The sequence below is a fragment of the Massilia sp. UYP34 genome (genome assembly GCF_056279385.1).
Genome location: NZ_JBWBRF010000011.1, coordinates 57,517 through 114,671, shown reverse-complemented (window position 1 = coordinate 114,671; position 57,155 = coordinate 57,517). Strand labels below are relative to the sequence as shown.

The following is a 57,155-nucleotide window of genomic DNA, read 5'->3' as shown; positions in this document are numbered from 1 at the left end:
CTGGGCCTGAAAGTGATCGAGCACGTGCACCTGTCGCGCATGCCGGGTATCCAGGGCGAGCACTACATCGACGCCCTGGCCTACGATCCGGCGTACTTTCGCGGCACCGGACGCGCGCTCAAGGAACGCATCGACCGTGCGCCGCACGGCCGCGTGGTCGGCGGCGGCGAGACGCTCACCTTCGCCTCGCCCTTCGAGCCGGCCAAGCTCAATATCGGCGACTACAGCGACATGAAGAACGTCGGCGGCCAGTTCCCGATCGGCGAAGTGTTCACCGAAGCGCTCGACCTCGAAGCGGTGCACGGCCGGGTGCAGATCCACGTGTTCGGCGACACCAGCTACCGCTCCAACCGCCCGGAGACGCCGGTGACCCTGGTGATCGAGGCCGGCCGTGTGGTGGCCACCGAGAACGCGACGCCGGCCTTCCAGCAGGTGCTGGACAATATCCGGCTCGAGGAAGGCGAAGTCTGGGTGCGCGAGCTGGGCTTCGGCCTGAACCGCGCCTTCACGCGCGAGCTGCGGGTGGACGACATCGGCACCTACGAGCGCATGTGCGGCATCCACCTGTCGCTCGGCGCCAAGCATGGCGTGTATCCGAAGCCCGGCTTCAAGCGCAAGGATGCGCGCTACCACATCGACGTGTTCGCGGTGACCGACGCGGTCTGGCTGGGCGAGGAAAGGGTGTACCAGGACGGGCGCTGGCTGGCCTGAGGCGCCGCTCCGCCAGAAAGTGACAGCGGGCACGGCAACGTGCTAGGATGGTATTTTTACAACATCCGACCCATGGCGGACAGCGTCCCTCTCCACGTCAGCGAAATCCAGGCGATCGAGTCCGTGCCACGGGTCCTGGAGACCATCGCGGCGCTCACCGGCATGCGTTTCGTCTGCATCGCCCACGTCACGCCCGAGTGCTGGACGGCGTGCGCGGTGCACGACCGCCTCGGCCTGGGCCTGCAGCCGGGCGCCACGATCGACCTCGACCTTACCCTGTGCCAGGAAGTGCTCCAGTCGCGCCAACCGGTCGTCATCGACTGCGTGCGCGACAGCGCCCGCTACCGCGACCATCCGTCGCCATGCGCCTTCGGCTACCAGAGCTATTTTTCGATTCCGATCTTCCGCCCGGATGGCGCCTATTTCGGCACCCTGTGCGGCCTGGATGACGAGCCGGCGCGCCTGAGCGAAGGCCCGCTGGTGCCGGCCATTACCCTGTTCGCCGAACTGGTCTCGCGCCAGCTCGAGACCGAACGCTCGCTGCGCGACGCCCAGCGCGCGCTGTTCTCCGAACGCGAGACGGCCGAACTGCGCGAGCAGTTCATCGCCGTGCTCGGACACGACCTGCGCACGCCCTTGAGCGCGATCCTGATCCGGGTCGACCTGCTGGCGCGCCGCAACGAAGATCCGGCCACGGCCCAGGCCCTGGAACGGATCCGGCGCAGCGCGCTGCGCATCGACACCCTGGTCGACGACGTGGTCGATTTCACGCGCGGGCGCATGGGTTCGGGCATGGCGCTCGACCTGCGGCTGCACGACGGCGTCGAGACCGGCCTGGAGCAGGCCGTCGACGAGTTGCGCGGCGCCTATCCCCAGGCGCACCTGGACAGCGACATCATGCCCGGCCTGCGCCTGCGCTGCGACCCGCGGCGCCTCGCGCAGATGCTGTCGAACCTGGTCAGGAACGCGCTGACGCACGGCGATCCGGCGCGGCCCATCGAGGTGCGGGCCGGCGTCGAAGACGGCCTGTTCGTGCTCGCGGTGAGCAACCACGGCCCGCACCTGGATGCGACCACGGTCAAGCAGCTGTTCAAGCCCTACTGGCGCGCGGTATCGCGCGCCGGCGACGACGGCTTGGGACTGGGGCTGTACATCGTCGACCAGATCGCGCGCGCGCACGGCGGCGCGATCGGCGTGCAGTCTGGCGAGGAACGCACCACCTTCACCTTCAGCATGCCGGCCGCATGAAATACATCGAACGCTTGTTCGCCTTGTCCGGCATCTCCATACTATTGGCCATTTGCCCACATCGTATGGAGAGCTCATGTCCGTCAACTCGCTTGCAGCACCGCGCCTGCGTTTCTTCCTGATCGCCGCCCTGGCGACGCCGTTCGCCCATGCCGACGACGCCGCCATCGCCCGCGTCGAAGCGGGCCTGCGCCCGGCCATCGCGCTGGCCAGCGCGCCGGTCAAGACCGAAAGCCTGCAGGAAGCGATGACGCGCCTGAAGGTGCCGGGCGTGAGCGTGGCCGTGATCAAGGACGGCGAGCTGGCCTGGGCCCGCGGCTACGGCGTGGCCTGGATCGGCGGGCCGGCGGTCACGCCGCACACGCTGTTCCAGACCGCCTCGGTGAGCAAGCCGGTGAGCGCAATGGCCGCGCTGCGCATGGTCGAACAGGGCAAGCTGGACCTCGACGCCGGCATCGACACGGCCCTGACGTCGTGGCGCCTGCCGGACAGTCAAGATAAAGGCAGGCCGAACCTGCGCCAGTTGCTCTCGCATACGGGTGGCGTGAGCGTGCCGGGCTTTCCCGGCTACGCCGCGGGCAAGCGGGTGCCGACGCTGGTGCAGGTGCTGGACGGCGCATGGGCCGCCAATACCAAGGCGATCCGGGTCGACACGGCGCCGGGCACGGCATGGCGCTACTCGGGCGGGGGCTATACCGTGCTGCAGCAGGCCATGATCGACCGTGCCGGCAAGCCCTTCGAGGTCCTGATGCAGGAGTCGGTGCTGGCGCCGCTGGGCATGCTCGAGAGCACCTTCGCCCAGCCGCTGCCGACGGCCTTGCAGGCCAGTGCGGCCCGGCCCCACGGCCACGATGGCGAGCCTTTCGCCGGCGGCGCCTACACCCACCCCGAACAGGCTGCTGCGGGCCTGTGGAGCACACCGTCCGACCTGGCGAAATTCGCGATCGCGATCCAGCAGGGGGCGGCTGGCGGCGACAACGGCGTGCTGTCGCCGGCCATGACCCGCACCATGCTGCAGCCGGTGATGAACGACTATGCGCTGGGCCTGCAGATCAGCGAGGGCGGCAAGGGCTTCGGCCACGGCGGCGTCAACGTGGGCTTCCAGTCGTGGCTGTACGGCTCGACCGAAGGCGGCGATGGCGTGGTGGTGCTGACCAATGGCGACAACGGCGGTGAACTGGCGGCCGCCCTGACGCGCGCCATCGCCCATGAATACAAGTGGGCCGGCCAGCAGACCCGCCTGCGCACCACGGTCGAACTCGCGCCAAGCGCCAGGCAAGCGCTGGTCGGCAAATACCGCGTCGACGGCATCGGCGACTTCGAAGTCGCCGAACGCGAGGGCCGGCTGATGGTCGCGATCCGCCGCGGCCCTTGGGAACCGCTGTACGCCGAATCCGACAAGGTCCTGTTCATCCTGTCGCGCAACCTGGAAATGCGGCCAAGCGATGCCGACAGCGGCCACACCGTGGTCGGATCGTCGTCGCGCGCCTACCGGCGCCTGTAAATATGGTGTTGTAAAAGCCAGCCATTGGTGCGGCTGTCACACCGCATATTTCAGGATTTTTACAAATCCCCTGAGCAGTTGATTAATATCAGGATTAGAATTCTTTTCTTATATCAACAACAAATCCAGGGGAATCATGTTCCGTTTGCCTCTCGGCGTGGCAGCGCTATGCCTCGCCACGTCAGCGTTCGCGGCCGCGCCCTTCGACGACAAGTTCCGCCAGCTCGACGAACTGCTGCCGACGCCGGGGGCGATCCGCACCGCGTCCGGCGCCCCGGGCCACGCCTACTGGCAGCAGCGCGCCGACTATACGATCCGCGCCACGCTCGACGAGAACAAGCGCGCGCTCACCGGCGCCGGCACCGTGACCTACCATAACCATTCCCCGGACACCCTCAAGTATTTGTGGCTGCAGCTGGACCAGAACATCTACAAGCCGGGCTCGGACGCGCGCCAGAGCGCCGCCCTCCCCTCACGCAACGCCTGGACCGGCGCCACGGCGCAGACCGGCCTGAAGTTCGACGGCCTGCGTTCGCTGCTCGAACAGCGCACCTTCCCCGGCGGCTTCGACATCCTGGCGGTGAAGGATGCGAACGGCCGCGCGCTGGCGCACACGATCAACCAGACCATGATGCGGATCGACCTGCCGCAGCCGCTCAAGCCGGGCGCGCGCGTGAGCTTCAGCATCGACTGGCGCTACAACATCAACGAACAGAAGGTGCTGGGCGGGCGCGCCGGCTACGAGAAGTTCGACGACAACAACGACCTGTTCGAGATCGCCCAGTGGTTCCCGCGCATGGCCGCCTACTATGACGTCTATGGCTGGCAGCACAAGCAGTTCCTGGGCGCGGGCGAGTTCACGCTCGAATTCGGCGACTACGACGTGCGCATCACGGTACCAGGCGACCATATCGTCGCGTCGACCGGCGAATTGCAGAACCCGGGCGAGGTGCTCAGCGCCGCCCAGCGCGAGCGCCTCAGGCAGGCGCGCACGGCGAAAAAACCGGTCGTCATCGTGACCCAGCTTGAAGCCGAAGCGGCCGAAAAGGCGCGCAGCGGAGTAGACAACGGCGCGACGAAGACCTGGCACTTCAAGGCCAAGAACGTGCGCGACTTCGCGTTCGCCTCGAGCCGCAAGTTCATCTGGGACGCGCAGGGCGTCAAGAGCGGCGACATCGACGTGCTGGCGATGTCGTACTACCCGAAGGAGGGTAATCCGCTGTGGGAGAAATACTCGACCCAGGCGATCATCCACACCATCGAGCAGTACAATAAGTATTCCTTCGACTACCCGTACCCGACCGCGATCTCGGTCAACGGCCCGGTGGGCGGCATGGAATACCCGATGATCTCGTTCAACGGCCCGCGGCCAAGCAGGGACAAGAAAACCGGCGAGATCACCTATTCGCAGCGCACCAAGTATGGCCTGATCGGCGTGATCATCCACGAGGTGGGCCACAATTACTTCCCGATGATCGTCAACTCGGACGAGCGCCAGTGGACCTGGATGGACGAGGGCCTGAACACCTTCGTGCAATACCTGGCGCAGCAGGCCTGGGAAGAAAACTGGCCGGACAGCCGCGGCGAGCCGCGCCGCATCACCGACTACATGAAGAGCCGCAACCAGGTGCCGATCATGACCAACTCGGAGTCGCTGCTGCAGTTCGGGAACAACGCCTATGCCAAGCCGGCCGCCGCGCTGAACGTGCTGCGCGAGACGGTGCTGGGGCGCGAGCTGTTCGACTTCGCCTTCAAGGAATACGCCGAGCGCTGGAAGTTCAAGCGCCCCACCCCGGCCGACTTCTTCCGCACCATGGAAGACGCCTCCGGCACCGACCTCGACTGGTTCTGGCGCGGCTGGTTCTATACCACCGACGCGGTCGACGTGAGCGTGGACGGCATCACCGAGTACACGGTGTCGAGCCAGGATCCCGAAGTCGAAAAAGCATTGCAGCGCGCGCGCCGCGTGCAAGAACCGGTGTCGGTCACGAAGCAGCGCAACCAGGGGATGGCGCGCCGCGTCGATGCGCATCCCGAGCTGAAGGACTTCTACAACGAGCACGACGACTTCACCGTCACCAACAAGGACCGCAACCGCTACCAGGAAAAGCTGGCCGGGCTGGAGGACTGGGAAAAGGCGCTGCTCAAGGAAGGCAAGCACCTGTACCTGGTGGACTTCACCAACGTGGGCGGGCTGGTGACGCCGCTGGTGGTCGAGATCGAACTCAAGAGCGGCAAGAAGACCATCGAGCGGATTCCGGCCGAGGTATGGCGCTATTCGCCGGCCAGGATCACCAAGCTGTTCGTGACGGATGAGCCGATGGTCGGGCTGACCCAGGACCCGTACTGGGAGACGGCCGACGTCGACGTCGGCAACAACAGCTGGCCGAGGAAGGCCACGCCGTCGCGGCTGGAGCTGTTCAAGACCGAGCGCGATCCGAACAACCTGATGCGCGACTTTAATACGAAGCTCAAGACGGATGGGGCTTCCGGTCAGTGACCGGGCACTGATCATATTGTTGAACGCGTGGAGTCATTCGGTCCGGTTGACCGAATGACGCGCCGTCCACCCTGCGCCGGCCCCTGCCGGTGTTTTACTTGCTGTTGTCACCACATGAATCTCAAGCACCTGCAGGCAAGCATTGCCGCCCTCGTTCTTTCCGCCTCGGCAAGCGCCGCCGGCCCGGTCTTCGACGACAAGTTCCGCCAGCTCGACGAACTGCTGCCGACGCCGGGCGAAACCCGCAACGCGGCCGGCGCGCCGGGCCACAAGTACTGGCAGCAGCGCGCCGACTACCGGCTGCGCGTGACGCTCGACGAGAACAAGCGTTCATTGAGCGGCGCGGGCACCGTGACTTACCATAACAATTCGCCGGATACCCTGTCCTACCTGTGGGTGCAGCTGGACCAGAACATGTTCCGCAACGATTCGGACAACCGCAACATCTCGACCTTGCCGTCGCGCGACGCCTGGCAGGCCCGTGGCGGGGATGGCGTCAAGTTCGACGCGCTGCGCTTCACGCTCGAGGCGCGCAAGTTCGACGGCGGCATCCACATCGCGAGCGTCACCGGCAGCGACGGCCGGCCACTACGCCACACGATCAACAAGACCATGATGCGGATCGACCTGCCGCAGCCGCTCAAGCCGGGCGCGCGCACCGCGTTCGACGTGGCCTGGCGCTTCAACATCCCCGAGATGAACGTGCTGGGCCGCCGCATGGGCTTCGAGCGCTTCGACGACGGCAACGACATCTTCGAGATCGCCCAGTGGTTCCCGCGCATGGCGGCCTACTACGACGCCGCCGGCTGGCAGAACGCGCAATACCTGGGCGACGGCGAATTCACGCTCGAATTCGGCGACTACGACGTGCAGATCACGGCCCCGGCCGACCACGTGGTGGCCTCCACCGGCGAACTGCAGAACCCGGGCGAAGTATTGACCGCGGTCCAGCGCGAGCGCCTGAAACAGGCGCGTACGGCGAACAAGCCGGTCATGATCATCACCCAGGCGGAGGCGCAGGCCAACGAGAAAGACCGCGCCACCGGCACCAGGACCTGGCGCTTCAAGGCGCAGAACGTGCGCGACTTCGCCTTCGCCACCAGCCGTAAGTTCATCTGGGACGCCCAGGGCATCAAGAGCGGCAAGCAGGACGTGATGGCGATGTCCTACTACCCGGCCGAGGCCAATCCGCTGTGGGAAAAATACTCAACCCCGGCCGTGATCCACACCATCGAGCAGTACAACAAATATTCGTTCGACTACCCGTATCCGGTCGCGATTTCGGTCAACGGCCCGGTGGGCGGCATGGAATACCCGATGCTGTCGTTTAATGGGCGCCGTCCGGTCAAGGACGCCAGGACCGGCGAGGTGACGTACTCGAAGGCCGCCAAGTATGGCCTGATCAGCGTGATCATCCACGAGGTGGGCCACAACTACTTCCCGATGATCGTCAACTCGGACGAGCGCCAGTGGACCTGGATGGACGAGGGCATGAACAGCTTCCTGCAGTTCCTGGCCGAGCAGGCCTGGGAAGAAAACTACCCGTCGCGCCGCGGCGAGGCGCGCGACATCGTCTCGTACATGCGCAGCACCAACCAGGCGCCGATCATGACCAATGCCGAATCGACGCTCCAGCGCGGCAACAACGCCTACGCCAAGCCGGCCACGGCGTTCAACATCCTGCGCGAGACCATCCTCGGCCGCGAGCTGTTCGACTTCGCCTTCAAGGAATACGCCGAGCGCTGGAAGTTCAAGCGCCCCACCCCGGCCGACTTCTTCCGCACCATGGAAGACGCCTCCGGCACCGACCTCGACTGGTTCTGGCGCGGCTGGTTCTATACCACCGACGCGGTCGACATCAGCGTCGAGGGCATCACCGAGTACACCGTCAGCAGCCAGGACCCGGAGGTCGAAAAGGCGTTTCTCCGCGAACGCGCCAACGGCGAACCGGTGTCGGTCATGGACCAGCGCAATCGGGGGATGGCGCGCCGCATCGACGCCCATCCCGAGCTGCGCGACTTCTACAACGAGCACGACGAGTTCACGGTCACCAACAAGGACCGCAACAAGTACCAGGAAACCATGGCCGGCCTGGAGGATTGGGAAAAAGCCCTGCTCAAGGAGGGCAAGCACCTGTATCTGGTCGACTTCGCCAACAAGGGCGGACTGGTGATGCCGCTGATCGTCGAGATCGAACTCAAGAGCGGCAAGAAGACCATCGAGCGCATTCCGGCCGAAGTCTGGCGCTATTCGCCGACCAGGATCACCAAGCTGTTCGTGCTCGATGAGCCGATCGTGGGCCTGACCCAGGATCCGTTCTGGGAAACCGCCGACATCGACACCAGCAACAACAGCTGGCCGCGCAAAGCCGCGCCGTCGCGCCTGGAGCTGTTCAAGACCGAGCGTGATCCCAATAACCTGATGCGCGACATGCAGACGCCGCTGAAGGGCGCCGCAGCGCCGAAGGCCGCGCAATGAGGCTGTACGGCGTCAAGGCGCTGTGCATCGCCCTGCTGCTGTGCGTGAGCACGGTCATGAGCAACAGCGCGAGCGCGCACCGCTTCCACTTCGGCATGACCGACATCTCGTACAACGAACGCACCAGGAGCACCGAGATCGTCCACACCTATACGGCGCACGACATCGACGCCCTGCTGCTGAACCTGTACCAGCGCCAGTTCGACCTTTCCGACCCGGAAGACCAGGCCGTGCTGCGCCGGTACGTCGAGCGCCAGTTCTGGCTCGCCGCCCCGGACGACACGCGCCTGCCGGTCAAGTGGATCGGCATGACGGTCGACGCCAACAGCGTCGTCATCTACCAGGAGATCGACAACACGCCGCTCACCCGCGCGGCCACGATCCGCCAGGGCGTGCTGATCGACTTCCTGCCCGAACAGGTCAATACCGTCAACCTGGGCGCGGGCGGCGCGGTCCGTTCCCTCACCTTCACCCGCCAGGCGCTCGAGCAGCCGGCGCAATAACAAAAACGTTTTTCAAGAATTCCATGCATCTTCGCCCCGTTCCCTGCGTGCTGGCCGCGCTGTTCGCCACGTCCGCCGTCCATGCCGACGACTTCCAGCTGCAGCGCGTGCTGGTCGAAGGCGCGCGCGCATCCCAGCTCGGCGTCGCCGATTCGGCCGGCGCCGGCAGCGCCGGCGCGAAGGACCTGGCCGGCCGCATCGCCTACCGCCCGGGCGAACTGCTCGAAGTCACGCCCGGGCTGATCGCCAGCCAGCACAGCGGCGAAGGCAAGGCCAACCAGTTCTACCTGCGCGGCTTCAACCTGGACCACGGCACCGACCTCGCCACCCGGGTCGACGGCATGCCGGTCAACCAGCGCAGCCACGCCCACGGCCAGGGCTGGACCGACCTGAACTTCCTGATCCCCGAGCTGGTCGGCCGCCTCGACTACCGCAAGGGACCGTATTCGGCGCGCGAGGGCGACTTCTCGTCGGCCGGCGTGGCGTCGCTCACCTATGCCAACCGGCTGGTGAAGAACCTCGCCTCGGCCACCGTCGGCCAGGACGGCTACCGGCGCGCGCTGCTCGCCGGCTCGCCCGAGGTGGCGGGCGGCAGCCTGCTGTACGCGCTGGAGGCGATGCACAATGACGGCCCGTGGACGCGGCCGGACGACTACCGCAAGTTCAATGCCGTGCTGCGCTTCAGCCGGGGCTACGCCAACAATGGCTGGAGCGTCACCGCGATGGGCTATCGCGGCGACTGGCATGCCACCGACCAGATCCCGCTGCGCGCGGTGCAGGATGGCCGCCTCGAGCGTTACGACCTGGTCGACGACAGCGATGGCGGCGCGGCGCGGCGCTTCAGCCTGTCGGGCGTCTGGCGCCGGACCGGCGCCGACTCGGCCAGCAAGGTGAGCGCCTACGCGATCCGCAACCAGCTCGCGCTGTTCTCGAACTTCACTTATTTTCTGAACGACCCGGTGAACGGCGACCAGTTCGCCCAGCCGGACCGCCGCGTCACCACCGGCATCGACGCCACCCACACCTGGCACGTGCACCGCACCGAGGCGCTGTCGTCCGACCTGACGGTGGGCGCGCAGCTCCAGAACGACAATATCTTCAACGGCCTGTACGACACGCGCCGGCGCCAGCGCATCGCGACCACGCGCGAAGACCACATCGTCGAGACCAGCGGCGCCGTCTTCATCGAGAGCGCGACGCGCTGGAGCGATGCGCTGCGCACGGTGGCGGGTGTGCGGGCCAGCAACTACCGCTTCCGCGTGGACGGCGACCGGCTTGAAAACGCCGGCAAGGCGCATGACACGCTGGTCACGCCGACCCTGAACATCGTCTATGGGCCATGGGCGGCCACCGAGCTGTACGCCAACTACGGCCACGGCTTTCACAGCAACGACGCGCGCGGGACGGTAGCGACCGTCGACCCGAAGACCCTGGAGGCGGTGGACCCGACGCCTGGCCTGGTGCGTTCGCGCGGGTTCGAACTGGGCGTGCGCACCGAGGCGATCGCGAAGATGCAGACGTCGCTGGCCGTGTACCGGCTCGACTTCGATTCCGAGCTGACCTATATCGGCGACGCCGGCAATACCGAAGCGGGCGATCCGAGCCGGCGCTACGGCATCGAGTTCTCGAACTACTACCGCCCGCTCAAGTGGCTGTCGATCGACCTCGACGCGGCCTGGGCGCGCGCCCGCTCATGTGCCCGCTCATGCGGCGGCAATCCCGACGGCGACAGGATACCCGGCGCCATCGAAGGCGTCGCCCAGCTGGGCGTGACGGTCGACCCGCGCGGCCCGTGGTCGGGCTCCGTGCGCCTGCGCTGGTTCGGCCCGCGTCCGCTGGTCGAGGACGACAGCGTGCGCTCGAACGCGAGCCTGACGCTCAACGGCCGCATCGGCTACCGGCTGGCGAACGACCTGCGCCTGGAGCTGGAGGGCTTCAATCTGGCCAACCGCCGCGCCTCGGCCATCGACTACTTCTACGCGTCGCGCTTGCCGGGCGAGGCCGCGCCGGTGGCCGACGTGCACTTCCACCCGATCGAGCCGCGCTCGCTGCGCCTGACTCTCGTCAAACAGTGGTGACGGCGCCTGCTGTTCGCCTGATCCAGCGCATTGATCGTTCGGCAGGGGCGGTCACTCGTCGACATGAAAAGTGCTACGCTAACGAGATGACCACATTGCAAACCCAACTCCCGTATGTCGCGCCGTCGCAGCTGACGGACGCCCTGCGCAACACCGGTTATGCGGTCCTGCGTCCTCTCGACGTCGCCGCGCTGGCCGGCTGCGGGATCGGCGAGCTGGACTCGCTCGTGCCGAGCTGGGAGCGGCTGGTGCTGGACGAATACCTGAAGGACGGCGGCCGCTACCGCCGCCGCCGCCATTCCTGCTTCATCGACGACGCCGGTAAGCTCGAGCAGACGCCGCACCGCGCGCACTGGCAGCCGGTCGAATACAACGCGCTGCACGGCGGCATGCACCGCCTGTTCGCGCCGATGGAAGCGGCCACCGTCGCCAATCCGGCCTGGGCGAGGCTACTGCGCGCGCTGGGCGGGGTCTGTTCAGAGGTCGCGGGCCGGCAGCGCTGGTTCGTCGAAGCGCACCAGTTCCGCATCGACACCGCCGACGGCATCGGCCGCCCGACGCCGGAAGGCGCGCACCGCGACGGCGTCGATTTCGTGGCCGTGATTCTCATCCATCGCAAGGGCATCAAGGGCGGCGAGACGCGCGTGTTCGACGCCCACGGCCCGGCCGGCCAGCGCTTCACCATGCTCGAACCCTGGACCCTGCTGCTGCTGGACGACGCCGCCGTGATCCACGAATCGACGCCGATCCAGCCGCTGGGCGAGCATGGCTACCGCGACACGCTGGTGCTGACCTGGCGCGCCAATGCCTTCCAAGGCGAAGACGCCTGAGCAAAAAAAAACGCCCGCAAACCTGATGGTTGGCGGGCGGGAATCCAATTTTCGGAGAAAACTGGAGGAGACAGTTCCAATATAGTCTTTTTTATTGTGCAGTGCAATACGGTAGAAGTACTGTAGTTGTTTCAATAGAGTAAGCCCTCTAGATCAGGCGGCGGCCTGGACGTTTGCGGCAGTGCGCCATTCCCCTTCCCCTCGTTTTCCCTCTCTTTCAGCCTTCTTCCGGATCGGCAGACCGCTTTGCCGGGACAAGCGCGCTGGCCATGATGGGGTGCGTGCGCGGCGGCCTGCCGTGTCGCTTTTGCTACACTTGTTTGCTATAGCCAAACGACACAGAGACCATGCCAAACATTCGCGCTCCGCGTACGCTCGTCATCGCCCTGGGCGCCGTTGCCCTGTGCGCCACCGTTGCCCTGGCCACGGCCGAGCGCGCCACTGCGGAAGATGAAAAAGCGGCGCCGCGCCCCGCCCTGAGCGTCACCACCGCCCTCCCCGCCACCACCAGACTGCCGCTCAACCTCACCGCCAACGGCAGCATCGCCGCCTGGCAGGAAGCGGTGATCGGCAGCGAATCGAACGGCCTGCGCCTGTCCGAGGTGCGGGTGAACGTAGGCGACGTGGTCAAGAAGGGGCAAGTGCTGGCGGTGTTCGCCGACGAGACGGTGCGCGCCGAGATCGACATCGCGCGCGCCGCGCTGCTCGAAGCCCGGGCCAACCTGCAGGAAGCGAAGTCGAACGCAGACCGCGCCCGCGCGCTTGAAAGCTCGGGCGCGCTGAGCGCGCAGCAGGTCACCCAGTACGTCACCGGCGAAATGACCGCCGCGGCGCGCGTGAAATCGGCCCAGGCCACCCTCACCCAGCAGCAGCTGCGCCTGAAATACACGCAGGTGGTCGCGCCCGACAGCGGCGTGATCTCGGCGCGCAGCGCCACCGTCGGCGCCGTGGTCGGCGTCGGCGCGGAACTGTTCCGCATGATCCGCCAGGGCCGCCTCGAATGGCGCGCCGAAGTGGTGGCGCAAGACCTGGGCCGCATCAAGCCCGGCGCCAGGGCGACCGTGCTCGCCGCCAGCGGGGCGGAGATCGCCGGCAAGGTGCGCACCGTGGCGCCGTCGGTCGATCCCCAGACCCGCCTGGCCCTGGTCTATGTCGACCTGCCGCCCTCCATGTCCAGCAACACGCCCCTGAAGGCCGGCATGTTCGCCAGCGGCCGCTTCGAGCTGGGCGCCTCGAATGCGCTGACCGTGCCGCAGCAGGCGGTCGCCGTGCGCGACGGCTTCAGCTACGTGTTCCGCCTGAATCCGGACAGCCGCGTGAGCCAGGTGAAAGTGCAACTGGGGCGCCGCCTGGGCGAGCGGGTCGAGGTGGTCAGTGGCCTGAACGCCGACACGCCGATCGTGGTCCAGGGCGCCGGCTTCCTGAACGACGGCGACCTGGTGCGCAATATCGCCGCCACGGCGCCCCGGGCCACGCCGGCGCCGCCGGCCGCGCGCACGAACGCCGCGCGCTGAGGACGCCACGATGAACTTTTCCGCCCTCTCGATCCGCAATCCGATCCCGGCGATCATGCTGTTCGTCCTGCTCACCGTGGCGGGGCTGCTGGCCTTCAATGCCAGCAAGGTGCAGGACTTTCCGGACATCGAGCTGCCGATCGTGACCGTCACCGCGACCCTCGACGGCGCCGCCCCGGCCCAGCTCGAAACCGAGGTCGCGCGCAAGATGGAAGACTCGATCGCCACCCTGCAAGGCATCAAGAACATCTATACCCGCGTGCTCGACGGCGTGGCCACCATCACGGTCGAGTTCATCCTCGAGCGCGATCCGGCCGACGCCGTCAACGACGTGCGCGACGCGGTCTCGCGCGTGCGCGCCGACATGCCGGCCGAGATGCGCGACCCCACCGTCACCAAGACCGCCACCGCCGGCCGCGTGGTCTCGACCTTCACCGTGGAGGCGGCGCAAGGTTCGGGCCTGGACGACCAGGACCTGAGCTGGTTCGTCGACAACGACGTCTCCAAGCGCCTGCTGAGCGTGCCCGGCCTGGGCGCCGTCAAGCGCGTGGGCGGCGTGACGCGCGAAGTGCGGGTCGAACTCGACGATCAACGGATGGCCGCGCTGCGCTTGTCGGCGCTGGACGTCTCGCGTCAGCTGCGCAACGTGCAGCGCGAGGCGCCGGGCGGCCGCGGCGACGTGGCCGGCGTCGAGCAATCGGTGCGCACCCTGGCCACCGTGCAGACCGCGCAGCAGCTGGCGGCGCTGGACATCCCGCTGCCGGACGGCCGCCACGTGCGCCTCGACCAGGTGGCGACGGTGAGCGACACGGTCGAGGAGCAGCGCGCGCTGGCCGAACAGGATGGCCGCAAGGTAGTCGCCTTCGAGGTGTTCCGCACCCGCGGCGCCGGCGAGATCGACGTCGCCAGCGGCGCCCGCGCCGCGATGGAACAGCTGGGCAAGGACAATCCCAGGCTGGTCATCCGCGAAGTGATCGACAACTCCTATTCGGTCGAGGAAAACTTCGACGCCTCGATGCACATGCTGTACGAGGGCGCGCTGCTGGCGGTGCTGGTGGTGTGGTGGTTCCTGCGCGACTGGCGCGCGACCCTGATCGCGGCCGCCGCCCTGCCGCTGTCGGTGATCCCGGCCTTCCTGGGCCAGTACCTGTTCGGCTACACGCTGAACATGGTCACGCTGCTGTCGCTGGCCCTGGTGGTCGGCGTGCTGGTCGACGATGCGATCGTCGAGATCGAGAACATCTCGCGCCACCTTCACATGGGCAAGACGCCGATGCAGGCCGCGCTGGAAGCGGCCGACGAGATCGGGATGGCGGTGATCGCCACCACCTTCGCCCTGGTGGCGGTGTTCCTGCCGACCGCCTTCATGGGCGGCATCCCCGGCAAGTTCTTCAAGCAGTTCGGCTGGACCGCGGTGCTGGCGATCCTGGCGTCGCTGCTGGTCGCGCGCCTGCTCACGCCGATGATGTGCGCCTACCTGATGAAGGCGCCGAAAGACCTGAACAAGGACGCGCATGGCGTCCCGCACGCGCCGCAGGACGGCCCGCTGATGCGCCGCTACCTGGCCGTCATGCAGTGGTGCCTGCGCCGGCGCGGCCTGACCATGCTCGGCGCGGCCCTGTTCTTCGCCGGCTCGCTGGCCCTGGTGCCGCTGCTGCCGACCGGCTTCATGCCGCCGGCCGACCGCTCGCAGACCCAGGTCAACGTCGAGCTGCCGCCGGGCGCCACCCTGGCCCAGACCCATGCGGTGGCCGAGCAGGTGCGCCGGCAAGTCATGACCGTGGCCGGCGTGAAGAGCGTGTTCAGCTCGATCGGCGGCGGCTCCAGCGGCGACGCCTTCTCGCCCGGCGCGGCGGCCGAGGCGCGGCGCGCGGTGCTGACCATCGCCACCGTGCACCGCAGCGAGCGCGACGTGAAGCTGGGCGTGATCGAGAACCGCATCCGGCAAACGCTGGTGGACATCCCCGGCGCCCGCTTCACAGTGGGCATACCGGACGCCGGCACCAAGATGCAGCTGGTGCTGCGCAGCGACGACGCGCAGGCGCTCACGCTGGCGGCGCGCCAAGCCGAGCGCGAACTGCGCACCTTGCGCGGCATCGGCAACGTCAGTTCGAGCGCCTCGCTGGTGCGCCCCGAGATCATCGTGCGACCCGACTTCGCGCGCGCGGCCGACCTGGGCGTGACGGCGGCGTCGATCGGCGAGACGGTGCGCGTGGCCACCGCCGGCGACTACGAGCAAGCGCTGGCCAAGATGAACCTGGACGAGCGCCAGGTGCCGATCCGGGTCAAGCTGCCGGACGCGGTGCGCGCCGACCTGGACGCCATCGGGCGCCTGACGGTGCCCGGCGCGCACGGCCCGGTGCTGCTCTCGACGGTGGCCGACATCACCATGGAAAGCGGCCCGGCCCAGATCGACCGCCTGAACCGCAGCCGCAACGTGACGCTCGACGTCGAGCTGTCCGGCCGCGCGCTGGGCGAAGTCAATGCCGAGGCGCGCGCGCTGCCGGTGTTCCAGTCGCTGCCGTCGTCGGTGACGATCGCCGAGCTGGGCGACGCGCAAGAGATGCAGGCGCTGTTCAACAGCTTCGGGGTGGCGATGCTGATCGGCGTGCTGTGCATCTATGGCGTGCTGGTGCTCCTGTTCTCGGACTTCATGCAGCCGGTGACGATCCTGGCGGCGCTGCCGCTGTCGATCGGCGGCGCGTTCGTCGCCCTCCTGCTCACCAGCAATGCGCTGTCGATGCCGACCATGATCGGCCTGATCATGCTGATGGGGATCGTGACCAAGAACTCGATCCTGCTGGTCGACTACGCGATCCTGGCGCGCAAAGCCGGCATGGGGCGCTTCGACGCACTGGTGGACGCCTGCCACAAGCGCAGCCGCCCGATCGTGATGACCACCATCGCCATGGGCGCCGGCATGCTGCCCCTCGCCCTGGGCTTCTCGGGCGACCCGAGCTTTCGCTCGCCGATGGCGGTGGCGGTGATCGGCGGCCTGATCACCTCGACCTTGCTGAGCCTGCTGGTGGTGCCGGCGGTCTACACCTATATCGACGACCTCGAACACTGGTTCAAGCGCCACGGGCGCAGGCTGCGGCGCCAGCCTGCGCCGGCGCCGGCGAAGGCCGAGGAGCACACGCCCGGCTAGCCGAACAGCAGCGGCAGGACCAGCACACCCCAGGTCAGGGCGGCGAGCATGACGGCCAGCGCGACGGCCGCGCTGCCCAGGTCCTTGGCGCTCTTGGACAGGGGGTGGCGCTCGAGCGAGATGCGATCGACCACCGCTTCGATGGCGGAATTGATCAACTCGACGACCAGCACCCCGACCAGCACCGCGACCAGCGCCAGCCGCTCGAGGGCCGGCAGCGGCAGCAGCGCGGCCACCAGCATGGCGGGCACGGCCACCAGCAGCTCCTGGCGAAACGCGTGTTCCGATTGCCATGCGAACTTCAGGCCTGCGGCCGAATAGCGGGACGCGGACAGTATCCGTCCCAGGCCCTGTTTGCTCTTGAATTCACTGATCTGCGGTTGCGACATTGACGGATTCCGATAAGGGGTTGGATTGCGCCTTGCGGCGGGATGGCCCGGCCCGCAGGGCGGCGACCAGGAACAGGACGATGGCGCTGGCGATCCAGATCGACCACAGGGTGTGGGTCGTGAAGTGGGCCCCGCGCAGCTGCTGCAGATAGCCGACCGCCGCGCCGAACGCGAGCGCGAGGACAGCCGCCGCGCTTGCCATCCGCGGCCGCGCCGGCAGCCAGTAAACCGCCAGCGACAGCAGCCACAAGGCGCTCGACGCATGCCCGGCCGGCAGGCACTGTCCGGCGACGGCGCCGGCCGGCAAGGCCTCGAACAGGCGCACATAGGGCTGGTCGCCGCCATAGCGCAGCAAGTCCCACGGACAATGCGAGGTGCTGAAGTGCTTCAGCATGCTGATCGCCAGGGGCACCAGCAGCGCCGACAGCGCGACGATGCGCAGCCGCAGGCGAGCGCGCCCGCTCATGCCTGCGCGCGGCCAGGCCAGGTCGGCCAGGGCGCGGCCGATGAAGCCCAGCGCGAGCAGCATCAGCAGCCATTTCAGGATCACGTGGCTGAAGGTCTCGGCCAGCCAGGCATGGCGCCAGGGGAAGGCGCCGCTGCCGGCGTCGAACACCGCATCGGCCAGCGCCAGGTCGAGGTCGGTGCAGCGGCCCATCCAGAAGATGGCCGCCGCGGCGACAGCCAGCGCCGCCACCGTGCGCCGGATCGTCCGCGCCGGCAGCAGCGCGGTAGGCGTGACGGCGGCGCCCATCTCACGCGCCCCGTACGCAGGCATGGAAGATATCGAGCCGCGGATTGAGCACCGCCGTATTCACGTCGAGCATGCCGAGCACCGAGTGGAACACGTTGTCGTGCGACAGCGGCTCGTTGCGGCGCTGGCTCAGGCAGCGGCGGTCGATGCGAAAGCGCTCGCTGAAGCCGTCCGACATCCACAGCATCATCGGTACCTCGGTCTGCTCGCGCGGCGCGAACAGATAGGGCGTGCCATGCAGGTAGACGTTGTTCTCGCCCAGCGATTCTCCATGGTCCGAAAAGTACAGCATCGCGGTGTCGACGTCCGCGTCCAGGGCCAGCGCGCGCAGGCGGTCGATGGTCGTGCTCAGGAAGTAGTCGGTATACAGGATGGTGTTGTCGTAGGCGGCGCGGATCGATTCGCGCGAACAGGTCTCGAACTGGTTGCTGGTGCATACCGGACCGAAGCGGCCGAAGGCGCGCGGATAGCGGCTGGCATAGGCAGGACCATGGCTGCCCTTCTGGTGCAGCACGACCACCATGTCCTTGCCGCCGCGGCGCAGCAGCTCCGGCAAGCCGTCGAGCAGGACTTCGTCGTGGCACTCGCCGTCCTCGCAAGGGCCGCCCGGCTTCGGCCGCGACAGGTCCTCGTAGCGCACGCGGTCGCACACGCCCTTGCAGCCCGAATTATTATCGCGCCATACGACGTCGAAACCGGCATGCGCGAGCACGTCGAGCAAGCCTTCCTGGCGCTCGGCCTTCGACTGGCTGTAGTCCTCGCGGCTGAAGGCCGAGAACACGCAGGGCACCGAGACCGCGGTCGCGGTGCCGCAGGAATGCACGCGCGCGAAGTTGACCAGGCCGCTTTGCCGCGCCAGCAGCGGATTGGTGTCGCGGGCATAGCCGTCGAGCGAGAAATTGGCCGCGCGCGCCGTTTCGCCGACCACGAGCACGGTCAGCGTCCGGCGTTGCGCGCCCTTCCACGCGGCGCCCTTGACGGCGTCGCGTCCGAGCGGCGCGACCACGATGGGGGCGGCCCAGCGCGCGCGCAGGTAGCCATGGGTGGCCTGGATGAAGTTGGTCGGCGTGAGCAGGAAACGCAGTTCGCGATGCTCGTGCAGCGCCGGCGCCAGGCTCTTGTACAGCAGCAGCAGGAGCATGAGCGCCAGCAGCAGCGAGCCGCCGGCGATGCCGGCGCGTTCGAGCAGCCCGCGCGCGCCGCGCGGGAACGCGATCCTGGCGCGCCAGATCGCCCACGCGGGCAGCACGCCCAGCAGACCGACCCTGGCCGCCATCTGCCAGCTGATCAGTTCCGTGGCCTCGCGCGTATCGGTCTCGAACACGTTCTGGATCATGGCCTTGTCGATGACGATGCCATAGGTCGCGATGAAATAGCTGGCGGCCGATGCGGCCAGCACCAGCGCGATCAGCACCGGTTTGGCGACCAGGCGGAAGCTGGCCAGCATCAGGCAGGCGTTGAAGAACAGGACCACGATCAGGAACGATCCCGCCAGCAGCGGCAGGCTGGCCAGCGAGACGCCGCCCGCGGCACTGCCCAGGACCGACCAGAACTTGATGTTACCCACGCTGGCCAGCAGCAAGGCCACGACCAGCATCAGCACCGGCGCCTGGATGCGCCTGGCGAACAATCTATCCACTCTCTCCCCTCAAGTAGCGCAGTCCGACACGGAACTGCTGTGCTGGAAGAATAAGGAGGGACGCTTCAGGTCGGCGTCAAGCCGGCGTCAGGATTGCGTGAAATCGCCTGGAAACACGATCGTGAAGCGGCTGCCGCCGCCCTCGCGCTGTTGATAGACCAATCTGGCGCCCAGATATTCGCAAATGCGCTTGACCAGCGACAGCCCCAGCCCGGTGCCGGCCGAGCCGGTCGAGGGAATGGCGGCCGCGTCCCGGTCCAGCGTCTGGCGCACCGCGTCCGGCAAGCCGGGGCCGGTGTCTTCGACGCTGATGCGCCCGGGTTCCAGCACCACCGTCACCTGTCCCTGCTCGGTGTACTGGCAGGCATTGCGGATCAGGTTGGCCACCGCCGACGCGCACAGTTCGGAAGGCGCGCGCACGTCGATGGCAGCCGAGCCGATGCAGCGCAGGGTCACCGGCTTGTCGGCCACCATGTGCTGGTAACGCTCGGTCTCGCGGCGCGCGATGTCGCTCACCGGGACCGGCGCGAACAGGCCGAGCTCGGGCGCGCGCGCCAGCAGCAGCAGGACGGTGACGCATTCGGTCGCTTCCTGCGCGGCGCGGTAGATGCGCCGGGCCGGCGAGCGCACCGCGGGGTCGTCCGTGTTCTCGACCAGGATCTCGGCCGCGCCCATGATGACCGTCAGCGGCGTGCGCAGTTCGTGGCTGACGTCGCCCGTGAAGAAGCGTTCGCGGTCGAGGAAGGCGCGCAGCTCGCTGGTATGCGCGTCCAGGGCGCGCGCCAGGATGCCCAGCTCGTCCTCGCGCGTCGTGTGCGGCAGCGCCAGCGCACCCTGGCCGACCGCGTCCGCCAGTTCGCGGATCGGCGTGACGATGCGCCGGCCCACGAAGCGGCCCAGGAACAGCGCCAGGATGACGAAGCCGGCGAAAAAGGCGGCGAACATCGAGTACACCAGCATCTCGATGTCCTCGTAGTCGCTTTCATGGTCGACCACGACATAGGGCCCCGCCTCGTCGCTGCCGGCCAGCACGTGCAGGCCGATGCCGTCGATCTCGGCCTCGGACACGCCGGCCGGCAAGCCGCGCAGCGACAGCGGGATGTCGTCTCCGCGATGGAAGCGCAGGCCGGCCGGCAGGTCGGCGGTCATGCCCGCGGCGGCGCGCGGACGCGCCCACTTCTCGACTTCGGCCAGGCGCTCGTCGACCAGGTGCACCTCGATGCCCTCGACCGCCAGCGCCGCCAGCACCGCGAAGAACAGCGACAACACGACGCCGAACAGGATGAAGGCCCTGGTGATCGGCCGGCTCAGCGAACTAGCCGCGCGCATCTGGCAGGGCGAGCTTGTAGCCGACGCCGGCGATGGTGTGGACCATAGGGAAGGCGAACGGCTTGTCGATCGCCTGGCGCAGCGCATGGATATGCGTGCGCAAGGCGTCGCTTTCGGGGCGATCATCGCCCCACACGGCTTGCTCGAGCGCTTCGCGCGGCACGATGCGCGGGGCCGCCGCCATCAGGCAGCGCAGCAGCACGTAGCCGGTCCTGGTCAGGACGACCCTGACCCCGTCGCGCGCGGCTTCCTGCTGGTCGGGATCGAACACCAGCGGGCCGAAGCGCAGTTCGCGGCTGAGCGCGTGCTGGCCGCCTGCGCGGCGCGCCAGGGCCTTCAGGCGCACGTCGAGTTCGACCAGCGAGAACGGTTTCACCAGGTAGTCGTCGGCGCCGCTGTCGAAGCCGGCCACCTTGTCGTGCAGGGCGTCACGGGCGGTCAGCATCAGCACCGGCGTGGTGGACAGCAGCTCGGAACGCAGCTTCTGGCACAGCTCCAGGCCGCTCAAGCCTGGCAGCATGACGTCCAGGACGATGACGTCATAGGTGTTCTCGGACGCCAGCGCCAGGCCGCCATAGCCGTTGCGGGCCGAATCGAGCGTGTAGCCCTTCGGCTCGAAGAAGCCGTAGAGGTTGGCCAGGATGTCGGAATTGTCTTCGACGATGAGAATGCGCATGCGTTATTGTAAGACGCCGTCAGCGCGGCCGGTAGCGCTGTTCGCGGTACAGCAGCGACGGCAGCATCACGTGCGCCATCGCCTTGTCCGCCTGGGCCCGGGCCGGCGCGCCGTCGCCTGGATCGAATTGTCCGCTGGCCGCGTCGTAGTGCGCCGCCAGCGGCGCCTGCCCGGGCCGCAGCACGGTCGCCTGCGCTCCTTCCAGGTAGGCGAAATAGTCGTTGAACTGGATCAGCGCGCGGCCCGGCGTCGTCGCGTCCTTCACGAAGTCGCGCCCGATCATCGGGTGCGTGCTGGACACGCCCAGCAGGGACAGCAAGGTGGGCGCCAGGTCGACCTGGCTCGCGATCGTGGCGATGCGCTTCGGTTCGACGTCGGCGCCCAGGATCAGGCCCGGGATGTGGAATTTCTTGATCGGCACCAGACTATCGCCATAGACGCGGTTGTCGTGGTCGGCCACGATCAGGAACACGGTGTCCTTCCAGTAGGCCTGCTGCTTCGCTTCGCGAATGAACTTGCCCAGCGCGTAATCGGCATACTTGACCGCGTTGTTCACGGTCTGCTTGTTCGGCTCGTGCAAGGCGATTTTTCCGTCCGGGAATTCGAACGGCTCGTGGTTCGAGGACGTGAAGATCAGGCTGAAGAACGGTTTATCCTGTGCATGCAGTGTCTTGAGCCGCTCGAGCGACTTGTCGAACAGGTCTTCGTCCGAGGCGCCCCAGCTGCCGACGAATTGCGGTCGCATGTCGCCGATGTCGACGATGTTCTGGAAGCCATTGCCAGTGAAGAAACTGCGCATATTGTCGAAGTGGGCCTCGCCGCCGTAGACGAACTCGGTGTGATAGCCCTGGCGGCCCAGTCCGTCGGCCAGCGTATAGAAATTGTTCTGCGAAAGAGACAATTTCACCGTGCTGCGCGCCGGCGTCGGCGCATAGCCGGCCACCACCGCCTCGATGCCGCGCACCGAGCGGGTGCCGGTGGCGTACAGCTGCTCGAACCACCAGCCCTCGTCCTTGAGCTTGTCGAGTTCCGGCGTGACGGGCAGGCCCCCGAGCGATTTCACGAAGGTGGCGCCCAGGCTTTCCTGCAGCACGATGACCAGGTTGAGCGGTTTGTCGCGCCGGACCGCGGCCTGCTGGTAATGCTGGGTCGGCAGTTCCGGATTCGGGAAGCGGTAGTCGCGCAGCCAGGGCGCCGCCTTGACTTCGGCAAAGACCCGCTCGCGCGGGAAGTCGCCATAGATCTCGGATGACTTCGCCTCGTTGTCCATCGCGTGGATCGCATCGAGCACCGACCAGGCCGAGTTGATGACGAGCGAATTGACCATCGCATCGCTGCTCAGGGCGAACATGGCCGGGTTCGCCGGGCGGTGGCCGGTCGTGGAGCGGACCTGCATGAAGACCAGCAGGCACAGGATGGGCCACACCAGCAGCAGCTTGCGGCTCGGCCACGGCGTCATGCCGGCCGCGGTCCGCTTGAGGAGGCGCACCAGGACGATGCCGAGCACGACGGTCAGCACACAGCCCAGCAGCAGCGCGGTGCGAAAGCCATGCCACAAGGTCGCGAACACTTCTTGCGGATAGCCCAGGTATTCGATGAACAGGCGGTTCGGCCGTACATCGTATTGCATGATGAACTGGGGCGTGGCCACTTCCATGAACACGATGACGATCAGCGCGAAACCGGTCCAGGCCACGCTGGCGCGGCGCCACAGGCGGGCGCTGCGGGCATGCGCGAGCAACGGCGCCAGCAGCAGCGGGACGGCAATGAAGTAGCCAAGCAGGATCAGGTCGGCGCGCATGCCCTGGAGCAGGATCTCGGGCACGATACCGGTCGCCGCCACACGCGGCCATTGCCAAACGACCAGTGCGATCCGAAAAGCCGACAGGAGAATCAGCCCGATGCACAACAACTGGACGAGTGGCGCGAACGGACCGGTCCATTCGGTAATGCGCCCGGGTCCGGCGGCGCGATGCCGCGCGATGGCCGGAGTACCACTGATGCCTTCAGGCAGACGAAGTTTCTCGATGTTCATGGCCTGCATGCTAAGTTGCATGCTGTCATCGAAATGTTAGTGAGGCGTTAAGGAAGCGTTAAATCAGCGAAAAGAAATTGCACGAACGAAAAAAAGCCCGGCCGGCGAAAGCCGACCGGGCATGCGAGAAGCGCGCCGGTGGCACGCTTCTTTGCAATCGAGATCAGTCGCGGTAATCGCGGTAGTTGCGATACTCGTGACGGTCGCTCGAGCCACCCAGCAGCTTGGCCAGGATGAAGCCCACGCCCACCGCGGCCAGCAGTGCGCTGCCCGGGTTGTTCTTGACATATTCCTTGCCCTGGGCCGACAGGTCCGAGCACCGTTCGCTCAGCTGGGCCGAACCGCCACCCAGTTTCTCTTGAGCCGAGCTCAGCAGGCCAGAGACCTTGTCGACGCCGGCATGGGCGCGCGAAGCCAGGTTCTCGACGACCGGCTGGGCGGCTTGCGCTGCCTTGTCGATACCTGCGTGCACCTTATCTGGCGAGATCGACGAGATCGCTGCCTTGATGCCGCCAACCGTCGTTTGCTCGCCGGTCGACGAATCCGACGACGAAGCCGACGATGGGGTCGACGATGCCGACTGGCTCGACGACGAAGCGCCCAGGCCGCTGTTGCCCAGCGAACCGCTGCTGCCTGCGGCCGAGCCCAGGCTCGACGACGAGGACGACGACTGCGACGATTGCGCGCCGATCGACGAACCCGACGACGCGCCGGTGCTGCCCATGCCGGTGCTGCCCATATTGCCGCTCGACGAAGCGCCTTGCTGGCTCGACGACGACGGCGACGAGCCGGTGCTGCCCAGGTTCGACGATGCGCTCTGCAGGCTGCCCGACGAAGCGGTGGTGCCCTTGTTCAGGCTGGAGTCCTGGCTTTTGCCGATGCTCGAACCGGCCTTGTTGGCGTCGATGCCTTTACCCTCGGTAGACTTTTGATTATCCATGATGTATCCCTCATAAAATGTGTGACCAACGCGGAGTAGACCGATATTCGACTATCACCACATTCTTCCTTGAATCAGTCCGATACTTGACGCGGAACGAAAGCTGCCTGCGATACATCAATGGCGGCGCGGCGTCATGCCCAAAATCAGTTTCTTGCATCACTGACCTCAAGCCACCGCAAAGATTCCATCGATCTCCCAGACTGCTCGTCCCTATCTCGGGGCGACGCCCTTCGAGGGTTTCGTCACGAGCGCAGTATCGAACCAACTGCGTCGCGATACCAAAAATACAATGGATCAGTATTAAGAGACCGTGCGCTGACTAACAGAGCCGTTCCATCCGCTGCAAAAGCTGCTTTTTATCCATTGGCGGCAGAGTGAGGGGCGTGTTGGCAGTACCATACGTGGTTTCGCCACACCCGGGCGTCCCGTACGACATCACATGGCAACAGACACCATTCCAGGCAGCCGCCTGCCGCCGCGCCAGGCCATGCCGGCAGCGGACGAGGCGGCGGCAAAACAACAGGCCGACGCCGACAAGGCGGCGCAGGTACGCGGCGTGGCCTCGATCGCCGCCATGCGCGACGCCATCCGCCAGGCCGCGCGGCGGCTTCCCCGGTTTACCGCCGTGCCGCGCCTGGCCCGGCTGGATGCGGCCGGCTTTCGTGCGCGGGCGGCGGCCGGCATGCCTTTCCTGGTCACCGGCATCGTCAAGCGCTGGCCGCTGGCCGACCTCACGGCGCAGGACTTGCGCGAACGATTCGGCCATCTCCCGGTGCGCGCGCGCATCGGCGACTACGTCACGACGGCCTTCGCGCCGGACCGGGCGATGCAGGACATGCTGCTGCGCGACTACCTCGACCTGGCGCCGCCCGATGCCGCCCCGGAGCTGCCGCCCTATGTGGGCAACCTGTCGCTGCGCGAACTGAACCGGCTATGCCACTGGCCGAGCTGGTTCGACAAGATGGGGCCGCCGCGCTTCTGGATCGGCCCGGCGCGCACGGTGACGCCGCTGCACTGCGACTACGACGACAATCTCTTCGCCCAGCTGTGGGGGACCAAACGGATTTTCCTGGCGCCGCCGCACCATGACGCCTTTCTGTATGCACGCGAGGCCAATCCGCTGCTGTTCGGCTCCCCGTTCGACCCGGAAGCCCCGGACTTCGAGGCCCTCCCCCTGGCGCGCCAGGCGGCGCTGGTCGAGATCGTCGTGGAGCCCGGCGACATGCTGTACGTGCCGGCCGGCTGGTATCACCAGGTGCGCGCCCTGAGCTTTTCGCTGTCATCGAACCGCTGGGCACGCGGGCAGCCGCTCGCGCTCCTGAAAGACTAGGAACCTCTAGGCCGCGCGCTGCGATTCCTCGGCTGCCGGCGTGGCGGCTTCGGCGTCGTCCAGCACCAGGAACTCGGTCGATGGCCGGCCATCGGCATTGTGCTGCACGATGCGGCGCGGGCGGCCCTGGGCGTCGAGCCATACCTGGCCGATGCCGGCGCCGTTCCACAGGCGCTCGCCGCGCGTGCGCTGGTCGGGCAGGCGCGGACGCAAGGCCAGGTCGCGGCGCTTGGTGAACCAGTTCAGCGGCGAGCGCGGCGAATACAGCCAGCGGTTCAGGCGGTCGAGCCAGTCGAGCAGGCGGCGCGGGAATTCGTTCTTGATGCCGCTGCTGGTGATCTGCCATACATGCTGCGGGCGGTCCGATTCGCGCACCTCGACGTCGTAGACGAAGGAATAGTGCACGTCGCCCGACAGGATCACGTAGTTGCCCGGGGTGCGCGAATGGCGGAAGATATTGAGCATGCTGCTGGCCGCGCCGCGGTGCGCCATCCAGTTCTCGGCGTCGACCGTGAGGGCCAGGCCGGCGAAGGTGGCGATCCGCTGCACCACTTCGATCAGCTTGACGCCGAACATCGGCGCGGCCGAGACGATCACGGCCGCCGTCTCGTCGAGCAGTTCGTGCTGCAGCTCGCTCAGCGATTCCCAGTCCATCAGCCCCGACGGATGGCCAGGGGTGCGCCGGTTGCGCCAGCGCCGCGTGCGCGTATCGAGCACGATGATGGCGGGCTGGGTGCGGAGCATGTAGTCCCACTGGCGAAACGCGAGCAGGCGGTTGATGAGCGCATCCTGCGCGCCCGGTGCCAGGCGCCCGCCGGCGTCCGGGGTGGCGCTCAGGTCCGCCAGCGCGTCGAGCGCCTCGCCGAACACGTCGGGCCGGTTGCCCCAGCCCTGGCACAGCATGTAGGCCACCAGCGCATTGCCGATGATGCGGCGCGAGAACGGGTGCTCATAGGCGGTGGTCTCCCACTTCGCCGACAGGTTCCAGTCGTCGGTGATGTCGTGGTCGTCGAAGATCATCAGGGTCTGCACGTGCGCCAGCAGGCGCGCGGCTTGCGGCAGGTCGGCGCAGAAACCCCGCATGGCCGCGCCCTCGCGCCGCCAGCGTTCGACGTGCTTCGGCTTCAAGGGCGGCATCGCGGGCTCGCCCACGATCTGCCACGGCGCCGGCGACCACACCAACAGATACATCGCCATCACCTCGGCCAGCGTCACCAGGTGGTTGTGGGCATTGGCGGTGGTGAAGATCGGCTTTTCCGAGCCGCCGAAGAAGCGGTCGCGCAAGGCGTCGTTCGACTTGAACGCGGGCAGCAGGTCTTGGCGCCGGTAGTAGCCGGCCGGGTGGGCATACAGCGCCTCGCTGTCTTCCACCACCGCGCCCTCCAGGCATTCGCCGTACAGGCCCAGGCGCTCGATGAGCGCGTGGATGGCCGCCAGCGTCGGGCCGGCCACGTCGTCGGCATAGACCTGGTCTCCGCACAGCATGAGCATGGCGGGCCGCGCGTCGGCCTCCTTGATGCGGCCGGCCAGCAGCGCGTCGGCGCAGGCCAGGCCGTCGCGCGACTCGTGGTGCGGCTTGCGGCAGGAACCGTAGAGGATGTCGTCCATGCGGCTGCGCAGGACGAAGCTGGGCCGGCTCGTGCCTGCATGCAGCAGGTGCGGCGCCCAGTGCGCGATGCCTGCGCCGCCGTCCAGGACCAGGTCGTACTCGACCAGCACGTCCTGCGCCAGCGGCTCTTCCAGGGCGACGTCGATCAGGTGCACGTATGCATGGCGGCCGACGCGGATGACGCGGCACGCCGCGCCATCCAGCCGCAGGCGGCGCGCCGCAGCGCCCTGCGGCGCCAGCTCCAGGGTCAGGTCGAGCGCCTCGCTGCCGACGAGCCACAGCAGCAGGCGGCCGGGCTCGAGGCGGCGCAGGATCGGGCCGGCCAGCACGGGCGGAAGGTCGGTGGAGGGAACGGTCTGGATCAATGCGGTACGGTCAAGGAAAACAATCGGTCGAGTGTAGCAGATGGCATTCGCTCATCCGCGCACGATCGCCCTGCAGGAAGGCCGGCAGCATCCGGGGCGCCGTGCGCGTACCGGGTCAGGCATCAATAATCGACGCGGGCCGCATCCGTGATGCTCGGCCGCCCCTGCATGTGCGGATAATGGGCGAACGCGACCAGGGCGCGCACCGTCAGGCGTATCGGCAGGTCCACGCGGATCCACGTGTATGCGGGCTGAGGACGCACGGATGAAGATTTCGCTTGCGCGACGCGGTGGGTAAGCTAGAATAATGAATGAGAATCATTATCATTTAATGCCATCATCTGCGTCGAAAGGAACGATATGTGCGACAAACACGCTTCGAAGGTACCCTGCCCTGCGGACGCTGCCCAGGGCTCGCGCCGGCGGCGCGTGTGGGAGCTGTCGCATGCATGCCATTGCCCGCTGGTCGGAGTCGGGTTGCCGCTGGGCGGCTTGCGCAAGCTGGTGGAGAAGGTGACTGGCGGGAAGGTGCTGCATGACGATTACGACATCCACGTCGGCACCGTCAGCGAGTGCGCGATGCGCACGCCGCTCGCCGATGCGGTGCAGAAGGAACTCGAGCGCCGCTATGCGCAGCATGTCCAGCGCTTCCGCGCCGCCAAGACCACCGGAGAGGTCGGGGCCATGTGGGATGCCGCGGTAGCCGCCGGGGACGTCGCCGGGGCGTTCTGGGCCGGGCTGTCGCATCCGCGCTGCACCACCGCGCTCGAAGAAAAGATGTGCCGCGACATCCATATGGTGCAGCACCAGGCCGGGGCTTGCGCGCGCGCCGACATCAACAAGTTCAATGCGGTGCTCGCCGACAACGCGCGCCTCGAACGCGACATGGTGCGCCTGCAGGAGCGCTGCAATGCGCTGGCACACGACAAGGCGCTCGAGAGCGAACGCCTCGACAACCAGCTGCGGGCGGCGCGGGCGGCGACCATCGCGCGCGACGGCGACGTCCAGGCCCTGCGCGCCGAACTGGCGCGGCTGCAGGCCAGCATTCCCGACCTTGAGACGCGCGAGCGCCTGGCCGAGCGGGTGGCGCAGATGGAGGCGCGCGAACAGGCGCTGCGCGCCCAGCTGGCCGAGCTGAAGGCGGTGCGCGCCCCTGCTCCGGCACAGGAAGCCGGGTCCGCGCCCGAACCGGTCCAGGCGGCGCCGGTCGCGACGCCGGTGCGCCTCGACAATCGCAGCGTGCTGTGCGTCGGCGGCCGCAGCAGCAGCGTGCCGGTCTACCGCACCATGATCGAACGCGTCGGCGCGCAGTTCGCCCACCACGACGGCGGCCTGGAGGACAGCAGCAGCCGGCTCGACGCCAGCCTGGCCGCCGCCGACCTGGTGATCTGCCAGACCGGCTGCATCAGCCACAGCGCCTACTGGCGCGTGAAGGACCATTGCAAGCGCCACGGCAAGCGCTGCGTCTTCGTCGACAACCCGAGCGCCTCGAGCCTGGTGCGCGGCCTGCAGGAAGCCGCCACCGAAGACCCCCAGCCGAGCTGAGTCACGTTCACGCGCCAGCACGCGGATCGCTGCCACCAGCGGTCCAGCTGCGCCGTGGTCGTGAAATACGGGGGTGACGCGGATTCAGCTACCGCCCACCGGACAACCGGCTCGGCATGCTCGTCCCAACATGCTGTCAGTGATCTTCCGGGTTGAGCGGGAGTGGCAGGCGATCGATGATCGGAAGTTCGGCATCGGGAACATCAGTGTGCGCGGTGGACGCAGGTTCCTGACCATGATGATCATCGTCACATCGGACATGGGAGCAGCCATGAAGTTCGTTTAGCTTGTCTTGCTGGGGTAGTCCCCCGATCAGTTGCAGTCGCACAAACCAAAGGATAAGTCACGCCAATCCATTGCGCGGTCATAACCCCTGTCAGTGCCACTCGGGAAGAATTGCTGATGGACTCAACCATCGGAGACAGTACATGGCACTCGACGCATACCTGCAAATTGACGGCATCAAAGGGGAGTCGGCCGATTCAGCACATCAAGGCTGGATTGAAGTCGCCTCAACTCACTGGGGCGTGACGCAACCCCGAGTCACCAGCGTGTCGACCGCAGGGGGCCACACGACCGGACACTGCGAGCATCGCACCCTCTCGCTCACCAAACTGGCCGACCTCGCCTCGCCGGTCCTCATGCAGCACTGCTCGATGGGAAAGACCATTCCAAAGGCCAAGCTGGAGTTCATGCGTGCCGACAGCGATGGCAAGCCCGTGAAGTACTACCAGGTCGAACTGGAGAATGTGTTGCTGTCCCACATGGACCAAATAATGCATGACGGTGGCCTGCTCCAGGACGAGATAGGGCTGTGCTTTTCCAAGATCAAGTGGACGTATGTCCAGCAGAAGATCGGCGGCGGAGCCAGTGGCAGTACCTCAGGGGGTTGGGACCTTGCGGCCAAGAAGTGCTGCGCATGAGGGCAAGCCATGCCTATACCCATTCAACCACGCGATCACCTGGGCCACTTCATGCTTCCCCAAGCGCCAGAGGAAGCGGGGTACTACGTGTATGGCAACCTCAAAGGCATTCCCGGAACCGGACACCTGGCTCAATACGCCCATCCCAACATGCTGTCCGTGATCTTCTCGGTTGAACGGGAGTGGCAGGCGATTGATGATCGAAAGTTCGGCATCGGTAACATCAGCGTGGCCGGTGGCCTCAGGTTCGACCACGCCACCCATATGAAGGGTATCGAGATGGACATTCGCCCTGTCCGCAAAGACAAGTTGGTCGGCCAAGCCGCCCGGTGCTCGTATAGGGATCCGATCTATGATCAAGCGGCCACGATCAAACTGGTCGGTCTGTTTTTACAGCACCCGATCGTCAGGATCATTTACTTCAACGACCCCAAGGTACGCGAGGTCTGCGGGCCGCTCGTGAAACCCTGGCCCGACCATGATGATCATCTTCACATCGGACTTTGGGAGCGGCCATGAACCTTCGTTTGACTTGTCTTGCTGGAGCAATAGCGCTGGCATCGATCGCCCATGCAGGCGACAGCAAGAGCCAGGGTCGATACTTGGCCAAACCGCTCACCGGCGATTTTTACATGTACGGCGGCAGCATCGGCGACTCGACGCCGCCGACAGAGAAGGACAGGAAATTGTCATTGATGGTGACCGGGCCGCTCGCGAAGGATTTGTTCGATCATCTTGGCCCGGACTTGAAAGACGCCTGCGGCGCTGGCCCTGACCAACGGCAGCGAAGCAAGGGTGATCTTAGCTGCCTCTGGACGAAGGGCGAAGGCTACTCATGCTACGTCGGCCTCGATGTTCGGACCGGGAAGAGCATGCGAGGATTGACCTGCTGACAGTCCATGCCAAAAATGAAGAATGGCCAGAATAAAGACGCAGCGGACAGGGTCAAGTATTTGCTTAGCCGCTTTACACAGCGTTTACACGACAACATGACTACGCCGAGAAGAAAAAAGGGTTACATGCCGAAGCCTGTAACCCTTCATCCTGCAAATCTTGGTGCCGCTGACCGGAATCGAACTGGTGACCTTCGCATTACGAATGCGCTGCTCTACCGACTGAGCTACAGCGGCGAAACCTGTGCTTCGCCTTGCCTTTCGGCGCACGGCGATGGAGCTGCCGTGACGAAAGAACCATATTCTAGCAAACAATGCGGCAAACTTGCTAGTGCGTATCGCTAGCGTGCCGCATTATCGACCGAAAACCAGCGATTCAGCCCTGGTGATAGCCCGTGACGACTTCGACTTCTTCCTTCGAGCCCAGGAACACCGGCACGCGCTGGTGCAGCTTGGTCGGCGGAATGTCCAGGATGCGGCCCTGGCCGTCGGTGGCGGCGCCGCCGGCCTGCTCGACGATCATCGCCATCGGGTTGGCCTCGTACATCAGGCGCAGCTTGCCGGGCGACTGCGGGTCGCGCAGGTCGGCCGGATACATGAAGATGCCGCCGCGGTTCAGGATGCGGTGCACGTCGGCCACCATCGAGGCCACCCAGCGCATATTGAAATCCTTGCCGCGCGGGCCGGTGCTGCCCGCCAGCAGCTCGTCCACGTAGCGCTGCACCGGCGGATACCAGTGGCGTTTGTTGGACATGTTGATGGCGAATTCGCGGGTTGTGACCGGGATCTGCATGTCGCTCTGGGTCAGCACCCAGGAACCCATCTCGCGGTCCAGCGTGAAGCAGTGCACGCCGTTGCCGGTGGTGAGCACCAGCATGGTCTGCGGACCATAGACCGCATAGCCGGCCGCCACCTGGGCGGTGCCGGGCTGCAGGAAGTCCTGCTCGGTCGGCTGGGCCATGCCTTCCGGCGCCTTCAGCACCGAGAAGATAGTGCCGATCGAGACGTTGACGTCGATGTTCGACGAGCCGTCCAGCGGATCGAACAGCAGCAGGAATTCGCCCATCGGATAACGGCTCGGGATCTGGCGGATGGTTTCCATCTCTTCGGACGCCATCGCCGCCAGGTGACCGCCCCACTCGTTCGCTTCCAGCAGGATCTCATTGGAGATCACGTCCAGCTTCTTCTGGACTTCGCCCTGGATGTTCTCGGTCTCGGCGCTGCCCAGCACTTCGCCCAGCGCGCCCTTGCTCACCGAATAGCTGATGCGCTTGCAGGCGCGGGCAACGACCTCGATCAGCAGGCGCAGCTCGGCGTTGATGTTCTGGTGCAGGCGCTGCTCTTCGACCAGGTACTGCGTCAAACTTACGCGTTTCATGACTTCCTCAGGTTGGGTTTGGATTGTTTTAATTGGCGAGTGCCTTGGTGACCACTTCGCGCACGTCGTTCGACAGCTTGTCCTGCCCCGCCACCCGCTGCAGCGCGACCTGCATCTGCTCCTGCAGCGCCGGCGCGTAACGGCGCCAGCGGTCCATGGCGCGCGCCAGGCGGCTCGCGATCTGCGGGTTGAGCGCGTCGAGCGCGATCACCTGCTCGGCCCAGAAGGCGTAGCCGCTGCCGTCCGGCGCATGGAACTGTACCGGATTGCTCATGCAGAAGGCGGCGACCAGGCTGCGCGCGCGGTTCGGGTTGCGCAGCGTGAAGGCCGGATGGCGCATCAGCGCGCGCACCGCCGCCACGTCGGTGGTCGGAGCCGCGGCCTGCATCATGAACCACTTGTCCACCACCAGGGCCTCGTTCTGGAACTCCTGGTAGAACACGTCCAGCGCGTCGGCGGCTTCCGGCACGCGCGATGCGATCAGCGCGCTCAGCGCGGCGGCGCGGTCGGTCATGTTGTCGGCATCGGCGAACTGGCGCTGGGCCAGCGCCACGCTCTCTTCGTCGGGCGCCGCGTTCAGGTAGGACAGCGCCAGGTTCTTGAGCGCGCGCTTGCCGGCGGACGCCGCGTCCGGGCTGTACGCGCCCGGCGTCAGGTTGGCCTCGTACTGCGCCAGCAGCTCGCGGCGCAGGCGCGCGCCGATGTCGGCGCGGATGAACTGGCGCGCGATGTGCACGGCCAGCGGGTCGACGCCGTCGATCTGCTCGGCCACCATGCCCTCGGACGGCAGCATCAGCGCCTGCTCGCGGAAGGCCGGGTCGAGGGTCTCGTCGACCAGGACCTTGCGCATCGCCTCGATGAAGGTCTCGTCCAGGTTCAGGCTGGCGCCGCTGTTGCCCTTGGCCTGGGCCTCGCCGGTCAGCTTGAGCAGGCGGCTCATGGCCAGGCGCTGGCCCGCTTCCCAGCGGTTGACCGGGTCGCTGTCATGGCTGAACAGGTGCAGCAGGTCGGCGTCGGTATAGCTGCCCTGCAGGACCACGGGCGCCGAGAAGCCGCGCAGCACCGACGGCACCGGCTGCTCCTTCACGTCGGTGAAGACGAAGGTCTGCTCGGCCTGGGTCAGCTCGAGCACCGCCGTCGCGCCGCGGTCGACGCCTCCTTCCACCAGGCGCATGTCGTTGCCGGCGGCGTCGAGCAGGCCGACCGCGACCGGGATGTGGAACGGCAGCTTGTCCGGCTGCCCCGGCGTCGACGGGCAGGACTGGACCAGCTTGAGCGTGTAGGTGTGGGCGGTCTCGTCCCAGCGGCCCTCGAAGCGCAGCACCGGGGTGCCGGCCTGGCTGTACCAGCGTTCGAACTGGGTCAGGTCGCGACCATTGGCGTCGGCCATCGCGCGCCGGAAATCGTCGCACTCGACCGCCTGTTCGTCATGGCGCGCGAAGTACAGGTCCATGCCCTTGCGAAAGCCTTCCTCGCCGAACAGGGTGTGGTACATGCGCACCACTTCGGCGCCCTTCTCGTACACCGTCACCGTATAAAAATTGTTGATCTCCACGAAGGAGTCGGGACGCACCGGGTGCGCCATCGGGCCGGCATCCTCGGGGAACTGGTGCTGGCGCAGCGTGCGCACCTGGTCGATGCGGGTCACGGCGCGGCCGGTGTCGGTGCCGATCATGTCGGCCGTGAATTCCTGGTCGCGAAATACCGTCAGGCCTTCTTTCAGCGACAGCTGGAACCAGTCGCGGCAGGTCACGCGGTTGCCGGTCCAGTTGTGGAAGTATTCGTGCGCCACCACCGCCTCGATGCCCTGGAAGTCGACGTCGGTGGCCACCCGCGGGTTGGCCAGCACGAACTTGGTGTTGAAGATGTTCAGGCCCTTGTTCTCCATCGCGCCCATGTTGAAGTCGCTGGTGGCGACGATCATGAAGCGGTCCAGGTCGAGCTCGAGGCCGTATTTTTCCTCGTCCCAGCGGATGCTGTGCTTGAGCGACTGCATCGCATGGTCGGTCTTGTCCAGGTTGCCCTCTTCGACCCACACCTGCAGCAGGGCGTCGCGGCCGTCCGCCAGGCGGAAGGTTTCTTCCTGGCAAACCAACCTGGCGGCCACCAGCGCGAACAGGTAAGAAGGCTTCTTGAACGGGTCTTCCCACAGCGCATAGTGACGCCCGTCGTCGAGTTCGCCTTCCTGGATCAGGTTGCCGTTCGACAGCAGCACCGGGTAGCGCGCCTTGTCGGCGCGCAGCATCACGGTGTACTTGGCCATCACGTCCGGGCGATCCGGGAAATAGGTGATGCGGCGGAAGCCTTCGGCCTCGCACTGGGTGAAGAAGTTGCCATTCGATACATACAAGCCGCTGAGCGTCGTGTTCTGCTCGGGCACGCAGACCGTTTCGATCTCGAGCACCACCTCGTCGGGCGCCTCGTGGATGACCAGCAGATTGTCGGCCAGCGTGTAGTCGGCCCCGGCGAGGGCCTTGCCGTTCAGGCGCAGCGCCACCAGCTCGATCTCTTCGCCATGCAGCTCGATGGCCCGCCCGCTTGCCGCCGGGTTGCGGCGCATGGTCAGGCGGTTGGCCACGACCGTACGCGCGGGATCCAGGTCGAAGCCGAGCTCGACAGTATCCACGAGATAACTTGGCGGGGTATAGTCTTTGCGGTAAATGGTCTGGGGCGTATCGGTGCGCATAGGAAGAGTCCAAGAACACAGTGGAGAAGTGCTTATTTTACCAACAAGCTTTTCCTGTGCTCCGTTTGATTCCATGTATCGCAGTGTATGCACGGTAACGGGGTGTAAAACCCGGTTCATTGATCTTGAACAAGCAGTAAACTTGATCATCGGGGAAATTCCGCAGAATATTTTGGAGATCGGTATGAAACGCCTCATCATGGTCGCCGCCGGCACGGCGCTTGCGCTGCTCCTGGGCGGCTGCGCGACCACCATCCGCAGCGACGTGACGACCTTCCACCAATGGCCGGCGCAGATGGAAGACAAGAGCTATGTCTTCGAGGTGCCGCCGCCGCAGGACGACACGCTGGAATGGCGCAGCTACCAGGAACTGGTGCGCACCGAGCTGGCGCGCCAGGGCTTTCGCGACGCCGAGGGCGCCACGCCGGCGCTGACGGTGGCGATGCGCTTTACCACCACCGACCTGCCGGTGCGCGTGCTGGAGCCGGTCATGACGCCATATTTCTATCCGAGCGCGCGCTTCGGCTACGGCTACCGCGGCTTGCACCGCCGCTACTGGGGCGGCTGGTACAGCCCGTTCTACGATCCGTTCTGGGGTCCGTATCCGGCCTACCAGACCTCGGTCGAGCACCACTACCGGCGCGAGCTGCAGGTCTCGATCAAGTCGGCGCGCGACGGCAAGCGCCTGTTCGACGTCACGGTGCATAACACCAGCCGCAATATGTCGACGCCGGACATCATGCCGGCCCTGGTGCACAGCGCCTTCGAGGGCTTCCCGGGGCCATCGGGCGTGGCGCGGCGGGTCGAGGTGACGCAGCAGCCGAAGGGCTGATCCCGGCCGCCTGATTCACCACCACCACCACCACCACGTCATCCCCGCGCAGGCGGGGATCCAATTTTGCACGCGTTTCGACAGCGCCGGCGGCACTTGGATTCCCGCCTGCGCGGGGATGACGCCGGCATCTCGAGAAGGAAGTCGATGCGCTGGCGGGCGTGTCAGGTGCTGGCGCGTTCGACGATGGCGAAACCGACGTCGCGCACCGGCTCCTCGACCGGCCGGCCTTCGGCGCGGTCGATGATCAAGCGGGCGGCGGCGGCGCCGATGGCGGTGCCGTCGATGCGCACCGTGGTCAAGGGAGGATGCAGGTCGCACGCGAACGCGTGGTCGCCCAAGCCGACCACGGCCAGCTGCTCGGGCACCCTGATGCCCTGCGCCAGCGCTTCGAGCAGCACGCCCTGGGCCAACATGTCGGAGCTGCAGAACACGGCGTCGATGCCGGGGTCGCGCGCCAGCAGCTCTGCCAGGCCCGCGCGGCCGCTGCCGAGCGAGGCCGGCGCCGGCACGATGCAGGTCGGGACCGCGGCCCGGTCCAGGCCCAGCCCGGGCTGCAGCGCCAGCACGGTGTCGGCGAAATGCCGGTTGCGGCGCGCCGCGCGCTCGTCGTCGCCGCTGATGGCGGCGATCCTGCGGCGCCCGCGCCCATGCAGGTATTCGGCCACGGCCTTGCCGATCTGCTCATGCGAAAAGCCCACCAGCATGTCGATCGGGCTGTCGGTCAGGTCCCAGGTCTCGACCACCGGGATGCCGCTGGCCAGCAGGCGGCGCCGGCCCTGCTCCGAGTGCATGATCCCGGTGAGTACCACGCCGTCCGGACGGCGCCCGATGATGGCCTCGAGCAGCGCGTCCTCGCGCGAGTTCTCGTAGCCGGCCTGGCCCAGCATCAGCTGGTAGCCGCGCGCGGCCAGGCCGTCGGTGAGCGCCTGCACCATCTCGAGGAAGACCGAGCTGCTGATGGTCGGCACCACGGCTGCCACCATGCGGCTTTTCTTGGATGCCAGGCCGCCGGCCAGCAGGTTCGGCACGTAACCCACCCGGTCCACCACCTCGCGCACGCGCCGCAGGATCTCGGGCGAGACCGAATCGGGATGGTTCAGCGCGCGCGAGACGCTCATCGGGGCCACGCCGGCCAGGCGGGCGACGTCGCGCACCGTGGGCGTGGCGCCCTTGCGGCTCTTGCGGACGGCAGCCGGAGCGGCCTTCGGGGCAGGGGTGTCCATGGCCGCGATTCTAGCACCGCCGCTGTGCCGTATGTACACCCCCTGCCCGCATTTCCGCCACATGCCGTCCTGGAAGCGCCTCACAGCATGAAAAGCCTTCTTTTTCCCGGCCGGTGTCCGAGACAAAGCCCTTCGCGGCTCCAGCAATCCTGGCGCCGCGCATGCGGACGGCATGGCGAGCGCAGAACGAATTACGTGGCGGCGCCACCCGTGCCGGCACGCGCCTAGAGCCGCGGCAGGATCTGGGCGCCCAGTTCGTGCAGGACGTCCGCGGCCGGCCGCGCTCCCCGATGCAGGTTGAACAGGATGTGCGCGACGCCGAGGTCGCGCATGCGTTCGAGATAGGCGGCCAGCGCGTGGCGGCCGGTGCGCAGGCCGAGTTCGATCGCTTCGGCCGGCGCCGCCGGATCGTCCAGCAAGTCCAGCTGCACCGACTGGATGAAGGGCTTGCGCAGGCCTGGCGCGCGCTGGTCCTGCGCCATCTGCCACAGGGCGATCCGGCCTTTCTGGCGGTCTTCCTCGCGATGGTAGCTGGCCCAGCCATCGGCATGCGCGGCGATCCACTGCAGCGACTGTCGCGCGCTGCCGACCGCGAGCATCGGGATGCGCGCCTGCGGCGGGGGCAGCACGCGGTACTGCCCGTCGTCCGAAGCGGCGGCCGGCGCCGGTTCGAGCGCGGCGCGCACGGTGTTCCAATGGTCGCGAAAGGCGGCGTCGCGCGTGTCCAGACCGGCCCCGAAACGGGCGAACTCCTCGGGACGATCGCCCGAACCCAGGCCCAGCAGCAGACGGCCGTGACTGATCCGGTCCAGGCTCAGGGCCGCCTTGGCCACGTGCAGCGGATGGCGCAGCGGCAGCACGATGGCCCCGGTGGCGAGCGCGATCCGCTGCGTCACCGCCGCCAGCGCGGCCAGCCACAGGAAGGGATCGTCCAGCGCCACGGTCTCGTTGGCGCTGCCCTGCGGGATCATCAATGGCACGTCGCGGGTCCAGAGGGCGCCAAAGCCCAGCGCATCCGCCAGGCGCGCATGCTGCTGCGCCAGCGCGAGGTCGGCCACGGCGCCGGGTCCGCCCGCCATGGGCGTCATCAGCCCGACCGTCAGGCGGCCCGGGACGAAGACTTGCCCGTATGCGCGGTTGAAGCCCTCCATGGACTCAGGTGAAATAGGCTTCGGAGCCGAAAGTGAGCGCCACCACCACCAGCATGGCCAGGACCAGCACGATCAGCAGGCGCCCGAACTTCGGCGCGCCGTCGCCGGACGGCGGCGCGGACGGCGGCCGCGGCTCGTCATCGCGCGTGTCCCTCATGGCAGCAGCACCGTCGAACCGGTCGTGCGGCGCGCTTCCAGCGCGCGGTGCGCCTTGCCCGCCTCGGCCAGGGAAAAGGTCTGGTGCACCTCGACCGTGACCCTGCCGCTGCCGACCATGTCGAACAGCTCGGCCGTCATCGCCTCTTGCTCTTCCTGGGTGCTCATGTAGTCGAACAGGGTCGGCCGGGTCAGGAACAGCGAGCCGCGCCGCGCCAGCTCGCTCGGCGCGAACGGCTCCACCGCGCCCGAGGCGTTGCCGAAGCTGACCATCAGGCCGCGCCGGCGCAGGCAATCGAGCGAGGCGGTGAAGGTGTCCTTGCCCACCGAGTCGTACACCACCGGCACGCCCTCGCCCCCGGTGAGCTCGCGCACGCGCGCCACGATGTCCTCGGTGTTGTAATTGATGACGTGGGCCGCACCGTGGCGCAGCGCCAGCGCGCCTTTTTCCGTTGACCCCACGGTGCCGATCAGGCGCACGCCGAGCGCGCGCGCCCACTGGCAGGCAATCAGGCCGACGCCGCCGGCCGCGGCGTGGAACAGGACCGTGTCGCCGGCCTTGACCGGATAAGTCTGGCGCAGCAGGTATTGCACCGTCAGGCCCTGCAGCATCATGGCGGCCGCGGTCTCGAAGCCGATCGCGTCGGGCAGTTTGACCAGGAAGCGGGCCGGCATGGTGCGCACGCTGGCATAGGCGCCGAGCGGCCCGCCGGCATAGGCCACGCGGTCGCCCGGCCGCACGTGGGTGACGCCCTCGCCCACCGCCTCGACCACGCCCGCGCCTTCCTTGCCGAGAAAACCGGGCAGCAGCTGCGGATACAGGCCAGTGCGGAAATACACGTCGATGAAGTTCAGGCCGATCGCGTGCTGGACGATGCGCGCCTCGCCCGGCCCGGGCGCCGGCGCCTCGACGTCGACGTATTCCATCACTTCTGGGCCGCCGGTGGCGGCGATCCGGATCGCTTTGGCGAGCATGGTTTCTCCTGTCGGGTGGGTCAAGCGGCGCTGCGCGCGCCCATCAGTTGCGACAGCACCAGGCGCGCGGTCGAGACGTTGGTCGCGCACGGGATGTTGTGCACGTCGCAGGCGCGCACCAGGGCGTTGATGTCGGGTTCGTGCGGCTGCGGCGTCATCGGGTCGCGCAGGAAGATCACGCAATCGATCAGGCCGTCGACCAGCAGGGAACCGATCTGCAGGTCGCCGCCGACCGGCCCCGAATGCTTGCGCTCGACGTTCAGGCCCAGCTCGTTGATCAGGCGCCCGCCGGTGGTGCCGGTGGCCGACAAGGCGCAGCCCTGCAGGAACGCGCGGTACTCGGCGGCGAGCGAGATCATGTCGTCCTTCTTCTTGTCGTGCGCGATCAGCGCGATGCGAGGCATGTTCGGTGCGGCGGCGGTCGGAATCGGGATGGTCATGTCGTGGGCGGCATCTGGCGTGGTCGGGACGCTCATAAGAATACCGCATTCGACCACGCGGTCATATAACTGATGGCGCCGTCGCGTTCTGAAGAAGATCAAGATCAGTGCGAGACCGTGGCGGCGGCGCCGAAGTTCGGCGCCGCGACCGGTCGATTGCGGCGATGTGGCATCGCGCGTGTGGTAAGGGAGTTGCACCGCTGGCGTCAACGCAACGGTTAATCCGGCGACGGCGGCCTCGGCGTCAAGGCGCATCCGGCCGCGCCCGTCGAACGGGGTCGATGCGCGCACGGTCGAAACCATGTATCTCGACCAAAAGGAGAATCCAATCATGACCTGGAAGACAGCGCGCACGGGCCCGCCGGGAGCATCGCAATGAAGCTGCGTGACGCCGAAGCGCGCCGCGAGCGTTTTCTGCTGCTGGTCCTGATCGTCGTATCGCTGCTGGCCAGCCTGTGCTGGGCTGGCCTCGTGCTGGGCGGCCTGGTGCTCAGCGGCCAGCCCTTTGCCGCGAGCGCGGCGGCCGGCGCCGCGCGCGGCGCCGGCGCAGCCGGCGCGGCCACGGCCGCCATGGCCGCGCCCTTTCTCGCCTCCCAGGCCGGCCAGCTGGCGCTGGTCTTCCTGACCTGGGCCGGCCTGTGCACCGCCCTGATGCTGCCGCTGGCCAGCCGCGCCACGGTGCTGTTCGCGCACATCGCCGGGAAGCGCGCCGCCCAGCGCGCGCGCCTGCGCACCACGCTGTTCGTGCTCGGCTACCTGGGCGCCTGGACCGGTTTCGCGCTGCTGGCCGCGATCGCCCAATGGACGCTGCACGAATCCGACCACGGCGGCGCCGTGCGCCACCCGCTCCTGCTCGGCCTGGCCATGGTGGCGGCCGGCGTCTACCAGTGGACACCCGCCAAGCATGCCTGCCTCGAACACTGCCGGGCGCCCCTGCCCGGCATCCTGGCTGGCTGGCGCGACGGCCTGGCCGGCGCGTTCGGGCGCGGCGCAGCCCACGCCCGCCAGTGCCTGGGCTGTTGCTGGCTCCTGATGCTCCTGCTGCTGGCCGCCGGCCCGGACAACCCGGCCGCGATCGCCGTCGTCGGCCTGTTCGTGCTGGCCGAGATCCGCCTCGCCAGCGGCCACTGGATCGCCTGTGCGGGCGGCCTGGCGCTGCTCGCCCTGGGGACCCGGATGCTGTTTCCCTAGGGACACCTCGGAATACCGTCGCGAGCGGCAGCAGTTTCGGTCGGGCCGCGCAGGTCGGGCCGCGCAGGTCGGGCCGCGCAGGTCGAGAAGCGCGGCCATACCAGCGTACAGCGAGCACCGCAGACCTGCGCGGCGCGACCAAAAATGCAACGCGCAGCAGGTTTTCGACGTGCCCATGGGCGAGTTTGCAAGGGGTGCCTATGCTAGAATATCGGCCACTCTTGCATACCGTCTAAGGAATTCTCGACATGGCTGGACACAGCAAATGGGCCAATATCAAGCATAAGAAAGCCGCTACCGACGCCAAGCGCGGCAAGATCTGGACGCGCCTGATCAAGGAGATCACCGTGGCCGCGCGCATGGGCGGGAGCGACATCGCTTCCAACCCGCGCCTGCGCCTGGCGGTCGAGAAGGCCGCGGACGCGAATATGCCGAAGGATAACGTCACCCGTGCGATCCAGCGAGGCTCGGGCGAGCTCGAAGGCGTCAACTACGAAGAAGTGCGCTACGAAGGCTATGGCATCGGCGGCGCGGCGATCATCGTCGATTGCCTGACCGACAACCGCGTGCGCACCGTGGCCGAAGTGCGCCATGCCTTCAGCAAATTCGGTGGCAATATGGGCACCGAAGGCTCGGTCGCCTTCATGTTCAAGCACACCGGCCAGTTCCTGTTCGCGCCGGGCGTCGACGAAGACAAGCTGATGGAAGCCGCGCTCGAAGCCGGCGCCGACGACGTCATGGCCGACGAAGAAGGCGGCTTCGAAGTGCTGTGCGATCCGCACGCCTTCTCCGCCGTGAAAGAAGCGTTGGCGTCCGCCGGCTTCAAGGCCGAAGTGGCCGAAGTCATCATGAAGCCCGCCACCGAGACCGTGTTCACGGGCGAGGACGCGGCCAAGATGCAGAAACTCCTCGACGCGCTGGAAAACCTGGACGATGTCCAGGAAGTCTTCACCAACGCCGTGATTGAAGAATAATTGGTAGAGAATATGAAAATCCTCGTAGTCGGCTCGGGCGGCCGCGAACACGCGCTGGCGTGGAAACTGGCCCAATCGGAACGCATCCAGACGGTCTTCGTCGCGCCCGGCAACGGCGGCACCGCGCTCGATGCGCGCCTGGTGACGGTCGACCTGCTTGACCCGGAGGCGCTGGCCGATTTCGTGGTGCGTGAAGGCGTGGCCCTGACCCTGGTCGGCCCGGAAGCGCCGCTGGCGGCCGGCATCGTCAACCTGTTCCGCTCGCGCGGCCTCAAGATCTTCGGCCCCACCCGCGAGGCGGCCCAGCTCGAGAGTTCGAAGGATTTCGCCAAGGCCTTCATGCACCGCCACGGCATCCCGACCGCGAAGTACGAGACCTTCTCGAGCGCCGCCGCGGCCCACGCCTACATCGACGCCAACGGCGCGCCGATCGTGATCAAGGCCGACGGCCTGGCGGCCGGCAAGGGCGTGGTGGTCGCGATGTCGCTGGACGAAGCCCACGCTGCGGTCGACCACATGCTGTCCGATAACGCCTTCGGCGACGCCGGCGCCCGCATCGTGATCGAAGAATTCCTGGCCGGCGAGGAAGCCAGCTTCATCGTCATGTGCGACGGCAGGAACGTGCTGGCGCTGGCCACCAGCCAGGACCACAAGCGCCTGAAGGACGCCGACCAGGGCCCGAACACGGGCGGCATGGGCGCCTATTCGCCGGCGCCGATCGTGACGCCGTCGATGCATGCGCGCGTGATGCGCGAGATTATCAACCCGACCATCCAGGGCATGGCGCGCGACGGCATCCCGTTCACCGGCTTCCTGTACGCCGGCCTGATGATCGATGCCGACGGCAACCCGCGCACGCTCGAGTTCAACTGCCGCATGGGCGACCCGGAAACCCAGCCGATCATGGCGCGCCTGAAGAGCGACTTCGCCACCGTCCTGGAACACGCCTGCAACGGCACCCTCGACACGGTCGAGCTGGAATGGGACCGCCGCACCGCCGTGGGCGTCGTGATGGCGGCTGCCGGCTACCCGGACAGCCCGCGCAAGGGCGACGTCATCGACGGCATCCCGCCGGAAGCGCCGGAATGCGTCACCTTCCATGCCGGTACCAGACTCGTGGACGGCAAGCTGCAGACCAACGGCGGGCGCGTGCTGTGCGTGGTGGGCCTGGGCGACAGCGTCAAGATGGCGCAGAAGCGGGCGTATGAAACGGTCGAGAAGATCCACTTCAATGGCGCGCAGTACCGGCGCGACATTGGCTGGCGCGGCGTTAAGTAAAAGCCGCCCTCAGAAGGCTTTTACGAGCCGCCCTCAGAAGGCTTTTACGAGCCGCCCTCGGAAGGCTTTTACGGGCCGCCCTCGGAAGGCCCTTACGAGCCGCCCCTGAGTAGGCTCTTGCGAGCCTGCCCCGGCAGGCTCCAAGCCCCGAACCAACGCCAGATAGAGACATCCGGTGGGCCGGTGTACAATCGGCCCACTTTTTCATTTCAGTCGTTCATCATGTCATCCCCCAATCCCGCCGCCGTCAAGGCCTGGCTGCTCGCGCTCCAGGAGCGCATCGTCCACGGTCTCGAGCAGGTCGACGGCAAACCGTTCCTGCGCGAAGAGTGGCAGCGCCCCGAAGGCGGCGGCGGCGTCTCGCGCCTGGTCGAGGAAGGCCATGTGTTCGAACGCGGCGGCGTGAACTTCTCACACGTGCGCGGCGCCGCCCTGCCGCCGTCGGCCACCGCCGTACGCCCGGAGCTGGCCGGCCGCGCCTGGGAAGCGATGGGCGTGTCGCTGGTGCTGCATCCGCGTAACCCCTACGCCCCGACGGTGCACATGAACGTGCGCTTCTTCGAGGCGACGGCGCCCGGCAAGGACCCGGTCTGGTGGTTCGGCGGCGGCATGGACCTGACCCCGTATTACGGCGACGTCGAGGATGCGCGCCACTTCCACCAGGCCTGCCACGATGCGCTGGCGCCGTTCGGCGCCGAACTGCATCCGCGCTTCAAGGCCTGGTGCGACGACTACTTCTACCTGAAGCACCGCAAGGAACCACGCGGCGTCGGCGGCATCTTCTTCGACGATTTCAACGAACTCGGCTTCGAGCAATCGTACGCCATGGTGCGGGCCGTCGGCGAGCGCTTCCTGGACGCCTACCTGCCGATCCTGCAGCGCCGCAAGGACCTGCCGTATGGCGAGCGCGAGCGCGACTTCCAGGCCTACCGGCGCGGCCGCTACGTCGAGTTCAACCTGGTGTGGGACCGCGGCACCCTGTTCGGCCTGCAGTCCGGCGGACGGACCGAAGCGATCCTGATGTCGATGCCGCCGATCGTCAAATGGCGCTACGACTGGCATCCCGAACCCGGCAGCCCGGAGGCACGGCTGTATTCCGACTTCCTGGTGCACCGGGACTGGCTGGCGCCGTGACCGGCACCAGGAGCGCGCCGGAACGCAACCGCTGCATCGCCGTCCTGGGCGGCAGCTTCGATCCCGTGCACCAGGGCCACGTCGCGCTGGCGCGGCTGTTCGCCGGCCTGTTGCGGCCGGACGCGCTGCGCATCCTGCCCGCCGGCCAGCCGTGGCAGAAGAACGGCCTCGCGGCCAGCGACGCCGACCGCGTCGCGATGCTCGAGCTGGCCTTCGCGCCCTTGAACGGCGCCGCCCTGCCGGTCACGATCGACCTGCAGGAAATCGAACGTAACACGCCAACGTATACGGTCGAGACCCTGCGCGCGCTGCGCCGGGAGCTCGGTCCGCGCGCCTCGATCGTGTTCCTGATGGGGGCCGACCAGTTGCGCAAGCTCGACAGCTGGAACGAGTGGCGCGAATTGTTCGCGCTGGCCAACCTGGGCGTGGCGACGCGTCCCGGCTACGAGCTGGCGCAGGAAGCCTTGCCGCCGGCGGTGGCCCAAGAACTGTCGACGCGGCTGGCGACACCCGACACCGTGCGCCTGAGTGCGCACGGAAAAGTCTGTCTTGCGCCGACACTGGACGTGGACCTCTCGTCCAGCCAGCTGCGCGCGGCCTTGCAATCGGGCGCAGATGCAAGCGCGCTTGGGATGGCGCAAGTGCTAGACTATATTCAACAACATAACCTGTACAAAAACTAATGGATATCAAGAAACTGCAAACCCTCGTCGTCGACGCCCTGGAAGACGTGAAAGGGCAGGACATCGTCCTGTTCGACACGACCCACCTGACCAGCCTGTTCGACCGCATCGCGGTGGTCTCGGGTACGTCGAACCGCCAGACCAAGGCGCTGGCCGCCTCGGTGCGCGACAAGGTCAAGGCGGCGGGTGGCGACGTGATCGGCATGGAGGGCGAAGACACCGGCGAATGGGTGCTGGTCGACCTGGGCGACATGATCGTCCACATCATGCAGCCGGCCATCCGCCAATACTACCGCCTCGAGGAAATCTGGGGCGAGAAGCCGGTCAAGCTGGGCGCCGCCAAGCGCAAGTCGACCGTCGAAGGCCTCGAAGCCGAGGCCGCCAAGCCGAAGTCGAAGCACCTGGCCGCCAACCAGGCGCAAGAAGAAGCCAAGCCGGTCAACGAACGCAAGCCGGCCGCCAAGCGCGCGACCAAGGCCGTTGCGGCGACCGACACCGCCGCCAAGCCTGCTGCCAAGAAAGCGGCCGTCAAGAAGACCGCCGCCAAGGCGGTCCCGACCGGCAAGACCGTGAAGGTCGCACCGAGCAAGACCGAAGTCGCCGCCGTCGAAGCGACCAAGGCCAAGCCGCCGAAGCGCGTGAGCAAGGCGGCTGCGCCGAAGGCCGCCCCGGCCGCCGATGCGCCGGTCAAGAAGGTGATCCGCCGCATCAAGAAGGACGCCGAGTAAGGGTCCACATGCAGTTGATTATTGCCGCGGTCGGTCACAAGATGCCGGCCTGGATCGAGTCCGGCTTCACCGAGTATACGAAGCGCATGCCGCCCGAGCTGCGCATCGTGCTCAGGGAGATCAAGCCGGTCGAGCGTTCCGGCAGCAAGACCGCCGCCACCGCGATGGCGCTCGAGCGCGAGCGCATCGAGGCGGCCCTGCCGAAGGGCGTGCGCATCGTCGCCCTGGACGAACGCGGCAAGGACCTGACCAGCGTCGCCTTGTCCCAGCAACTGGAAACCTGGCAGCGCGACGGCCGCGACACCGCCTTCCTGATCGGCGGGGCCGACGGCCTCGATCCCGAACTGAAGGCGCGCGCCGAAGGGCTGATCCGCATCTCCAGCATGACCCTGCCGCACGGAATCGTCCGGGTCATGCTGGCGGAACAGCTGTACCGCGCCTGGTCGATCACCCAGAACCATCCGTACCACCGGGTCTGAGCGGGCCCCACCCAGAACAAGAACAGCGATGAAAAACCAGCACAACAAAATCTACCTCGCATCCAAGAGCCCGCGCCGGCGCGAACTGCTGCGCCAGATCGGGGTCGACTTCGAATTGATGCTGCTGCGCAGCGACCCGGGCCGCGCGGTCGACGTCAGCGAGGACGTGCTGCCGGGCGAAGACGTCCACGATTACGTGGCGCGCGTGGCCAGGGCCAAGGGCGCTTTCGCCTTCAACATCCTGCTGCAGCGGCGCCAGCCGCTGCGCCCGGTCCTGACCGCCGACACCACCGTCACCATCGACGGCGACATCCTCGGCAAGCCGGCGGATAACCGAGAAGCGGTCGCCATGCTGGAGCGCCTGTCGGGGCGCACCCACCAGGTGCTGACCTCGGTGGCCGTGCATTCCCAGCACGTGGCCGAGCAGGTCACGCAAGTGTCGAACGTGCGCTTCGCCACCCTCAGCCCGGCCCAGATCAGGGCGTATTGCGCCACCCTGGAGCCCTATGACAAGGCCGGCGGCTACGGCATCCAGGGACCGGCGGCGCTGTTCATCGAGCACATCGAGGGCAGCCATTCGGGCATCATGGGTTTGCCGCTGTTCGAGACCGCCAACTTGCTGCGCAAGGCGGGCCTGGCGATCTGATTCACCGCTTCGGCCGCAGGGCCGGCGCGTGTATCATGTCCTCCTGAACAATACGCACGGCAGGATCCATGAACGAAGACATCCTCATCAACATCACACCGCAGGAAACGCGCGTGGCGCTGGTCCTGCAGGGCGCGGTACAGGAGCTGCACATCGAGCGCACGCTCACGCGCGGGTTGGCGGGGAACGTCTATCTGGGCAAGGTGGTGCGCGTGCTGCCGGGCATGCAGTCGGCCTTCATCGACATCGGCCTGGAGCGCGCCGCCTTCCTGCACGTGGCCGACATCTGGGAAGCCCGCAGCCACGACGGCGGCAACGCCCCGCCCACTCCGATCGAAAAACTGCTGTTCGACGGCCAGGTGCTGACCGTGCAGGTCATCAAGGACCCGATCGGCACCAAGGGCGCGCGCCTCTCCACCCAGATCTCGATCGCCGGCCGCATGCTGGTGTATCTGCCGCAAGACCACCACATCGGCATCTCGCAGAAGATCGAAAAGGAAGCCGAGCGCGAACGCTTGCGCGCGCATCTGCAAGGCCTGCTGCCGGCCGAGGAAAAGGGCGGCTACATCGTGCGCACAATGGCCGAGGAAGCCTCGAGCGACGACATCGCCGCCGACGTCGACTACCTGCGCAAGACCTGGGGCGCCATCGTGCAGGGCGCGCGCACCCTGCCGCCCACCACCCTGCTGTACCAGGACCTGAGCCTGGCCCAGCGCGTGCTGCGCGACTTCGTGCACGACGAGACGGCCACCATCCAGGTCGACTCGCGCGAGAACTTCCTCAAGCTGGCCGAATTCGCCCAGGTCTACACCCCGAGCGTGCTGTCGCGCCTGACGCACTACACCGGCGAGCGGCCGCTGTTCGACCTGTACGGCGTGGAAGAGGAAATCCTGCGCGCGCTGGGCCGGCGCGTGGACCTGAAATCGGGCGGCTACCTGATCGTCGACCAGACCGAGGCGATGACGACCATCGACGTCAACACCGGCGGCTACGTCGGCGGACGCAATTTCGCCGACACGATTTTCAAGACCAACCTGGAGGCGGCGCACGCCATCGCGCGCCAGCTGCGCCTGCGCAACCTGGGCGGCATCATCATCCTCGACTTCATCGACATGGAGAACAACGAGCACCGCAACGCGGTGCTGGCCGAGCTCAAGAAGACCCTGGCGCGCGACCGCACCAAGGTCTCGGTGAGCAGCTTCTCGGCGCTGGGCCTGGTCGAGATGACGAGGAAGCGCACCCGCGAATCGCTGGCCCATATCCTGTGCGAGCCCTGCCCGGCCTGCTCGGGCAAGGGCCAGGTGAAAACCAGCCGTACGATCTGCTACGAGATCCTGCGCGAACTGCTGCGCGAAGCCAAGCAGTTCAACCCGCGCGAATTCCGCATCGTCGCCTCGCAGGAGGTGGTCGACCTGTTCCTGGAAGAAGAATCGCAGCATCTCGCCATGCTGGGCGACTTCATCGGCAAGCGCATCACGCTGCAGGTGGAAAAAGGGTATCACCAGGAACAATACGACGTGATCCTGATGTAGGTCCGGCCGCTGGAGGGCATCCGATTCGGCAGGGTCCGCGTGGTTCACTACGCGACGACTCACTGAAGAGGATACCCATGCACCGCCTGCTCCACCCGATCCTGCCGAAGTTCTCCTTCTCTCTCGCCTGCTCCCTCGCTGTTGACCTCGCCCTTGACGGTCAGCCCTTGCCCCATGGCGAGGGTCCGCCGGCGCTGCTGTCCGCCGACGACCTGCGCACCGGGTTCGCGCCACGTCAAATGGCTGTGCCGGATTCAGGTGCGGGTGTTCGTCGATCGTGTTTACGATAAAGAGCGCCTATCAAGCTGATAGAAATAATTTGATGCATTTATTGCATTGTGTGTGTCATCTCACAGAGCCAGGCTTTCGTGCTGGGCTATGTTGTTGAGGTTATTTCATAACCCTATAAACAGCGAGGACAAGGATGACCACTTCCAACCATTCCAGCCCGGTCGACGGCGCCGGTTCCATCCTGAGCACCGTGGGCGGCCCATCGGACGCCAATCCACCGAAAAGCCTGGGTGTCAGCAACCCGGTCGCCGACCGCCTGCTCGACAAGATCCCATCCGAGCAGGAACTGGCAGCCGACCGTCCTTACAATGCGACCAAGGCCAGCGAGTACGGCGAGGCCGCGCGCACGCCGACTGAAGGCGAGCAGTTCAAGCCGTCCACGCACGCCGCCACCGGCAGCACCGCCAGCGAGATCATCGCGGGCGACAAGGTGGGCGACGGCAATCCGCCGAAGGGCGAAAACCCGACCACCGACCCGCTCGACCGCGTGCGCGTCGATCCGGCCAAGCGCCACCTGACCACCAACCAGGGCGTGCCGGTGGCCGACAACCAGCATTCGCTCAAGGCCGGCCTGCGCGGCCCGACCCTGCTGGAAGACTTCATCCTGCGCGAGAAGATCAGCCACTTCGACCACGAGCGCATCCCCGAGCGCGTGGTGCATGCGCGCGGCTCGGCCGCCCATGGCTACTTCGAGTCGTATGACGACTTCGGCAAGCTCACCCGCGCGGTGCCGTTCTCGAAGAAGGGCAAGCGCACCCCGGTGTTCCTGCGCTTCTCGACCGTGGCCGGCGAACGCGGCTCGACCGACACCGCGCGCGACGTGCGCGGCTTCGCGGTCAAGTTCTATACCGAGGAAGGCAACTGGGACCTGGTGGGCAACAACATTCCCGTGTTCTTCATCCAGGACGCGATGAAGTTCCCCGACCTGGTGCACGCGGCCAAGCCGGAACCACACCACGCGATGCCGCAGGCGGCCACCGCCCACGACACCTTCTGGGACTTCGCTTCGCTCTCGCCCGAGATCGCGCACATGCTGTTGTGGACGATGTCGGACCGCGCCATCCCGCGCAGCTACCGCACCATGCAGGGCTTCGGCGTGCATACCTTCCGCCTGATCAACGCCCAGGGCGAAGCGCGCTTCGTCAAGTTCCACTGGACCCCGCTGCAGGGCACCCATTCGCTGGTATGGGACGAAGCGGTGCGCATCTCGGGCGCCGATCCCGACTTCCACCGACGCGACCTGTGGGAGGCGATCGAAGCCGGCAACTTCCCTGAATGGGAACTGGGCCTGCAGATCTTCACCGAAGAGCAGGCCGCCAGCTTCCCGTTCGACGTGCTGGACCCGACCAAGATCGTGCCGGAAGAGCTGGTGCCGCTCACGCCGGTGGGCAAGATGGTGCTGGACCGCAACCCGGACAACTTCTTCGCCGAGACCGAGCAGGTGGCGTTCTGCACCTCGCACGTGGTGCCGGGCATCGACTTTTCCAACGATCCGCTGCTGCAGGGCCGTAACTTCTCCTACCAGGATACCCAGCTGACGCGCCTGGGCGGCCCGAACTTCCACGAGATCCCGATCAACTCGCCGATCGTCCAGATCCAGAACAACCAGCGCGACGGCTTCCACCGCCAGGCGATCAACCGCGGCCGCGTGAACTACGAACCGAATTCGCTGGGCGGCGGCGCGCCGTTCCAGGCCGGGAAGGCGGGCTTCACCAGCTTCCCGGAACGCATCGTCAGCGAAGACAAGGTGCGCGGCAAGCCCGAGCTGTTCGCCGACCACTACTCGCAGGCGACCCTGTTCTGGCAAAGCCAGACGCCGGCCGAGCAGAACCACATCGTGAACGCCTTCCGCTTCGAGCTGACCCGGGTGCAGACGCCGGCCGTGCGCATTCGCACGCTGGCCCTGCTGGCCAACGTCGACGCGACCCTGGTGGCGCGCGTGGCCGAGGGCCTGGGACTGGAGGTGCCGGAACCGCTGCCGCTGGCGACCGATGCACCGATCCCGACCTACCCGCCCTCGCCCTCCCTGTCGCTGCTGAGCCGTCCCGGCCAGACCGGCATCAAGGGCCGCCGCGTCGCGGTCCTGATCGCGAGCGGTGTGGACGACAAGGCGGTCAAGAAGCAGTACGCGAGCCTGCTCAAGGACGGCGCCGTACCGCGCATGGTCGGCAATATGCTGGGCAAGGTGACGGCGCGCGACGGCGACCCGATCGACGTTGAAATCTCGGTCGAGGCCGGACCGTCGGTGATGTACGACGCCGTGATCGTGCCGGACGGCGACGCGGCGGTCGAGGCGCTGGCGAAAAATGCCCAGGTGCAGGAATTCCTGCGCGAGCAGTACCGCCACGGCAAGCCGATCCTGGCCTACGGCTCGGGCTCGAACCTGCTGGCGAAAGCCATGATCCCGCAGAAGCTGCCGGACGGTTCGGCCGATCCGGGCCTGGTCCTGGGCGACCCGGCCAATGCCGACGCGGCGCTGGACGCCTTCAAGACGGCGCTGGCCGGCCATCGCGTGTTCGCGCGCGAGACCGATCCGCCATCCGTCTGACCACTACCACGGTGGGAATAAGTTAGATTCCTGCCTGCGACGATCGTTATAATCGTCCAGCGGCGCCGCGCAGTTCGCGGCGCCGTTTTTTTTCCGCTTCCGTTTTTCAACCAGAAGGACTTCGATGCTCTGTTCACATTGCGGCGCGCAGATGGCGCCCGACGCCGCCTTTTGCTCCGTATGCGGCAAGGCCGCCGGCACGGCCCCGGTCAACCTGGACAAGCCCGGCGCGTCCGCGCCGCAGTCGGATGACGGCATTCCCGGCGGCACTCCCGGCAGCATTCCGGATGGCGTCAAAGGCTGGAGCTGGGGCGCCTTCCTGCTCAACTGGATCTGGGCGATCGGCAACCGCAGCTGGATCGGGCTGCTGGCGATGGTGCCCTACGTCGGCTGGATCATGGCGCTCTGGCTCGGCTTCAAGGGACGCGAGATGGCCTGGAAGAACAAGCAGTGGGACAGCCTGGAACACTTCAACCGCGTCCAGAGAAAATGGTCGCAATGGGGGATCGGCATCACGATCGCCGCCATCGTCCTGGCCGTGCTGGCGGCCATGCTCGCGCCCGACGTCGACGAGGCCGGCCGCGCCGTCACGGCGCAGCGCGACCAGGACGAGGCGCCGGCGCGCGCGAACGACGCCGCCGTGACCGCGCGCGGCATCGTCGACAGCAAGGCCGACGACCTGCCGGCCTCGCTGTCGACCGTCGCCGGCCTGCTCGACCGCCGCACGAATGCCGACGGCAGCCGCGCCGTCACCCTGGGCGGCAGGGTCTTGTTCAGCGGCGAAGACGCCGGCTGGCAGTTCCCGCTGCGCAGCTTTGCGCTGTCGGGCGGCAAAGAGGCGATCCTGATGGCCAGCAGCGGCGGCCGTGGCGCCGGCTGCGAGACCCTGTTCTTCTTCCTGCTGGCCGATGCGTCCGGCGTCAGGCCGACGCCGATGTTCGGCACCTGCGCGGCGCGCGGCAGCTTCGTGCAGCGCGGCGACACGATCGCGCTCGAACTGCCGGACGTCAGCGGCGCCTCGACGTTCGTGCTCGAGAATGGGGTCGTGCTCGAGGACGGCCAGGTGGTCAGCCTGACCGGCATGAACGACCCTTCGCGCTGAAGGATCGGGCGGTCGGGGTCAGCGCGGCGGCGCGAAGAACAGCTGCTCCCCGCCCGGCCTGAACGAGGCGATGCGCGCTTGTCCTTCGGGCGAGGTGATCCACTCGATCAGCCGTTTCGCGCCCTTGTAATTCACCCCCGCATGCCTGGCCGGATTGACCGCGATGATGCCGTAGGGGTTGACCATGCGCTTGTCGCCTTCGACCACGATCGCCAGTCCGGTTCTGGCCTTGTAGGCGGAGTAGGTCGCGCGGTCGGTCAGCGTGTAGGCGCGCATCTCGGCGGCCATGTTCAGCACCTCTCCCATGCCCAGGCCTGCCGACACGTAGTTGGCGCCCCGCGGCTTGACGCCGGCGCGCTGCCAGTAGGCCTTTTCCATCACGTCGGTGCCCGAGTTGTCGCCGCGCGAGATGAACCTGACGCCCGCGCCCGCGATGCGCCTGAAGGCGTCGATCACGTCCTTCGATCCCTGGATGCGGGCCGGATCGGACCGGGGGCCGACCACGACGAAGTCGTTGTACATCACGTCGCGCCGGTCGACGCCCCAGCCTTCCTCGACGAATTTGTCTTCCATCTCGCGCGCATGGACCAGGGTCACGTCGACATCGCCGTTCCTGGCCAGTTCGAGCGCCTTGCCGCTGCCGACCGCGATCACGCGGACCCTGGTGTTCGTTTTGGCTTCGAACACCGGCAGCAGGTGCTTGAGCAGGCCCGAGTTCTCGGTGCTGGTGGTGGTCGACAGGCGGATCACTTCCTGCGCCAGCGCCGAAGACGAAGCGAAGGTCGCGCACAGCAGGACGGCCAGTAATGAACGGCGTTGCATGGTTTTTCTCCTTGTTGTCATCGAATGCGTTTCATCGTACTTCCAGCTTCCCTTCGCGCAGCTTGAGCCGCCGCACGCCGGGCAGGTTGATCAGGTCGCGGTCGTGGCAGGCCATCACCACGCTGGCGCCCTGCCCGACCAGGGTCGGGATCAGTCCGATCACCTGCTCGCGCGCCGCGCCGTCGAGGTTGGCCGTGGGTTCGTCCAGCAGCAGCAGGCGCGGCTGCAGCACGCGCGCGCGCGCCAGCGCCACGCGCTGCTTCTCGCCGCCCGACAGGCGCGCAGGATCGTTGTCGCGCAGGTGCAGCACGCCGGCCCAGGCCATCGCCTCGTCGACCAGGCCGCGCACCTGCTGCCTGTTCACGCCGCGCGCCAGTAAGCCATAGGCGATGTTGTGGCCGACGCTGGTCGAGAACATGATCGGATGCTGGTGCACGTAGACGATGCCGCGCCTCAGCTGGCGCGGATACGGATACAGCGGCAGGCGGCTGCCTTCGAATTCGACCGTGCAGGCGTCGCACCGTTCCAGCCCGCCGAGCATGCGCAGCAATGTGCTTTTTCCGGCGCCGTTGGCGCCGGTCAGCACGTAGGCGCTGCCCTTGCCGATGTCGAGCCGGGCGATGTCGAACAGCAGGCGCTCGCCGTAGGCCTTGCGCAAGCCGTGCACGGTGAGCAGCGCGGGCATGGTCGGGGTCATGGTCGGGTTCAAGGTTGGGTTCACGGTCGGGCTCAAGGTCGGGCTTAAAGGCGCGCCCCGGGGTTGTGCGCCTCGCCCTGCAGCAGCACCAGCACGCCGTTCATGAGCAGCGCCAGGGTCACCAGCACGATGCCCAGCGCGATGCCCTGGGCGAACTCGCCCTTGCTGGTCTCGAGCGCGATCGCGGTGGTGATGGTGCGCGTCTCGCCCTCGATATTCCCGCCCACCATCAGCGCGCAGCCGACTTCCGAGATCACGCGCCCGAAGCCGCTGATCACGGCCGCCATCACGCCGTAGCGCGCCTCGTGCAGCACGGTGAACATCACGCCCACGGGCGAAGCGCCGTGGGCGATCGCGGTCTCGGCGTAGCGCGGGTCGAGCGCCTGCACCGCCGCCAGCGTGAAGGCCAGCAGCACCGGCAGGCCGATGATGAGTTGCCCCAGGACGATGCCCGGCTGCGAGAACAGCCATTCGAGCCCTCCCAGCGGCCCGCGCCGCGACAGCATCAGGTAGAGCAGCAGGCCGATCAGGACGGTGGGCAGCGACAGCGCGGCCTGGGCCAGCCAGACCGCGATGCGGCGCCCCGGGAAGCGGTGCATGGCGATCAGGTAGCCGAGCAGCACCGCCGGCGGCGTGGCCAGCATCAGGCCCAGCAGGCTGGTCTTGATCGAGACCCAGACGATGCGCCACAGCGCCGCGTCGCCGCTGAACAGCAGGGCGAAGGCGTGCGCGGTGGCGTCCAGCAGGCCCATCTAGCCACGCGGGTCGTCGTCGCCGCGCAGGTCGGGACGGACGTAGGGCACGTCCAGCAGCTGCGGCTCGAACACCAGGCGTTCGTGCCCGGCCAGCAGCAGGAAATGGCGTCCGCTGCAGCGCGCCAGCAGCGACATGCCGACTCGCTCGGCCACCATCCGGCCCATCTGCGTCGTGCCCGAGCGCGACAGCAGGAAGGGAATGCCCATCTGGGCGCCCTTGATCACCATCTCGGAAGTGAGCCGGCCTGTGGTATAGAACACCTTGTCGGCGCCATCGACGCCGTCGAGCCACATCAGGCCGGCGATGGCGTCGACCGCGTTGTGGCGGCCCACGTCCTCGACGAAGTACAGCAGCTCGCCGCGCTGCGTGAACAGCGCGCAGCCGTGCACCGAGCCGGCCTGCTTGTACACCGACTGGCGGGTGCGGATGGTGTCGACGATGCGGTAGACGGCCGACTGCGCCAGGCGCGCGCCGGCAGGCAGCGCGATCTGGTCCACCTCGTCCATCAGGCCGCCGAACACCGAGCCCTGGCCGCAGCCGGTGGTGACCACCTTCTTCGCGGTGCGCGCTTCGACGTCCTGGATGCCGTGGCGGGTAACCACGGCCACCGCGTCCACCGACCAGTCGACCTGGATCGACACGATGTCGTCCAGCGCGCGCACCAGGCGCTGGTTGCGCAGGTAGCCCAGCACCAGCGCCTCGGGCGCGCCGCCCAGGGTCATCAGGGTGACCAGCTCGCGCCGGTCGACGTAGAGCGTCAGCGCTCGCTCGGCGGGAATGGCGATGGCGCAGCGGCGTCCACGCTCGTCGATGGCCAGCACCTCGTGGGTCAGGACGGCGCGCGCCTCGGACAGCACCGGCCGGCCGGCCGGCGCTCCATGGCGCGCATCGCTGGGCATGATATTGCCGGTTGCGTCCTTCCTGGCCAAGACACTATCTCCTGTCGGTTGTCGCCGGTTCCATAAAATCAGTATAAACCTCCGATGGCGGCGCACGGCTGAACCCATTTACCTTTATGCAAGTTCACTTGCGATGCGCCGCGCCAGGCGGTATAAAGTGTGCCCCCTGTCGATCTACTCATCATCATGCAGTCCACCGCCTTTCGCCGCATCAGCGACATCCTGCGCCACGGCGCCGCCCACGCGCCGCACAACCCGGCGCTGATCGAGGACGGCCGCGCATGGTCGTATGCGCAGCTGGCCGCCGCCGCCGATGCCTGCGCGGCGCTGCTGCGCGAACTCGGCGTGCGTCCCGGCGACCGCGTGATGGTGGTGGCCGAGAACGGCGTGGCCCAGGTGGCGCTGCTGTTCGCCGCCGCCGCCATCGACGCCTGGAGCGTCAGCGTCAACGCGCGCCTGAGCGAGGGCGAGCTCGAGACCATCCGGGCGCACAGCGGCCCGCGCCGCGTGCTCTACGTGACGGGCAATTCACCGGACGCCGCGCGGCACGCGGCGCGCGCCGGCGCCCTGCCCTGCATCAGTGGCGAGGGCCAGATGGACGACCTTGGCGTGCTGGCCGGCCCGCTGGACGACAACTGCGCGCCCGAACCGGTCGATGCCGGCGCCGACCAGGTCGCGGCGCTGGTCTATACCACCGGCACCACCGGCCAGCCCAAGGGCGTGATGCTCAGCCACGCCAGCCTGCTGTTCGTGGCCGCCACGTCGAGCCGCCTGCGCGGGCTGACCCCTGGCGACCGTGCCTGGGGCGCTCTGCCGGTCTCGCACGTGTACGGCCTGACCTCGGTGCTGCTCGGCACCCTGTATGCGGGAGCCTGCCTGCATCTGGCGCCGCGCTTCGACGCAGGCGCCCTGCTGGCGTTGATCCGCGCGGGCGAACTGACCATCGTGCAGGGTGTGCCGGCGATGTATGCGCGCCTGCTGGCGCAGGCCCAGGCAGAGGATCTGGCCGCGCCGATTGCTTCGCGCCTGCGCTTTTGCTACGCCGGCGGCTCGCCGCTCGACCCCACCCTCAAGCGCTCGGTCGAGGCCTTGTTCGGCCTGCCCTTGCACAACGGCTATGGCCTGACCGAAAGCGGCCCGACCGTCAGCCAGACCCGGCTCGACGCGCCGCGCAGCGACAGCGCGGTCGGCCCGCCGATTCCCGGCGTCGAGGTGCGCATCATCAACCGCGACGGACTCGAGGTCGCGCCGGGCGAGGCGGGCGAGCTGTGGATGCGCGGTCCGGGACGGATGCGCGGCTACTACCGCGATCCGGCCGCCACCGCGGCGGCGCTGCGGCCAGGCGGCTGGCTGGCGACCGGCGACCTGGCGCGCCAGGATCCCGACGGCGCCCTGTTCCTGCTCGGCCGCACGCGCGAGCTGATCATTCGATCGGGCTTTAACGTCTACCCGGTGGAGGTCGAGACGGCGCTGAACGCGCACCCGGCGGTCGTGCAATCGGCGGTAGTGGGCCGGCCGTTGCCGGCGGCCGACGAAGAAGTGATGGCCTTCGTCGAGGCGCGCGGGGTCGACGAGGCGGCGCTGCAGGCCTGGCTGTGCCCGCGCCT

48 protein-coding genes and 1 tRNA gene (2 of these 49 only partly in view) are annotated in these 57,155 nt (G+C 67.2%); 29 read left to right on the top strand and 20 right to left on the bottom strand.

Annotated elements, in window-relative coordinates; translation table 11 throughout:
- From ACZ9AQ_RS17050 to ACZ9AQ_RS17005, 10 genes are all read left to right on the top strand, one after another.
- Positions 1-711, top strand: partial view of a M29 family metallopeptidase gene (locus ACZ9AQ_RS17050; protein WP_429205532.1) — the 3' portion only. The gene continues 330 nt to the left of window position 1, outside the view; the window shows 711 of its 1,041 coding nt (coding positions 331-1,041); the start codon falls outside the window, past its left edge; it ends in the stop codon at positions 709-711.
- A gap of 123 nt (positions 712-834) precedes the next feature.
- Positions 835-1,959, top strand: coding sequence for a GAF domain-containing sensor histidine kinase (locus ACZ9AQ_RS17045; RefSeq protein ID WP_429205533.1), 1,125 nt, complete (start codon positions 835-837; stop codon positions 1,957-1,959).
- A 76-nt stretch (positions 1,960-2,035) separates the two neighbouring features.
- Positions 2,036-3,463 (top strand): serine hydrolase domain-containing protein, encoded by a 1,428-nt coding sequence (locus ACZ9AQ_RS17040; protein ID WP_429205535.1) that lies wholly within the window; start codon positions 2,036-2,038, stop codon positions 3,461-3,463.
- 136 nt (positions 3,464-3,599) lie between these two features.
- A complete protein-coding gene (locus ACZ9AQ_RS17035; RefSeq protein WP_429205537.1) occupies positions 3,600-5,963 on the top strand; it encodes a M1 family metallopeptidase in 2,364 nt (787 codons plus the stop codon).
- Positions 5,964-6,077: 114 nt separating this feature from the next.
- Positions 6,078-8,441 (top strand): M1 family metallopeptidase, encoded by a 2,364-nt coding sequence (locus ACZ9AQ_RS17030; protein ID WP_429205539.1) that lies wholly within the window; start codon positions 6,078-6,080, stop codon positions 8,439-8,441.
- A complete protein-coding gene (locus ACZ9AQ_RS17025; protein WP_429205541.1) occupies positions 8,438-8,944 on the top strand; it encodes a DUF6702 family protein in 507 nt (168 codons plus the stop codon). The genes ACZ9AQ_RS17030 and ACZ9AQ_RS17025 overlap by 4 nt, the downstream gene beginning before the upstream one ends.
- Positions 8,945-8,967: 23 nt before the next feature.
- Positions 8,968-11,022, top strand: coding sequence for a TonB-dependent receptor (locus ACZ9AQ_RS17020; protein WP_429205542.1), 2,055 nt, complete (start codon positions 8,968-8,970; stop codon positions 11,020-11,022).
- A gap of 86 nt (positions 11,023-11,108) precedes the next feature.
- Positions 11,109-11,852 carry a 2OG-Fe dioxygenase family protein gene (locus tag ACZ9AQ_RS17015; RefSeq protein WP_429205544.1) on the top strand — a complete coding sequence of 248 codons (744 nt, stop codon included), beginning with the start codon at positions 11,109-11,111 and terminating at the stop codon, positions 11,850-11,852.
- A gap of 347 nt (positions 11,853-12,199) precedes the next feature.
- Positions 12,200-13,366 (top strand): efflux RND transporter periplasmic adaptor subunit, encoded by a 1,167-nt coding sequence (locus ACZ9AQ_RS17010; protein ID WP_429205546.1) that lies wholly within the window; start codon positions 12,200-12,202, stop codon positions 13,364-13,366.
- Between the two features lie 10 nt (positions 13,367-13,376).
- Positions 13,377-16,514 carry an efflux RND transporter permease subunit gene (locus ACZ9AQ_RS17005; protein WP_429205548.1) on the top strand — a complete coding sequence of 1,046 codons (3,138 nt, stop codon included), beginning with the start codon at positions 13,377-13,379 and terminating at the stop codon, positions 16,512-16,514.
- Here the strand turns inward: ACZ9AQ_RS17005 and ACZ9AQ_RS17000 are convergent.
- From ACZ9AQ_RS17000 to ACZ9AQ_RS16970, 7 genes are all read right to left on the bottom strand, one after another.
- Entirely contained in the window at positions 16,511-16,903 is a 393-nt protein-coding gene (locus ACZ9AQ_RS17000) for a diacylglycerol kinase (protein WP_429205549.1), read from the bottom strand. The genes ACZ9AQ_RS17005 and ACZ9AQ_RS17000 overlap by 4 nt on opposite strands.
- Positions 16,881-17,681, bottom strand: a complete 801-nt coding sequence (locus ACZ9AQ_RS16995; RefSeq protein ID WP_429205550.1) for a phosphatase PAP2 family protein — start codon at positions 17,679-17,681, stop codon at positions 16,881-16,883. Before ACZ9AQ_RS16995 ends, ACZ9AQ_RS17000 begins: the two co-directional genes overlap by 23 nt.
- A complete protein-coding gene (locus ACZ9AQ_RS16990) occupies positions 17,659-19,296 on the bottom strand; it encodes a phosphoethanolamine transferase (protein ID WP_429205551.1) in 1,638 nt (545 codons plus the stop codon). The genes ACZ9AQ_RS16995 and ACZ9AQ_RS16990 overlap by 23 nt, the downstream gene beginning before the upstream one ends.
- 87 nt (positions 19,297-19,383) lie before the next feature.
- The gene (locus ACZ9AQ_RS16985) at positions 19,384-20,625 is read right to left on the bottom strand and encodes a sensor histidine kinase (protein WP_429205553.1); all 1,242 of its coding nucleotides are present in this window, start codon (positions 20,623-20,625) and stop codon (positions 19,384-19,386) included.
- Entirely contained in the window at positions 20,612-21,301 is a 690-nt protein-coding gene (locus ACZ9AQ_RS16980; protein WP_429205555.1) for a response regulator transcription factor, read from the bottom strand. The genes ACZ9AQ_RS16985 and ACZ9AQ_RS16980 overlap by 14 nt, the downstream gene beginning before the upstream one ends.
- 19 nt (positions 21,302-21,320) lie before the next feature.
- Positions 21,321-23,357 carry an LTA synthase family protein gene (locus ACZ9AQ_RS16975; protein WP_429205557.1) on the bottom strand — a complete coding sequence of 679 codons (2,037 nt, stop codon included), beginning with the start codon at positions 23,355-23,357 and terminating at the stop codon, positions 21,321-21,323.
- A 142-nt stretch (positions 23,358-23,499) separates the two neighbouring features.
- Entirely contained in the window at positions 23,500-24,276 is a 777-nt protein-coding gene (locus ACZ9AQ_RS16970; RefSeq protein WP_429205559.1) for an ElaB/YgaM/YqjD family protein, read from the bottom strand.
- A 442-nt stretch (positions 24,277-24,718) separates the two neighbouring features.
- Between ACZ9AQ_RS16970 and ACZ9AQ_RS16965 the strand changes: the two genes are divergently transcribed.
- Positions 24,719-25,609 carry a cupin-like domain-containing protein gene (locus tag ACZ9AQ_RS16965; RefSeq protein ID WP_429205561.1) on the top strand — a complete coding sequence of 297 codons (891 nt, stop codon included), beginning with the start codon at positions 24,719-24,721 and terminating at the stop codon, positions 25,607-25,609.
- A gap of 6 nt (positions 25,610-25,615) precedes the next feature.
- On the opposite strand, the gene ACZ9AQ_RS16960 is transcribed toward ACZ9AQ_RS16965, so the two are convergent.
- A complete protein-coding gene (locus ACZ9AQ_RS16960) occupies positions 25,616-27,547 on the bottom strand; it encodes a metallophosphoesterase family protein (RefSeq protein ID WP_429205676.1) in 1,932 nt (643 codons plus the stop codon).
- Between the two features lie 396 nt (positions 27,548-27,943).
- Here ACZ9AQ_RS16960 and ACZ9AQ_RS16955 point away from each other — a divergent pair, with 396 nt between their 5' ends.
- The 5 genes from ACZ9AQ_RS16955 to ACZ9AQ_RS16935 all read left to right on the top strand — a co-directional run bounded on the left by ACZ9AQ_RS16955 (position 27,944) and on the right by ACZ9AQ_RS16935 (position 30,944).
- Positions 27,944-29,128, top strand: coding sequence for a DUF2325 domain-containing protein (locus ACZ9AQ_RS16955; protein WP_429205562.1), 1,185 nt, complete (start codon positions 27,944-27,946; stop codon positions 29,126-29,128).
- A gap of 130 nt (positions 29,129-29,258) precedes the next feature.
- A complete protein-coding gene (locus ACZ9AQ_RS16950) occupies positions 29,259-29,414 on the top strand; it encodes a hypothetical protein (protein WP_429205563.1) in 156 nt (51 codons plus the stop codon).
- A 142-nt stretch (positions 29,415-29,556) separates the two neighbouring features.
- On the top strand, positions 29,557-30,051 hold the full coding sequence (locus tag ACZ9AQ_RS16945; RefSeq protein ID WP_429205565.1) for an Hcp family type VI secretion system effector: 495 nt from the start codon (positions 29,557-29,559) through the stop codon (positions 30,049-30,051).
- A gap of 9 nt (positions 30,052-30,060) precedes the next feature.
- On the top strand, positions 30,061-30,570 hold the full coding sequence (locus ACZ9AQ_RS16940) for a hypothetical protein (RefSeq protein ID WP_429205567.1): 510 nt from the start codon (positions 30,061-30,063) through the stop codon (positions 30,568-30,570).
- On the top strand, positions 30,567-30,944 hold the full coding sequence (locus ACZ9AQ_RS16935) for a hypothetical protein (RefSeq protein WP_429205568.1): 378 nt from the start codon (positions 30,567-30,569) through the stop codon (positions 30,942-30,944). The genes ACZ9AQ_RS16940 and ACZ9AQ_RS16935 overlap by 4 nt, the downstream gene beginning before the upstream one ends.
- Before the next feature lie 161 nt (positions 30,945-31,105).
- Here ACZ9AQ_RS16935 and ACZ9AQ_RS16930 read toward each other — a convergent pair.
- The 3 genes from ACZ9AQ_RS16930 to pepN form a co-directional block, all read right to left on the bottom strand.
- Positions 31,106-31,181 (bottom strand) — tRNA-Thr (locus tag ACZ9AQ_RS16930).
- Between the two features lie 139 nt (positions 31,182-31,320).
- On the bottom strand, positions 31,321-32,322 hold the full coding sequence (locus ACZ9AQ_RS16925) for a class 1 fructose-bisphosphatase (RefSeq protein WP_429205570.1): 1,002 nt from the start codon (positions 32,320-32,322) through the stop codon (positions 31,321-31,323).
- Between the two features lie 28 nt (positions 32,323-32,350).
- On the bottom strand, positions 32,351-35,008 hold the full coding sequence (gene pepN, locus ACZ9AQ_RS16920; RefSeq protein WP_429205572.1) for an aminopeptidase N: 2,658 nt from the start codon (positions 35,006-35,008) through the stop codon (positions 32,351-32,353).
- A gap of 184 nt (positions 35,009-35,192) precedes the next feature.
- On the opposite strand from pepN, the gene ACZ9AQ_RS16915 reads away from it, so the two are divergent.
- Positions 35,193-35,840 carry a DUF4136 domain-containing protein gene (locus ACZ9AQ_RS16915; protein ID WP_429205573.1) on the top strand — a complete coding sequence of 216 codons (648 nt, stop codon included), beginning with the start codon at positions 35,193-35,195 and terminating at the stop codon, positions 35,838-35,840.
- A 164-nt stretch (positions 35,841-36,004) separates the two neighbouring features.
- On the opposite strand, the gene ACZ9AQ_RS16910 is transcribed toward ACZ9AQ_RS16915, so the two are convergent.
- From ACZ9AQ_RS16910 to ACZ9AQ_RS16890, 5 genes are all read right to left on the bottom strand, one after another.
- Positions 36,005-37,066 (bottom strand): LacI family DNA-binding transcriptional regulator, encoded by a 1,062-nt coding sequence (locus ACZ9AQ_RS16910; RefSeq protein WP_429205575.1) that lies wholly within the window; start codon positions 37,064-37,066, stop codon positions 36,005-36,007.
- A gap of 224 nt (positions 37,067-37,290) precedes the next feature.
- Positions 37,291-38,217 (bottom strand): TIGR03571 family LLM class oxidoreductase, encoded by a 927-nt coding sequence (locus tag ACZ9AQ_RS16905; RefSeq protein WP_429205576.1) that lies wholly within the window; start codon positions 38,215-38,217, stop codon positions 37,291-37,293.
- A gap of 4 nt (positions 38,218-38,221) precedes the next feature.
- Positions 38,222-38,374 (bottom strand): hypothetical protein, encoded by a 153-nt coding sequence (locus tag ACZ9AQ_RS16900; RefSeq protein WP_429205577.1) that lies wholly within the window; start codon positions 38,372-38,374, stop codon positions 38,222-38,224.
- A complete protein-coding gene (locus tag ACZ9AQ_RS16895; RefSeq protein ID WP_429205579.1) occupies positions 38,371-39,348 on the bottom strand; it encodes a quinone oxidoreductase family protein in 978 nt (325 codons plus the stop codon). The genes ACZ9AQ_RS16900 and ACZ9AQ_RS16895 overlap by 4 nt, the downstream gene beginning before the upstream one ends.
- A gap of 20 nt (positions 39,349-39,368) precedes the next feature.
- Positions 39,369-39,788: a methylglyoxal synthase gene (locus tag ACZ9AQ_RS16890; RefSeq protein ID WP_429205677.1), complete on the bottom strand. Its 420-nt coding sequence runs from the start codon at positions 39,786-39,788 to the stop codon at positions 39,369-39,371.
- A gap of 375 nt (positions 39,789-40,163) precedes the next feature.
- On the opposite strand from ACZ9AQ_RS16890, the gene ACZ9AQ_RS16885 reads away from it, so the two are divergent.
- The 11 genes from ACZ9AQ_RS16885 (at position 40,164) to ACZ9AQ_RS16835 (ending at position 52,374) form a co-directional block, all read left to right on the top strand.
- Positions 40,164-40,979 carry a copper chaperone gene (locus tag ACZ9AQ_RS16885; protein WP_429205580.1) on the top strand — a complete coding sequence of 272 codons (816 nt, stop codon included), beginning with the start codon at positions 40,164-40,166 and terminating at the stop codon, positions 40,977-40,979.
- A 248-nt stretch (positions 40,980-41,227) separates the two neighbouring features.
- A complete protein-coding gene (locus ACZ9AQ_RS16880; protein ID WP_429205581.1) occupies positions 41,228-41,953 on the top strand; it encodes a YebC/PmpR family DNA-binding transcriptional regulator in 726 nt (241 codons plus the stop codon).
- 12 nt (positions 41,954-41,965) lie between these two features.
- Positions 41,966-43,231: a phosphoribosylamine--glycine ligase gene (gene purD / locus ACZ9AQ_RS16875; protein WP_429205583.1), complete on the top strand. Its 1,266-nt coding sequence runs from the start codon at positions 41,966-41,968 to the stop codon at positions 43,229-43,231.
- 222 nt (positions 43,232-43,453) lie between these two features.
- The gene (hemF, locus tag ACZ9AQ_RS16870; protein ID WP_429205585.1) at positions 43,454-44,365 is read left to right on the top strand and encodes an oxygen-dependent coproporphyrinogen oxidase; all 912 of its coding nucleotides are present in this window, start codon (positions 43,454-43,456) and stop codon (positions 44,363-44,365) included.
- Positions 44,362-45,048 carry a nicotinate-nucleotide adenylyltransferase gene (locus tag ACZ9AQ_RS16865; protein ID WP_429205586.1) on the top strand — a complete coding sequence of 229 codons (687 nt, stop codon included), beginning with the start codon at positions 44,362-44,364 and terminating at the stop codon, positions 45,046-45,048. The genes hemF and ACZ9AQ_RS16865 overlap by 4 nt, the downstream gene beginning before the upstream one ends.
- Entirely contained in the window at positions 45,048-45,776 is a 729-nt protein-coding gene (gene rsfS / locus ACZ9AQ_RS16860) for a ribosome silencing factor (RefSeq protein WP_429205587.1), read from the top strand. Before ACZ9AQ_RS16865 ends, rsfS begins: the two co-directional genes overlap by 1 nt.
- An 8-nt stretch (positions 45,777-45,784) precedes the next feature.
- A complete protein-coding gene (rlmH, locus tag ACZ9AQ_RS16855; protein ID WP_429205589.1) occupies positions 45,785-46,255 on the top strand; it encodes a 23S rRNA (pseudouridine(1915)-N(3))-methyltransferase RlmH in 471 nt (156 codons plus the stop codon).
- Positions 46,256-46,283: 28 nt separating this feature from the next.
- A complete protein-coding gene (locus tag ACZ9AQ_RS16850) occupies positions 46,284-46,901 on the top strand; it encodes a Maf family protein (protein WP_429205591.1) in 618 nt (205 codons plus the stop codon).
- Between the two features lie 68 nt (positions 46,902-46,969).
- Entirely contained in the window at positions 46,970-48,433 is a 1,464-nt protein-coding gene (rng, locus tag ACZ9AQ_RS16845; RefSeq protein WP_429205593.1) for a ribonuclease G, read from the top strand.
- Positions 48,434-48,857: 424 nt separating this feature from the next.
- Positions 48,858-51,272 (top strand): catalase, encoded by a 2,415-nt coding sequence (locus tag ACZ9AQ_RS16840; RefSeq protein WP_429205595.1) that lies wholly within the window; start codon positions 48,858-48,860, stop codon positions 51,270-51,272.
- A gap of 124 nt (positions 51,273-51,396) precedes the next feature.
- Positions 51,397-52,374, top strand: a complete 978-nt coding sequence (locus ACZ9AQ_RS16835; RefSeq protein ID WP_429205596.1) for a zinc ribbon domain-containing protein — start codon at positions 51,397-51,399, stop codon at positions 52,372-52,374.
- A gap of 18 nt (positions 52,375-52,392) precedes the next feature.
- On the opposite strand, the gene ACZ9AQ_RS16830 is transcribed toward ACZ9AQ_RS16835, so the two are convergent.
- Genes ACZ9AQ_RS16830 through ACZ9AQ_RS16815 form a run of 4 tightly spaced genes read right to left on the bottom strand, consistent with a single transcriptional unit; the run spans position 52,393 to position 55,548 of the window.
- Positions 52,393-53,196: an ABC transporter substrate-binding protein gene (locus ACZ9AQ_RS16830; protein WP_429205597.1), complete on the bottom strand. Its 804-nt coding sequence runs from the start codon at positions 53,194-53,196 to the stop codon at positions 52,393-52,395.
- Positions 53,197-53,227: 31 nt separating this feature from the next.
- Complete coding sequence (locus ACZ9AQ_RS16825) at positions 53,228-53,881, bottom strand: energy-coupling factor ABC transporter ATP-binding protein (RefSeq protein WP_429205679.1); 654 nt, start codon at positions 53,879-53,881, stop codon at positions 53,228-53,230.
- 56 nt (positions 53,882-53,937) lie between these two features.
- The gene (locus tag ACZ9AQ_RS16820; RefSeq protein WP_429205599.1) at positions 53,938-54,645 is read right to left on the bottom strand and encodes an ABC transporter permease; all 708 of its coding nucleotides are present in this window, start codon (positions 54,643-54,645) and stop codon (positions 53,938-53,940) included.
- Entirely contained in the window at positions 54,646-55,548 is a 903-nt protein-coding gene (locus ACZ9AQ_RS16815; RefSeq protein ID WP_429205681.1) for a formate dehydrogenase accessory sulfurtransferase FdhD, read from the bottom strand.
- Between the two features lie 186 nt (positions 55,549-55,734).
- Between ACZ9AQ_RS16815 and ACZ9AQ_RS16810 the strand changes: the two genes are divergently transcribed.
- Positions 55,735-57,155, top strand: the 5' portion of a protein-coding gene (locus ACZ9AQ_RS16810) for a class I adenylate-forming enzyme family protein (RefSeq protein WP_429205600.1). Its footprint extends 91 nt past the window's final position; the window shows 1,421 of its 1,512 coding nt (coding positions 1-1,421); it begins with the start codon at positions 55,735-55,737; its stop codon lies beyond the right edge, outside the window.

What these genes read in the sequence shown, in the direction of transcription:
- ACZ9AQ_RS17015 (WP_429205544.1), top strand. Translation starts at nt 11,109, where the DNA reads ATGACCACATTGCAAACCCAACTCCCGTATGTCGCGCCGTCGCAGCTG.
- pepN (WP_429205572.1), bottom strand. Translation starts at nt 35,008, where the DNA reads ATGCGCACCGATACGCCCCAGACCATTTACCGCAAAGACTATACCCCG.
- ACZ9AQ_RS16955 (WP_429205562.1), top strand. Translation starts at nt 27,944, where the DNA reads ATGTGCGACAAACACGCTTCGAAGGTACCCTGCCCTGCGGACGCTGCC.
- ACZ9AQ_RS16820 (WP_429205599.1), bottom strand. Translation starts at nt 54,645, where the DNA reads ATGGGCCTGCTGGACGCCACCGCGCACGCCTTCGCCCTGCTGTTCAGC.
- ACZ9AQ_RS16850 (WP_429205591.1), top strand. Translation starts at nt 46,284, where the DNA reads ATGAAAAACCAGCACAACAAAATCTACCTCGCATCCAAGAGCCCGCGC.
- ACZ9AQ_RS16945 (WP_429205565.1), top strand. Translation starts at nt 29,557, where the DNA reads ATGGCACTCGACGCATACCTGCAAATTGACGGCATCAAAGGGGAGTCG.
- ACZ9AQ_RS17040 (WP_429205535.1), top strand. Translation starts at nt 2,036, where the DNA reads ATGTCCGTCAACTCGCTTGCAGCACCGCGCCTGCGTTTCTTCCTGATC.
- ACZ9AQ_RS16825 (WP_429205679.1), bottom strand. Translation starts at nt 53,881, where the DNA reads ATGCCCGCGCTGCTCACCGTGCACGGCTTGCGCAAGGCCTACGGCGAG.
- ACZ9AQ_RS16995 (WP_429205550.1), bottom strand. Translation starts at nt 17,681, where the DNA reads ATGCCTGCGTACGGGGCGCGTGAGATGGGCGCCGCCGTCACGCCTACC.
- ACZ9AQ_RS16980 (WP_429205555.1), bottom strand. Translation starts at nt 21,301, where the DNA reads ATGCGCATTCTCATCGTCGAAGACAATTCCGACATCCTGGCCAACCTC.
- ACZ9AQ_RS17005 (WP_429205548.1), top strand. Translation starts at nt 13,377, where the DNA reads ATGAACTTTTCCGCCCTCTCGATCCGCAATCCGATCCCGGCGATCATG.
- ACZ9AQ_RS16890 (WP_429205677.1), bottom strand. Translation starts at nt 39,788, where the DNA reads ATGACCATCCCGATTCCGACCGCCGCCGCACCGAACATGCCTCGCATC.
- ACZ9AQ_RS16880 (WP_429205581.1), top strand. Translation starts at nt 41,228, where the DNA reads ATGGCTGGACACAGCAAATGGGCCAATATCAAGCATAAGAAAGCCGCT.
- ACZ9AQ_RS16925 (WP_429205570.1), bottom strand. Translation starts at nt 32,322, where the DNA reads ATGAAACGCGTAAGTTTGACGCAGTACCTGGTCGAAGAGCAGCGCCTG.
- ACZ9AQ_RS17025 (WP_429205541.1), top strand. Translation starts at nt 8,438, where the DNA reads ATGAGGCTGTACGGCGTCAAGGCGCTGTGCATCGCCCTGCTGCTGTGC.
- ACZ9AQ_RS16985 (WP_429205553.1), bottom strand. Translation starts at nt 20,625, where the DNA reads ATGCGCGCGGCTAGTTCGCTGAGCCGGCCGATCACCAGGGCCTTCATC.
- ACZ9AQ_RS16840 (WP_429205595.1), top strand. Translation starts at nt 48,858, where the DNA reads ATGACCACTTCCAACCATTCCAGCCCGGTCGACGGCGCCGGTTCCATC.
- ACZ9AQ_RS16970 (WP_429205559.1), bottom strand. Translation starts at nt 24,276, where the DNA reads ATGGATAATCAAAAGTCTACCGAGGGTAAAGGCATCGACGCCAACAAG.
- ACZ9AQ_RS16910 (WP_429205575.1), bottom strand. Translation starts at nt 37,066, where the DNA reads ATGGACACCCCTGCCCCGAAGGCCGCTCCGGCTGCCGTCCGCAAGAGC.
- rlmH (WP_429205589.1), top strand. Translation starts at nt 45,785, where the DNA reads ATGCAGTTGATTATTGCCGCGGTCGGTCACAAGATGCCGGCCTGGATC.
- ACZ9AQ_RS17035 (WP_429205537.1), top strand. Translation starts at nt 3,600, where the DNA reads ATGTTCCGTTTGCCTCTCGGCGTGGCAGCGCTATGCCTCGCCACGTCA.
- ACZ9AQ_RS16900 (WP_429205577.1), bottom strand. Translation starts at nt 38,374, where the DNA reads ATGAGGGACACGCGCGATGACGAGCCGCGGCCGCCGTCCGCGCCGCCG.
- ACZ9AQ_RS16830 (WP_429205597.1), bottom strand. Translation starts at nt 53,196, where the DNA reads ATGCAACGCCGTTCATTACTGGCCGTCCTGCTGTGCGCGACCTTCGCT.
- rsfS (WP_429205587.1), top strand. Translation starts at nt 45,048, where the DNA reads ATGGATATCAAGAAACTGCAAACCCTCGTCGTCGACGCCCTGGAAGAC.
- ACZ9AQ_RS16895 (WP_429205579.1), bottom strand. Translation starts at nt 39,348, where the DNA reads ATGCTCGCCAAAGCGATCCGGATCGCCGCCACCGGCGGCCCAGAAGTG.
- ACZ9AQ_RS16940 (WP_429205567.1), top strand. Translation starts at nt 30,061, where the DNA reads ATGCCTATACCCATTCAACCACGCGATCACCTGGGCCACTTCATGCTT.
- ACZ9AQ_RS16915 (WP_429205573.1), top strand. Translation starts at nt 35,193, where the DNA reads ATGAAACGCCTCATCATGGTCGCCGCCGGCACGGCGCTTGCGCTGCTC.
- ACZ9AQ_RS16965 (WP_429205561.1), top strand. Translation starts at nt 24,719, where the DNA reads ATGGCAACAGACACCATTCCAGGCAGCCGCCTGCCGCCGCGCCAGGCC.
- ACZ9AQ_RS17000 (WP_429205549.1), bottom strand. Translation starts at nt 16,903, where the DNA reads ATGTCGCAACCGCAGATCAGTGAATTCAAGAGCAAACAGGGCCTGGGA.
- ACZ9AQ_RS17020 (WP_429205542.1), top strand. Translation starts at nt 8,968, where the DNA reads ATGCATCTTCGCCCCGTTCCCTGCGTGCTGGCCGCGCTGTTCGCCACG.
- ACZ9AQ_RS16885 (WP_429205580.1), top strand. Translation starts at nt 40,164, where the DNA reads ATGAAGCTGCGTGACGCCGAAGCGCGCCGCGAGCGTTTTCTGCTGCTG.
- ACZ9AQ_RS16950 (WP_429205563.1), top strand. Translation starts at nt 29,259, where the DNA reads ATGCTGTCAGTGATCTTCCGGGTTGAGCGGGAGTGGCAGGCGATCGAT.
- ACZ9AQ_RS16815 (WP_429205681.1), bottom strand. Translation starts at nt 55,548, where the DNA reads ATGCCCAGCGATGCGCGCCATGGAGCGCCGGCCGGCCGGCCGGTGCTG.
- ACZ9AQ_RS16905 (WP_429205576.1), bottom strand. Translation starts at nt 38,217, where the DNA reads ATGGAGGGCTTCAACCGCGCATACGGGCAAGTCTTCGTCCCGGGCCGC.
- ACZ9AQ_RS16975 (WP_429205557.1), bottom strand. Translation starts at nt 23,357, where the DNA reads ATGCAACTTAGCATGCAGGCCATGAACATCGAGAAACTTCGTCTGCCT.
- ACZ9AQ_RS17030 (WP_429205539.1), top strand. Translation starts at nt 6,078, where the DNA reads ATGAATCTCAAGCACCTGCAGGCAAGCATTGCCGCCCTCGTTCTTTCC.
- ACZ9AQ_RS17010 (WP_429205546.1), top strand. Translation starts at nt 12,200, where the DNA reads ATGCCAAACATTCGCGCTCCGCGTACGCTCGTCATCGCCCTGGGCGCC.
- purD (WP_429205583.1), top strand. Translation starts at nt 41,966, where the DNA reads ATGAAAATCCTCGTAGTCGGCTCGGGCGGCCGCGAACACGCGCTGGCG.
- hemF (WP_429205585.1), top strand. Translation starts at nt 43,454, where the DNA reads ATGTCATCCCCCAATCCCGCCGCCGTCAAGGCCTGGCTGCTCGCGCTC.
- ACZ9AQ_RS16935 (WP_429205568.1), top strand. Translation starts at nt 30,567, where the DNA reads ATGAACCTTCGTTTGACTTGTCTTGCTGGAGCAATAGCGCTGGCATCG.
- rng (WP_429205593.1), top strand. Translation starts at nt 46,970, where the DNA reads ATGAACGAAGACATCCTCATCAACATCACACCGCAGGAAACGCGCGTG.
- ACZ9AQ_RS16835 (WP_429205596.1), top strand. Translation starts at nt 51,397, where the DNA reads ATGCTCTGTTCACATTGCGGCGCGCAGATGGCGCCCGACGCCGCCTTT.